This window comes from Thermomonospora catenispora (assembly GCF_006363815.1).
GTDB classification, from domain to species: Bacteria; Actinomycetota; Actinomycetes; order Streptosporangiales; family Streptosporangiaceae; genus Thermomonospora; species Thermomonospora catenispora.
On record NZ_RRYT01000012.1, the window covers coordinates 55963 to 109630 of the forward strand.

The 53668-nt window shown below is 73.5% G+C and carries 58 protein-coding genes and 1 pseudogene (2 of these 59 running past the window's edge); 27 read left to right on the forward strand and 32 right to left on the reverse strand.

All coding sequences use genetic code 11. The features are described from left to right. Positions 1-82, reverse strand: the start of a protein-coding gene (locus tag EIO00_RS11695) for an FMN-dependent NADH-azoreductase (protein ID WP_140178075.1). The gene continues 563 nt to the left of window position 1, outside the view; the window shows 82 of its 645 coding nt (coding positions 1-82); its start codon is at positions 80-82; its stop codon lies beyond the left edge, outside the window. 86 nt (positions 83-168) lie between these two features. Between EIO00_RS11695 and EIO00_RS11700 the strand changes: the two genes are divergently transcribed. Then, positions 169-723, forward strand: a complete 555-nt coding sequence (locus EIO00_RS11700) for a TetR/AcrR family transcriptional regulator (RefSeq protein ID WP_140178077.1) — start codon at positions 169-171, stop codon at positions 721-723. A 26-nt stretch (positions 724-749) separates the two neighbouring features. On the opposite strand, the gene EIO00_RS11705 is transcribed toward EIO00_RS11700, so the two are convergent. Next, on the reverse strand, positions 750-1493 hold the full coding sequence (locus EIO00_RS11705; RefSeq protein ID WP_140178079.1) for a DUF4429 domain-containing protein: 744 nt from the start codon (positions 1491-1493) through the stop codon (positions 750-752). A gap of 65 nt (positions 1494-1558) precedes the next feature. Between EIO00_RS11705 and EIO00_RS11710 the strand changes: the two genes are divergently transcribed. Genes EIO00_RS11710 through EIO00_RS11720 form a run of 3 tightly spaced genes read left to right on the forward strand, consistent with a single transcriptional unit; the run spans position 1559 to position 6341 of the window. Further along, on the forward strand, positions 1559-2845 hold the full coding sequence (locus tag EIO00_RS11710; RefSeq protein WP_241661289.1) for a hydroxyacid-oxoacid transhydrogenase: 1287 nt from the start codon (positions 1559-1561) through the stop codon (positions 2843-2845). A 5-nt stretch (positions 2846-2850) separates the two neighbouring features. Then, complete coding sequence (locus tag EIO00_RS11715) at positions 2851-5619, forward strand: FAD-binding and (Fe-S)-binding domain-containing protein (protein WP_206664116.1); 2769 nt, start codon at positions 2851-2853, stop codon at positions 5617-5619. 11 nt (positions 5620-5630) lie between these two features. Further along, positions 5631-6341: a GntR family transcriptional regulator gene (locus EIO00_RS11720; RefSeq protein WP_140178085.1), complete on the forward strand. Its 711-nt coding sequence runs from the start codon at positions 5631-5633 to the stop codon at positions 6339-6341. A gap of 160 nt (positions 6342-6501) precedes the next feature. Here the strand turns inward: EIO00_RS11720 and EIO00_RS25205 are convergent. Beyond that, positions 6502-6579 (reverse strand): annotated as a pseudogene (locus EIO00_RS25205) (hypothetical protein); the annotation flags it as partial. A gap of 794 nt (positions 6580-7373) precedes the next feature. Here EIO00_RS25205 and EIO00_RS11730 point away from each other — a divergent pair. Beyond that, positions 7374-7946, forward strand: coding sequence for a protein-L-isoaspartate O-methyltransferase family protein (locus EIO00_RS11730; protein WP_241661290.1), 573 nt, complete (start codon positions 7374-7376; stop codon positions 7944-7946). A gap of 111 nt (positions 7947-8057) precedes the next feature. Here the strand turns inward: EIO00_RS11730 and rlmB are convergent, their stop codons facing one another. From rlmB to EIO00_RS11745, 3 genes are all read right to left on the reverse strand, one after another. Further along, the gene (gene rlmB, locus EIO00_RS11735; protein ID WP_140178087.1) at positions 8058-8984 is read right to left on the reverse strand and encodes a 23S rRNA (guanosine(2251)-2'-O)-methyltransferase RlmB; all 927 of its coding nucleotides are present in this window, start codon (positions 8982-8984) and stop codon (positions 8058-8060) included. 258 nt (positions 8985-9242) lie between these two features. After that, positions 9243-10640 carry a cysteine--tRNA ligase gene (gene cysS, locus EIO00_RS11740; protein ID WP_140178088.1) on the reverse strand — a complete coding sequence of 466 codons (1398 nt, stop codon included), beginning with the start codon at positions 10638-10640 and terminating at the stop codon, positions 9243-9245. 51 nt (positions 10641-10691) lie between these two features. Continuing rightward, positions 10692-11459, reverse strand: a complete 768-nt coding sequence (locus EIO00_RS11745; protein WP_140178090.1) for a DUF6585 family protein — start codon at positions 11457-11459, stop codon at positions 10692-10694. A gap of 423 nt (positions 11460-11882) precedes the next feature. On the opposite strand from EIO00_RS11745, the gene EIO00_RS11750 reads away from it, so the two are divergent. The 3 genes from EIO00_RS11750 (at position 11883) to fahA (ending at position 15246) form a co-directional block, all read left to right on the forward strand. Beyond that, the gene (locus EIO00_RS11750) at positions 11883-13058 is read left to right on the forward strand and encodes a DUF2637 domain-containing protein (RefSeq protein WP_140178092.1); all 1176 of its coding nucleotides are present in this window, start codon (positions 11883-11885) and stop codon (positions 13056-13058) included. Positions 13059-13144: 86 nt separating this feature from the next. Further along, on the forward strand, positions 13145-13999 hold the full coding sequence (locus EIO00_RS11755) for a hypothetical protein (RefSeq protein ID WP_140178094.1): 855 nt from the start codon (positions 13145-13147) through the stop codon (positions 13997-13999). Further along, complete coding sequence (gene fahA / locus EIO00_RS11760) at positions 13996-15246, forward strand: fumarylacetoacetase (RefSeq protein WP_140178095.1); 1251 nt, start codon at positions 13996-13998, stop codon at positions 15244-15246. Before EIO00_RS11755 ends, fahA begins: the two co-directional genes overlap by 4 nt. 187 nt (positions 15247-15433) lie before the next feature. On the opposite strand, the gene ispF is transcribed toward fahA, so the two are convergent. Both ispF and EIO00_RS11770 read right to left on the reverse strand, forming a co-directional pair. Beyond that, a complete protein-coding gene (gene ispF / locus EIO00_RS11765) occupies positions 15434-15901 on the reverse strand; it encodes a 2-C-methyl-D-erythritol 2,4-cyclodiphosphate synthase (protein WP_206664117.1) in 468 nt (155 codons plus the stop codon). Positions 15902-15924: 23 nt separating this feature from the next. Continuing rightward, positions 15925-16407 (reverse strand): CarD family transcriptional regulator, encoded by a 483-nt coding sequence (locus tag EIO00_RS11770; RefSeq protein ID WP_140178100.1) that lies wholly within the window; start codon positions 16405-16407, stop codon positions 15925-15927. A gap of 361 nt (positions 16408-16768) precedes the next feature. Between EIO00_RS11770 and EIO00_RS11775 the strand changes: the two genes are divergently transcribed. Both EIO00_RS11775 and EIO00_RS11780 read left to right on the forward strand, forming a co-directional pair. Next, entirely contained in the window at positions 16769-17545 is a 777-nt protein-coding gene (locus EIO00_RS11775) for a hypothetical protein (protein WP_175596194.1), read from the forward strand. 274 nt (positions 17546-17819) lie between these two features. Continuing rightward, positions 17820-18518 (forward strand): copper chaperone PCu(A)C domain-containing protein, encoded by a 699-nt coding sequence (locus tag EIO00_RS11780; RefSeq protein WP_140178102.1) that lies wholly within the window; start codon positions 17820-17822, stop codon positions 18516-18518. Between the two features lie 106 nt (positions 18519-18624). Here EIO00_RS11780 and EIO00_RS11785 read toward each other — a convergent pair whose 3' ends face one another. Both EIO00_RS11785 and EIO00_RS11790 read right to left on the reverse strand, forming a co-directional pair. Continuing rightward, positions 18625-19296, reverse strand: a complete 672-nt coding sequence (locus EIO00_RS11785) for a winged helix-turn-helix domain-containing protein (RefSeq protein ID WP_479681606.1) — start codon at positions 19294-19296, stop codon at positions 18625-18627. Between the two features lie 5 nt (positions 19297-19301). Beyond that, positions 19302-20531, reverse strand: a complete 1230-nt coding sequence (locus tag EIO00_RS11790) for a sensor histidine kinase (RefSeq protein ID WP_140178106.1) — start codon at positions 20529-20531, stop codon at positions 19302-19304. A gap of 158 nt (positions 20532-20689) precedes the next feature. Between EIO00_RS11790 and phoU the strand changes: the two genes are divergently transcribed. Next, the gene (gene phoU / locus EIO00_RS11795; RefSeq protein WP_140178108.1) at positions 20690-21352 is read left to right on the forward strand and encodes a phosphate signaling complex protein PhoU; all 663 of its coding nucleotides are present in this window, start codon (positions 20690-20692) and stop codon (positions 21350-21352) included. 260 nt (positions 21353-21612) lie between these two features. On the opposite strand, the gene EIO00_RS11800 is transcribed toward phoU, so the two are convergent. Genes EIO00_RS11800 through mshA form a run of 3 tightly spaced genes read right to left on the reverse strand, consistent with a single transcriptional unit; the run spans position 21613 to position 24243 of the window. Further along, a complete protein-coding gene (locus tag EIO00_RS11800; protein ID WP_241661291.1) occupies positions 21613-22437 on the reverse strand; it encodes a phosphoglyceromutase in 825 nt (274 codons plus the stop codon). A gap of 10 nt (positions 22438-22447) precedes the next feature. After that, positions 22448-22933: a type III secretion system chaperone family protein gene (locus tag EIO00_RS11805; RefSeq protein WP_140178109.1), complete on the reverse strand. Its 486-nt coding sequence runs from the start codon at positions 22931-22933 to the stop codon at positions 22448-22450. Positions 22934-22941: 8 nt separating this feature from the next. Further along, a complete protein-coding gene (gene mshA / locus EIO00_RS11810) occupies positions 22942-24243 on the reverse strand; it encodes a D-inositol-3-phosphate glycosyltransferase (protein ID WP_140178112.1) in 1302 nt (433 codons plus the stop codon). 100 nt (positions 24244-24343) lie between these two features. On the opposite strand from mshA, the gene EIO00_RS11815 reads away from it, so the two are divergent. Beyond that, positions 24344-25111, forward strand: coding sequence for an SDR family NAD(P)-dependent oxidoreductase (locus EIO00_RS11815; protein ID WP_140178114.1), 768 nt, complete (start codon positions 24344-24346; stop codon positions 25109-25111). Here the strand turns inward: EIO00_RS11815 and EIO00_RS11820 are convergent. Then, entirely contained in the window at positions 25108-25947 is an 840-nt protein-coding gene (locus EIO00_RS11820; RefSeq protein WP_140178116.1) for a class I SAM-dependent methyltransferase, read from the reverse strand. The two genes, EIO00_RS11815 and EIO00_RS11820, sit on opposite strands and share 4 nt — an antisense overlap. Positions 25948-26049: 102 nt before the next feature. Between EIO00_RS11820 and EIO00_RS11825 the strand changes: the two genes are divergently transcribed. After that, a complete protein-coding gene (locus EIO00_RS11825) occupies positions 26050-27732 on the forward strand; it encodes an AMP-binding protein (protein WP_140178118.1) in 1683 nt (560 codons plus the stop codon). 24 nt (positions 27733-27756) lie between these two features. Here EIO00_RS11825 and EIO00_RS11830 read toward each other — a convergent pair whose 3' ends face one another. Then, a complete protein-coding gene (locus EIO00_RS11830; protein WP_175596196.1) occupies positions 27757-28269 on the reverse strand; it encodes an O-acetyl-ADP-ribose deacetylase in 513 nt (170 codons plus the stop codon). A gap of 148 nt (positions 28270-28417) precedes the next feature. Between EIO00_RS11830 and EIO00_RS11835 the strand changes: the two genes are divergently transcribed. Continuing rightward, entirely contained in the window at positions 28418-29254 is an 837-nt protein-coding gene (locus EIO00_RS11835; RefSeq protein ID WP_140178121.1) for an NAD-dependent epimerase/dehydratase family protein, read from the forward strand. 224 nt (positions 29255-29478) lie between these two features. Here EIO00_RS11835 and EIO00_RS11840 read toward each other — a convergent pair whose 3' ends face one another. The 3 genes from EIO00_RS11840 to EIO00_RS11850 form a co-directional block, all read right to left on the reverse strand. Further along, positions 29479-30258 carry a dioxygenase family protein gene (locus EIO00_RS11840; protein ID WP_140178123.1) on the reverse strand — a complete coding sequence of 260 codons (780 nt, stop codon included), beginning with the start codon at positions 30256-30258 and terminating at the stop codon, positions 29479-29481. Between the two features lie 119 nt (positions 30259-30377). Continuing rightward, positions 30378-31286: a M56 family metallopeptidase gene (locus EIO00_RS11845; protein WP_140178125.1), complete on the reverse strand. Its 909-nt coding sequence runs from the start codon at positions 31284-31286 to the stop codon at positions 30378-30380. Then, a complete protein-coding gene (locus EIO00_RS11850; RefSeq protein WP_140178126.1) occupies positions 31283-31693 on the reverse strand; it encodes a BlaI/MecI/CopY family transcriptional regulator in 411 nt (136 codons plus the stop codon). Before EIO00_RS11850 ends, EIO00_RS11845 begins: the two co-directional genes overlap by 4 nt. Before the next feature lie 92 nt (positions 31694-31785). Here EIO00_RS11850 and EIO00_RS11855 point away from each other — a divergent pair, with 92 nt between their 5' ends. The 3 genes from EIO00_RS11855 to EIO00_RS11865 all read left to right on the forward strand — a co-directional run bounded on the left by EIO00_RS11855 (position 31786) and on the right by EIO00_RS11865 (position 34706). Next, positions 31786-33150, forward strand: a complete 1365-nt coding sequence (locus EIO00_RS11855) for a cytochrome ubiquinol oxidase subunit I (RefSeq protein ID WP_140178128.1) — start codon at positions 31786-31788, stop codon at positions 33148-33150. Continuing rightward, on the forward strand, positions 33147-34040 hold the full coding sequence (locus EIO00_RS11860; RefSeq protein WP_140178130.1) for a cytochrome d ubiquinol oxidase subunit II: 894 nt from the start codon (positions 33147-33149) through the stop codon (positions 34038-34040). The genes EIO00_RS11855 and EIO00_RS11860 overlap by 4 nt, the downstream gene beginning before the upstream one ends. A gap of 372 nt (positions 34041-34412) precedes the next feature. Continuing rightward, positions 34413-34706: a hypothetical protein gene (locus EIO00_RS11865; RefSeq protein ID WP_140178132.1), complete on the forward strand. Its 294-nt coding sequence runs from the start codon at positions 34413-34415 to the stop codon at positions 34704-34706. A 119-nt stretch (positions 34707-34825) separates the two neighbouring features. Here the strand turns inward: EIO00_RS11865 and EIO00_RS11870 are convergent, their stop codons facing one another. Next, positions 34826-35278 carry a MarR family winged helix-turn-helix transcriptional regulator gene (locus EIO00_RS11870; protein ID WP_140178134.1) on the reverse strand — a complete coding sequence of 151 codons (453 nt, stop codon included), beginning with the start codon at positions 35276-35278 and terminating at the stop codon, positions 34826-34828. 65 nt (positions 35279-35343) lie between these two features. On the opposite strand from EIO00_RS11870, the gene EIO00_RS11875 reads away from it, so the two are divergent. Continuing rightward, positions 35344-36225: a nitroreductase/quinone reductase family protein gene (locus EIO00_RS11875; RefSeq protein ID WP_140178136.1), complete on the forward strand. Its 882-nt coding sequence runs from the start codon at positions 35344-35346 to the stop codon at positions 36223-36225. Positions 36226-36232: 7 nt separating this feature from the next. On the opposite strand, the gene EIO00_RS11880 is transcribed toward EIO00_RS11875, so the two are convergent. Both EIO00_RS11880 and EIO00_RS11885 read right to left on the reverse strand, forming a co-directional pair. Beyond that, complete coding sequence (locus tag EIO00_RS11880) at positions 36233-36544, reverse strand: AzlD domain-containing protein (RefSeq protein ID WP_140178138.1); 312 nt, start codon at positions 36542-36544, stop codon at positions 36233-36235. Further along, positions 36541-37221: an AzlC family ABC transporter permease gene (locus EIO00_RS11885; RefSeq protein WP_140178140.1), complete on the reverse strand. Its 681-nt coding sequence runs from the start codon at positions 37219-37221 to the stop codon at positions 36541-36543. The genes EIO00_RS11880 and EIO00_RS11885 overlap by 4 nt, the downstream gene beginning before the upstream one ends. 68 nt (positions 37222-37289) lie before the next feature. Here EIO00_RS11885 and EIO00_RS11890 point away from each other — a divergent pair, with 68 nt between their 5' ends. Then, on the forward strand, positions 37290-37853 hold the full coding sequence (locus EIO00_RS11890; protein ID WP_206664118.1) for a helix-turn-helix domain-containing protein: 564 nt from the start codon (positions 37290-37292) through the stop codon (positions 37851-37853). Between the two features lie 239 nt (positions 37854-38092). Continuing rightward, positions 38093-38464: a VOC family protein gene (locus tag EIO00_RS24190; protein ID WP_161602705.1), complete on the forward strand. Its 372-nt coding sequence runs from the start codon at positions 38093-38095 to the stop codon at positions 38462-38464. Between the two features lie 63 nt (positions 38465-38527). Here EIO00_RS24190 and EIO00_RS24655 read toward each other — a convergent pair whose 3' ends face one another. After that, complete coding sequence (locus EIO00_RS24655; protein WP_140178146.1) at positions 38528-40888, reverse strand: MMPL family transporter; 2361 nt, start codon at positions 40886-40888, stop codon at positions 38528-38530. Positions 40889-40960: 72 nt separating this feature from the next. Between EIO00_RS24655 and EIO00_RS11905 the strand changes: the two genes are divergently transcribed. Next, positions 40961-41590 (forward strand): TetR family transcriptional regulator, encoded by a 630-nt coding sequence (locus EIO00_RS11905; RefSeq protein ID WP_140178148.1) that lies wholly within the window; start codon positions 40961-40963, stop codon positions 41588-41590. 93 nt (positions 41591-41683) lie between these two features. Beyond that, on the forward strand, positions 41684-42424 hold the full coding sequence (locus EIO00_RS11910; protein WP_241661292.1) for an SGNH/GDSL hydrolase family protein: 741 nt from the start codon (positions 41684-41686) through the stop codon (positions 42422-42424). Here the strand turns inward: EIO00_RS11910 and EIO00_RS11915 are convergent. The 5 genes from EIO00_RS11915 to EIO00_RS11935 all read right to left on the reverse strand — a co-directional run bounded on the left by EIO00_RS11915 (position 42409) and on the right by EIO00_RS11935 (position 45290). Continuing rightward, complete coding sequence (locus EIO00_RS11915; RefSeq protein ID WP_140178151.1) at positions 42409-42741, reverse strand: DUF2516 family protein; 333 nt, start codon at positions 42739-42741, stop codon at positions 42409-42411. The two genes, EIO00_RS11910 and EIO00_RS11915, sit on opposite strands and share 16 nt — an antisense overlap. A 141-nt stretch (positions 42742-42882) precedes the next feature. After that, the gene (locus EIO00_RS11920) at positions 42883-43371 is read right to left on the reverse strand and encodes a hypothetical protein (RefSeq protein WP_140178153.1); all 489 of its coding nucleotides are present in this window, start codon (positions 43369-43371) and stop codon (positions 42883-42885) included. Further along, positions 43346-43798 (reverse strand): helix-turn-helix domain-containing protein, encoded by a 453-nt coding sequence (locus EIO00_RS11925; protein WP_140178155.1) that lies wholly within the window; start codon positions 43796-43798, stop codon positions 43346-43348. Before EIO00_RS11925 ends, EIO00_RS11920 begins: the two co-directional genes overlap by 26 nt. Before the next feature lie 201 nt (positions 43799-43999). Continuing rightward, positions 44000-44287, reverse strand: a complete 288-nt coding sequence (locus EIO00_RS11930; RefSeq protein WP_140178157.1) for a hypothetical protein — start codon at positions 44285-44287, stop codon at positions 44000-44002. A 40-nt stretch (positions 44288-44327) separates the two neighbouring features. Next, complete coding sequence (locus EIO00_RS11935) at positions 44328-45290, reverse strand: neutral zinc metallopeptidase (protein WP_140178159.1); 963 nt, start codon at positions 45288-45290, stop codon at positions 44328-44330. A gap of 130 nt (positions 45291-45420) precedes the next feature. Here EIO00_RS11935 and EIO00_RS11940 point away from each other — a divergent pair, with 130 nt between their 5' ends. Together EIO00_RS11940 and EIO00_RS11945 are read left to right on the forward strand one after the other, a co-directional pair. Next, positions 45421-47142 (forward strand): DUF2207 domain-containing protein, encoded by a 1722-nt coding sequence (locus EIO00_RS11940; protein ID WP_140178161.1) that lies wholly within the window; start codon positions 45421-45423, stop codon positions 47140-47142. A gap of 58 nt (positions 47143-47200) precedes the next feature. Next, the gene (locus EIO00_RS11945; RefSeq protein ID WP_140178162.1) at positions 47201-47464 is read left to right on the forward strand and encodes a hypothetical protein; all 264 of its coding nucleotides are present in this window, start codon (positions 47201-47203) and stop codon (positions 47462-47464) included. A 12-nt stretch (positions 47465-47476) separates the two neighbouring features. On the opposite strand, the gene EIO00_RS11950 is transcribed toward EIO00_RS11945, so the two are convergent. Continuing rightward, positions 47477-48439 carry an asparaginase gene (locus EIO00_RS11950; protein WP_241661294.1) on the reverse strand — a complete coding sequence of 321 codons (963 nt, stop codon included), beginning with the start codon at positions 48437-48439 and terminating at the stop codon, positions 47477-47479. 35 nt (positions 48440-48474) lie between these two features. Next, positions 48475-49305, reverse strand: coding sequence for a beta-keto acid cleavage family enzyme (locus tag EIO00_RS11955; protein ID WP_140178166.1), 831 nt, complete (start codon positions 49303-49305; stop codon positions 48475-48477). Between the two features lie 63 nt (positions 49306-49368). On the opposite strand from EIO00_RS11955, the gene dtd reads away from it, so the two are divergent. Beyond that, positions 49369-49794, forward strand: coding sequence for a D-aminoacyl-tRNA deacylase (dtd, locus tag EIO00_RS11960; RefSeq protein ID WP_140178168.1), 426 nt, complete (start codon positions 49369-49371; stop codon positions 49792-49794). Positions 49795-49820: 26 nt separating this feature from the next. Here the strand turns inward: dtd and ygfZ are convergent, their stop codons facing one another. From ygfZ to EIO00_RS11975, 3 genes are all read right to left on the reverse strand, one after another. Then, positions 49821-50810 (reverse strand): CAF17-like 4Fe-4S cluster assembly/insertion protein YgfZ, encoded by a 990-nt coding sequence (gene ygfZ / locus EIO00_RS11965; protein ID WP_140178169.1) that lies wholly within the window; start codon positions 50808-50810, stop codon positions 49821-49823. A gap of 82 nt (positions 50811-50892) precedes the next feature. After that, positions 50893-51303 carry a Fur family transcriptional regulator gene (locus EIO00_RS11970; RefSeq protein ID WP_140178171.1) on the reverse strand — a complete coding sequence of 137 codons (411 nt, stop codon included), beginning with the start codon at positions 51301-51303 and terminating at the stop codon, positions 50893-50895. Positions 51304-51747: 444 nt separating this feature from the next. Then, a complete protein-coding gene (locus EIO00_RS11975; protein ID WP_140178172.1) occupies positions 51748-52233 on the reverse strand; it encodes a heme-binding beta-barrel domain-containing protein in 486 nt (161 codons plus the stop codon). A gap of 226 nt (positions 52234-52459) precedes the next feature. Here EIO00_RS11975 and EIO00_RS11980 point away from each other — a divergent pair, with 226 nt between their 5' ends. Together EIO00_RS11980 and EIO00_RS11985 are read left to right on the forward strand one after the other, a co-directional pair. After that, entirely contained in the window at positions 52460-52822 is a 363-nt protein-coding gene (locus tag EIO00_RS11980; protein ID WP_140178174.1) for a DsrE family protein, read from the forward strand. A 136-nt stretch (positions 52823-52958) separates the two neighbouring features. Continuing rightward, positions 52959-53668, forward strand: partial view of a TerC family protein gene (locus EIO00_RS11985; protein WP_140178176.1) — the 5' portion only. It continues 325 nt past the right edge of the window; the window shows 710 of its 1035 coding nt (coding positions 1-710); the start codon lies at positions 52959-52961; its stop codon lies off the right edge, out of view.

Genomic DNA, 53668 nt, shown 5'->3' on the forward strand with positions numbered 1-53668 from the left:
AGGCGTCGGCGAACGCCCGGGACAGCTCCCGGGAGAAGGAGTTGCGCCGGGCGCTGGCGTCCAGGTGCAGCAGATGGCTCATGGGGCTCCCCCCTCCAGATATGTGGACACACTGTCCGCTTAGCACGCTACCAATAAGCGGACACAGCGTCCAGATAGACTTCGGGCATGGAGCGAGCCGACGCCGCGCGCAACCGCGCCAAGATCCTGGAGGCGGCCGAACGGCTGTTCGCCGAGAAGGGCGCGCCGAACGTGACCATGGACGACATCGCGCGCGCCGCCGGGGTGGGCCGCGGCACCCTCTACCGGCGCTATCCGGACCGCGCCTCCATCGCCGTCGCGCTCCTGGACGAGCATGAGCGGGCCCTGCAGGAGAAACTGCTGCACGGGGACCCTCCCCTGGGCCCCGGCGCCCCTCCCGCCGAGCGGCTGGCCGCCTTCTACGCCGCCATGGTGGAGCTCCTGGAAGACCACGCCCACCTGGTGCTCGGCGCGGAGACCGGTCGTTCCCGCTTCGAGGTCGGCGCCTACGGGTTCTGGCGGGCGCACGTGCGCTCACTGGTGAGCGCCGCCGGCGTCCCCGAGCCCGAGGCCCTGGTGGACGTACTGCTCGCACCGCTGGCCCCGGAGGTGTACACCTACCAGCGCCGCGACCGGGGGCTGACCCCCGCCCAGATCACCGCCGCCCTGTCCCGCCTGGCCCGCGTCCTGGCGCCCGCCTGACGCGGGCGGAACCGGCGGCGCACCGGCTACAGGCGGCGCAGCACGGCCTGTTTGGCGAGGGTGAACTCCTCCTCGGTGAGCACGCCGCGCCGGCGCAGTTCGCCCAGTTCGCGCAGCCGGCGCAACAATGCGTCCACGTCGTGTTCGCCTTCGGAGGCGGTGTCGCGGCCGGGGACGTTCGCCGGCGAGTCGGCGTCGGACGCCGGACGCGGCGTCCCGTAGGGATGGGGCAGCCGGGCGGTCACCGCGGCCGCCACCAGCGGAGCGGTCCCGCCGTCGCCGAAGGTCCACGCCAGGCAGGAGGGGTCTTTTTCCGGAGGCAGCCTGCCGGGCTCGCCGCCGGTGGTGAACCGCAGGCAGCCGTAGTCGGTGAAGGTGGCGCGCTCCCACTCCACGCTCACCAGATCCCCCACCCGGAACAGGCGCGGCCCGACGCTCCGCTTGCCGGCGGACGCCGAGGAGTTCCACTCCAGCCGGACGTGCTCGCCGTCGAAGGTCACCGTCCCGTCCCCCACCGAGACCCTCAGCGGGACATCCGGCCCGGGCATCAGGTAGCGGTCGGTGGGCCCGTCGGGGACCTGCTCCACGATGCGGCAGTTGCGCACGTCGTCGACCAGGAGCTCGGCGAGGGCGAACGCGTCGGGCTCCACGACGAGCCGGTAGGGGTCGGCGTCGTCGGGCAGCCACCCGGCGACGGCCTGGGTGAAGGGGTCGGCACCGCCCTCCGGCACCGGGATGTTGCATGTTACATTCAACAGTGCAAGGACCATGCTCCCGTCCACGGCGTCGGCCGGGGCCGCCCCGGCCGCGGGCGGAGATCGAGGAGGGCCAGAGAGTGCACACCCAACCCGTCCGCCCCGAGACGATCTTCACCTACGGCTCACCCGCCCTGAAGTTCGGCGCCGGGGCCGCCGAGGAGATCGGCCACGACCTGTCCCGGCTGGGAGTGCGCCGGGCGCTGGTGGTGACCGACCCCGGAGTGGCCGCCACCGGGCATCCCCAGCGGATCGCCGACCGGATGGCCGAGCACGGCATCGAGACCCGCATCTACGACGGCGTCCACGTCGAGCCCACCGACAAGAGCCTGAACCAGGCCATCGACCACGCCCAGGGCACCGGGCCGTGGGACGCGTTCGTGGCGGTCGGCGGCGGCTCCAGCATCGACACCGCCAAGGCCGTCAACCTGCTGCTCACCAACCCCGGCGGCCTGATGGACTACGTCAACGCGCCGGTGGGGGCCGCGCAGGCGCCGACCCAGCCGCTCAAGCCGCTGGTCGCCGTCCCCACCACCACCGGGACGGGCTCGGAGAGCACCACGATCTGCGTGCTGGACGTGCTGTCGCTGAAGGTCAAGACCGGCATCAGCCACGCCTGGCTGCGCCCGACGATGGCGGTGGTGGACCCGGAGCTGACCGTCACCCAGCCGCCGGAGGTGACGGCCTGCGCCGGGATGGACATCCTGTGCCACGCGCTGGAGAGCTACACCGCCCGCTGGTACGCCTCGTACGAGCGCAAGACCCCCGAGCAGCGGGTGCCCTACTGCGGCGCGAACCCGATCTCCGACATGTGGGCCGAGCAGGCGCTGCGGCTGCTGTCCCGCTCGTTCCGCACGGCCGTGCGCGAACCGGAGAACCTGGAGGCCCGCACCGAGATGGCGCTGGCCGCCACGATGGCCGGGCTCGGGTTCGGCAACGCCGGCGTGCACATCCCGCACGCCAACGCCTACCCGATCGCCGGGCGGGTGAAGGAGTTCCGCCCCGCCGGCTACCCCGACGCCGAGCCGCTGGTGCCGCACGGGATGTCGGTGTCGCTGACGGCCCCGGAGGCGTTCCGCTTCACCTTCTCCGCCGCCCCCGACCGGCACGTGCGGGCCGCCGAGCTGCTGGACCCGTCGCTGCCCCGACCGAACGACCCGGCCGAGCACCTGCCGAGCGCCCTGATGCGGCTGATGCGCGACATCGGCATCCCCAACGGCATCGGCGACGTCGGCTACACCGATCGGGACGTCCCCGCCCTGGTGGAGGGCGCGCTCGCGCAACAGCGCCTGCTGGCCACCGCGCCCCGCGAGGTCACCGCCGACGACCTGGCGGGCATCTTCACCCGCTCCCTGGCGCTGTGGTGACCGCCGTGCACGCCCCCGAAGAGATCGCCGACGCGCTGCGGCGGGCCGGACTGGCCGAGGTCGACGCCTCCACGCGGCGCCGGGCCGAGTACTCCGCCGACGCCTCGCTGTACCGGGTGGTGCCGCAGGTGGTGGCGTTCCCCCGGGCGGCGGACGAGGTGATCGCCGCGGTGGAGACCTGCCGGTCGCTGGGCGTCCCGCTGACCGCCCGCGGCGCGGGCACCTCGATCGCGGGCAACGCCGTCGGCCCGGGGGTGGTGCTGGACTTCTCCCGGCACATGCGGCGGATCCTCCGCATCGACCCCGACGCCGCGACCGCGACGGTCGAGCCGGGGGTGATCCTGGACGACCTGCAACGGGCGGCCGGGCGGCACGGCCTGCGGTTCGGGCCCGACCCCTCCACGCACAGCCGGTGCACGATCGGCGGGATGATCGGCAACAACGCGTGCGGGTCGCGGGCCCTGGGGTTCGGGCGGACCAGCGACAACGTGACGGCGCTGGACGTGATCGCCGGGACCGGGGAGCGGCTGGACCTGCGGCACGGCGCCGACGCGGCCTCCTCGCCCACGCTGAGCGCGCTGACGAAGGTCGTGCAGGGCGGCCTGGCGACGATCCGCACCGAGCTGGGCCGGTTCGGCCGGCAGATCTCCGGCTACTCGCTGGAGCACCTGCTGCCCGAGCGGGGCTTCGACCCGGCCCGGGCGTTCGTGGGCAGCGAGGGCACCTGGGGCGTGCTGCTGGAGGCGACCGTCCGCCTGGTGCCCGTCCCGCGGCGGCCGTTGCTGGTGGTGCTGGGCTATCCGGACATGGCGGCGGCGGCGGACGCGGTGCCGCGGGTGCTGCCGTACCGGCCGATCGCCGCCGAAGGGCTGGACGCTCGGATCGTGGAGGTGGTGCGGCGGCTGCGGGGCGCGGCGGCCGTCCCCGAGCTGCCGCGCGGCGGCGGCTGGCTGTTCGTGGAGCTGGCCGAGGGCGACCCCGCGGCACTGGCGGCCGACGCCGAGGCGCTCGACCACCGCGTCGTGCGCGACCCGGCGGAGGCGGCGACGCTGTGGCGGATCCGGGAGGACGGCGCCGGGCTGGCGGCCCGCTCCCGCGGCGGGCGGCTCTCCCACGCCGGCTGGGAGGACGCGGCCGTGCCGCCCGAACGGCTCGGCGACTACCTGCGGGACTTCGAGGCCCTGATGGCCGAGCGGGGACTGTCGGGCACCCCGTACGGGCACTTCGGCGACGGCTGCGTGCACGTGCGGATCGACTTCCCGCTGGACCGGCCGGGCGGGGTCGCGCTCTTCCGCGAGTTCCTGACGGACGCGGCGAGGCTGGTGGCCGAGCACGGCGGGTCGATGTCCGGGGAGCACGGCGACGGCCGGGCCCGCGGCGAGCTGCTGCCGCTGATGTACTCACCGGCCGCGCTGCGCCTGTTCGAGCGGGTCAAAGGGGTGTTCGACCCCGATGAGACGCTCAATCCGGGGGTGCTGGTGCGGCCCCGGCCCGTGGACGCCGATCTGCGGGTGCCGGCCGCGGCGCCGCTGCGGCGCGGGCTGGCGTTCGCCTACCCCCACGACGGGGGCGACTTCACCAACGCGGTGCACCGCTGCACCGGGGTGGGCAAGTGCCGCGCCGACCTGACCGGCTCCGGCGGGGTCATGTGCCCCTCCTACCTGGCCACCCGGGACGAGAAGGACTCCACGCGCGGCCGCGCCCGGGTGCTGCAGGAGATGGCGAACGGCTCCCTGGTGCGCGGCTGGCGGGCCCCCGAGGTGCAGCAGGCGCTGGAACTGTGCCTGGCCTGCAAGGGCTGCTCGTCGGACTGCCCGACCGGGGTGGACATGGCGACCTACAAGGCTGAGGCGCTCTACCAGCGGTACCGGCGACGGCTCCGCCCCATGTCGCACTACGTGCTGGGCGGCCTGCCCCGGCTGGCGCGGCTGGCGTCACGGGCCCCGGGCCTGGCCAACCGGCTGCTGTCGAGCCCGCTGGCGGGTGCGGGCAAGCGGCTGGCGGGGGTGGATCCGCGCCGCGACCTGCCGCTGCTGGCGCCCCGGACGTTCCGGGAGTGGTTCTCGGCGCGGCCGGCGGCGCCCGGTGACCCCGTGGTGCTGTGGGTGGACACCTTCACCGACCACTTCACCCCCCACGTGGGGGTCGCGGCGGTCCGGGTGCTGGAGAGCGCCGGGTTCTCGGTGCGGATCCCCGAGCCCGGCCTGTGCTGCGGCCTCACCTACATCTCCACGGGCCGGCTGGACGTCGCCCGCCGCATGCTCCGCCGCTGCGTCACCGCGCTGACCCCGCACGCGGAGGCCGGCACCCCGATCGTCGGGCTGGAGCCCTCCTGCACGGCCGTGTTCCGCTCCGACGCCGTGCATCTGCTCGGCGGCGCCGCGGTCCCCGCGGTCCGCACCCTGGCCGAGCTGCTGCTGAACCGGGACGGCTGGACGCCTCCCGACCTGTCCGGAGTGACCGCCGTGGCGCAGCCGCACTGCCATCACCACGCCGTCATGGGCTGGGACGCCGACCGCGCTCTGCTGGAACGCTCCGGCGCCGCGGTCCGGGCGGTGGGCGGCTGCTGCGGCCTGGCCGGCAACTTCGGCGTCGAACGCGGTCACTACGAGGTCAGCGTGGCGGTGGCCGAGACCGCCCTGCTGCCGGCCGTGCGGGCCGCGGGCCCGGAGGCGACCGTGCTGGCCGACGGGTTCTCCTGCCGCACCCAACTGGCCGCCCTGGGCGACCGCCACGCCGTACACTTGGCCGAGCTCCTGGCCACCGCAACGTGAGAGGACCCGCGTTGCGCCGGATCACCGGAACGACCAATCTCAACCGCCAGGTGGCCGAAGCCCTGCGCGAGGCCATCCACACCGGCGAGCTGCGCCCCGGCGAGCTGTACTCGGTCTCCCGTCTGGCCGAGACCCTGGGCGTCTCCCGCACCCCCGTGCGGGAGGCGCTGCTGACCCTCGCCGACACCGGCCTGGTCCGCATCGAACGCAACCGGGGTTTCCGGGTGGTGCGCCGCGACCCCCGCCACATCGCCGAGGTCTTCCACCTGCGGCTGCTGCTGGAGGTCCCCGCCGCCCGTCTGGCCGCCGCGGCCGTCACCCCGGAGCTGCTGGAGGAGCTGGAGGCGGAGCTGACGGCCATGCGGGAGGCCGCCGCCGACCACGACGAGCCCCGCTTCATGCGGCACGACCGCCGCTTCCACGCGCTGATCCTGCAGGCCGCGGGCAACTCCCTGCTGACCGGCACGGTCGCCGCCCTCCGCGACACCATCACCACGGTGGGCGCCTCGACCGCCGACCAGACCCGCTCCCTGGCCGACATCGCCGCCGAGCACGCCCCCGTCCTGGACGCCCTCCGCGCGGCCGACCCCGAGGCCGCCGCCCGGGCCATGCGCCACCACATCGCCCACACCGGCGAGCTGCTGGTGGCGCAGACCGCCGCGGAGAACGCCGAACCGGTCGCCGAGGCGGACCTGGCCCTGCTCCGCGATCCGCGCCGGTGAGCCGTCGGGCGCGGCGGCCCGCCACCGGAGGCCCGTCCGGTCCGTGGTCGGGGTGCGGCCAGGCGGCCGACTCGTCGCGCTCCAGGCGGGAGGCCTCCTCCATGCGGTCGGAGGGGATGACCGCCTGGGTGACCTCCAGCGCGTTCCCGTCCTTCGCCGAATACCCGATGCGGACGATCTCCCAGACCGGCAACGACACCGGGATCTGGAGCAGCGCGGCCTCCTCCTGGTCGGGCATCCGGGCGCGGCGGCGCTCCAGCCACTCGATCGGCCCGTGCCCGGCCTCCTCCAACCGGTCGATCCATGCGCCCGGCCCGGTGCCGTAGGGGTCCCTGACCAGCGGCGCGTCGGCGACGCCGCGGGTGGATCCACGTCGTGCCGATCTGGAACGGCGGCTCGTTCTGCGGCCCGGTGACGCGGCGGCGCCGCAGGACGGTCGCGTCCGCCTCGACGTTGAGCATGTGCGCCGGCCGGGCGTCCGTCAGGGGCTCTTCGGAGACGATGGGTTCGATGTGGTGGATCCACAACCCGTCGCCCTGCGCGGCCGGGAAAGTGCAGCCGCCGACGGCGGGCTTGCCGTCCATGACGTGCCGCGAGTTGCGGCGCACCACGTCGGTGCGCAGGATGACCCGGCGCTTGTCGGGGCGGACGATCGTCCCACGCCGGGGCACGGCCCACAGCCTGCCCCCGTCCTCCAGAACGCTGATGGGCAGGCATCGGAAAGACGTGCCCCGCAGCGGGTGCAATGGGTCGGGCGTACAAGACCGGTGGGCCGACGGAAAGAAGGAGAGCGTCAAGTGTCCGCTCTGGGACGGTACGGGCAAGGCGTAGACCGCCGGGACTTCATTCCCGACCGCATCTGGGTGTCCCCACCGGGTGAAACGGCTTCGACCGTTGGATCGCGTAGAGCACCCGGAGCTGTGGGAACGACACGTCGCAGGAGACAACGCCGTGGTGACCCGGGTCCACAGGGACGCCAGCGGCATGGTGTGGCCGACGTGCTCCTCGTCCGCCCGCTGGGTCATGCGGGAGATGATCGACGCGCTCGCCCTGGAACCCGGCATGAACGTGCTGGAGATCGGAACGGGCACCGGGTACAACGCCGCGCTGCCGGCCGAGGCAGGGGCTCGCGTCGTCACGGTGGAGATCGACCCGGAGCTGTCCGCCGCAGCGTCGGCCGCCCTGGAGCGGACCGGCTTCGCCGACCGGGTGAGCGTGGCCACCGGCGACGGCGAGCAGAGCGTGCCGGGCCACGCTCCGTTCGACCGGGTGATCGTCACGGCGGCGGCCCGCACGATCCCGTACCCATGGGTCGAGCAGGCCCGCGACGGCGGCCGGATCGCGCTCCCCTACAGCGGCCCCGAATGCGTCGGCGCATTGGTGGTCCTGACCGTATCCGGGGGAACGGCCGAGGGGCACGCCGTGGGCGACGCCTACTTCATGCCGCCTTCATGCCGCTGCGAGGCCAGAAGCAGCCGCAGTCGGTGCTGCAGACCGAACACCCGTCCGACGCGCTTCGCCGGTTCCACATCACCGTGCCCCCGGCCGGCCAGACCGTCACGCTCAGGTGAGCCTCACAAGGCGAGGACGGAGCGGTTCTCATGATCACCTGGCGGAGGTCCGGCCGCGTGCCGGGGCCCTATCGCCTCCTGTCCGGGGACGAGGCCGCAACGAGCGGCCGCCGCGGCGCGCCCCGCCCCGCGTCGACGACGCCGCTTACTCCGCTCTCTTGCGGGCGATCTCGTACAGGGCGATGCCGGTGGCGACGCCCGCGTTGAGGGACTCGATCCGGCCGGGCATCGGGATGTTCGCCAGCAGGTCGCAGGTCTCGGCGACCAGGCGGCTCAGCCCCTTGCCCTCGGAGCCGACGACCAGCACGAACGGCTCGGTGGCCACCTCGAGCTCGGCGACGGGGACCCCGCCGCGGGCGTCCAGGCCGACGACGAAGCAGCCGGCCTGCTGGTAGGCCTTGAGCTGCCGGGTCAGGTTGGTGGTCTGGGCGACGGGGACGGCGGCCAGGGCGCCGGCGGAGGCCTTCCAGGTGCCGACGGTGACGCCGGCGGCGCGGCGCTCGGGGACGACGACGCCGTGGGCGCCGAACGCGGCGGCCGAACGCACCACCGCGCCGAGATTGCGCGGATCGGTGATGCCGTCGCAGGCCACGATCAGCGGCGGGGCGCCCCGCCGGAGCAGGTCGTCGGGGTGGGCGTAGGCGTAGGGGCGGACCTGCAGGGCGATGCCCTGGTGGACGGCGCCGTCGGTCATCCGGTCCAACTCGCTCTTGCCGGCCTGCAGCAGCGGGATGTTGCGGTCGCCGGCGAGCGTGACGGCCTCGCGGATGCGCTCATCGCCGCTGGACATCACATACAGGGCGGTGCCGGGGACTCCGGCGCGCAGCGCCTCCACGACCGGGTTGCGGCCGACCACCAGCTCAGGGGCATCGGCCGCGCCCGACCCGCGCGTCTTCACGGGACGTACGGCGCCGACCGCCTCCAGAAGGCGGGCGTCGCGTCGCGGGCCGACGGTGCGGGTGCCGGTGCGGGCCGCGTTCTTGGCGGCGCGGGCGGCCTGGCGCTTGCCGTACCAGTGCCGGTCCTCGGCCTTGGGCGTGAAGCTGGGCCCCTTCTTACGACGCTTGGCCATGCCGAATGTTCCTCCCCATCCCCTTTGAGCGCCGGGGCGGCAAGGTGACGACCGGCCCCTGACCAGGCCCGCCCTCGCGACGGACGCTCACGGCCACCCGATTGTATGCGCGGTGCGGCGGGGGCCCGGCGCCCCGGCGCCGGGCCGAAGCGCCCGTCTCGCCTCGCCGTGCGGGCGCTTCCAGGCCGCGTGATTCCCACCGATCCCCGGTTCCACCGTGCGCCCGGCGCCGGCCGAGCGGCGGGCCGGCGCCGCCGGTCAGGGCCGCTTGAGCTCCCAGCGGGGACCGTGCGGGGTGTCCTCCACCACGATCCCGGCGGCGGCCAGACCGTCGCGGATCTCGTCGGCGGTGGCGTAGTCCTTGCGGGCCCGGGCCGCCTGCCGCTGCTCCAACGCCACCTTGACCAGGGCGTCCACCACCGGGCGCAGGTCGTCGCCCCCGCTCGTCGTCCACGGCTCCGAGAGCGGGTCCAATCCGAGCGTGCCGGCCATCGCCCGCACCTGCGCCAGCCGCCCGGCCACCCCGGCCTCGTCGCCGGAGGCCAGCGCGTTGTTGCCGTCGCGCACGGTCTCGTGCAGCACCGCCAGCGCCTGCGGAACGCCCAGGTCGTCGTCCATCGCGGCGGTGAACGCCTCCGGCGGCTCCCCGTCGGGGTCGCCGGCCCCCACGACCTCGGCGGCGCGGGTGACGAACCCCTCGATCCGCTGGTAGGCGGAGACGGCCTCGGCCAGCGCCGCGTCGGTGTAGTCCATCAGCGACCGGTAGTGCGCCGAGAGCAGGTAGTAGCGCACCTCCACCGGGCGGGCCCGCTCCAGCAGGTCGTTCAAGGTGACCACGTTGCCGACGGACTTGCTCATCTTCACGCCGTCCACGGTGAGCAGCCCGTTGTGCAGCCAGTAGCGGGCGAACCCGTCCCCGGCGGCCCGCGACTGGGCCCGCTCGTTCTCGTGGTGCGGGAAGATCAGGTCGACGCCGCCGCCGTGGATGTCGAACTCCGGCCCCAGGTACTTGGTGGCCATCGCCGAGCACTCCAGGTGCCAGCCGGGACGCCCCTCGCCCCAGGGGGTCTCCCAGCTCGGCTCGCCCGGCTTGGCGCCCTTCCACAGGGCGAAGTCGCGCGGGTCGCGCTTGGCGTCCTCGTTGGGGGTGTCGCCGGCCGGGCGCATGTTCTCCAGCCGCTGGTTGGACAGCTCCCCGTAGTGGTCGGCCCAGGAGCGGACGTCGAAGTACACGTCCCCGGCGGCGGTGTAGGCGTGGCCCGCCTCGATCAGCCGGCGGATGAGCACGATCATCTCCGGGACGTGGCCGGTGGCGCGCGGCTCGACGGTCGGCGGCAGGCAGCCCAGCAGATCGTAGCCGCGGGCGAAGATCCGCTGGTTGGCCTCGGCCACCGCGAACCAGGGAACGCCGCTCTCGGCCGCGACCGCGATGATCTTGTCGTCCACGTCGGTGATGTTGCGGACGAACGTCACCTCGTATCCGCTGCGGCGCAGCCAGCGCAGCAGCACGTCGTAGATCACACCGGACCGCAGGTGGCCGATGTGCGGTGCGGCCTGCGGGGTGGCGCCGCACACGTACATCCCCACTCGGCCCTCGTGCAGGGGCACGAACGGACGGACGGTGCGGGTGCCGGTGTCGTACAGATGCAGGCTCACGATGTCAAGGTTATTGGATCGCCGGCCGCACGGGCCGCCGTTGGCGCGCGTTCAGGCGTGCGTTCCGCCGGCGCCGGCGTGCTCGACGCGCGAGAGCAGCCGCCGGCAGAGCTCGACGAGCACCGCCGCGTTCGGCACCCGGTCCAGCGGGACCGTCACGGGCCGGGGGTCACCGTTCCGGTGCACCGCGACCTCCCCGCCGCCGAGCGTCACCGCGCGGACCGCCTGCCACGGCATGTGCTCGCCGTTCACCGCGATCCCCCACCGGTCGACGGTGAACGGCCCGAACTCCGCCGTCGCGCCGCCCTCGACCGCGGCGAGCCGCACGGGCAGCGCCCGCCGGGCCGCCTCGGCGACCAGCGCCTCGCCCAGGTCGCGCACCCCGGGCAGCTCGTCGCCGAGCTCGAAGCGGCGGCCGCCGGCGGCGACCACCCGGTATCGCCACGGCGGGCGCCGCCCCGGCGTCCGCCGCGCCCCCGCCGTGGTGACGCTGTGCATCTCGTCCCAGCGGCAGATCTGCGTCTCCCGCCGCGCGGTGCGGATCAGGCCGCCCTCGAACACGTACACCACCAGCCCGCGGCCGCGCAGCGCGCCGCCGTGCAGGATCCACCACATGGCGCCCAGGTAGCCGGCCGACGGCAGCACCCCGAGGGCGCCCAGCCAGCGCGGTCCCGCTATGAGGCAGTAGACCGTCGCCCACAGCGACAGCAGGCCCACCGCTCCGAGCAGCGCCGTCCACACCACCGTCCGGCGAAAGCAGTCGCGTGCGTCGAAGGTCCTGATGGGGGCGCCGAGGTGATGTTCCCGGGCAAGCGTCATCACGTGTTCGGGAAACGACACAAAGGCACAACTACCCGCATTGGCCCGAACGAATCCCTACACAGGCGGCACATGTGGGGCTCGGTGCGGGGCGGGTCGCCGCCCGGCCCCGGCCGGCACCGGCCTCCGGCGCGCTCGGGACGACGCCTCGACGTCCCCGGCCGGCGCCGCCTGTCCCGGGCCGCCCCGGAGGCCCGCCTCCACGCCCGCTCGTGGGCCGGCCTCGGCAGTGGCCGCGGACCTCCCGCCCCCACGCCCGCCCCGAGGCCGCCGACGGATCCGTCCCCCGCCCGGCGAGACGGCGGGCTCATCGCGTGTCGCGGGCATGCAGGAAGTGATCGCCAGCAAGATAGGAATGACCACAGGCTGGGTCGGTCAGATATACCTCGTGAGTCTGCCCACCGCCCCCCGAGATTGAGAGCGATGGCCTCCGAAGACATCGATGCGGCGCCGACCGCGGACGGCGCCGGACCCGTGACACCGCCGGCCGCCGGGCGGACGCAGCACCGGCTGATGACGGCGGCGGCCGGACTGGGCGTGGTGGTGCTGGCGGGCGCCACCTTCGTGCTCACCTACGACGACCTGCGGGCGCTGGCCCTGGCGGGCGGGGCCGCGCGGCGGTGGGCCCCGGCCTACCCGATCATGGTGGACGTCCTGCTCCTGGTGATCGTGGTGGCGCTGGCGGCGGCGCGGAACGCGCGCTGGTGGTCGCGCTGGCCGCGGTGGGCGCTGCTGTTCGCGGTGCTGGGCGGGACCGCGGCGGCCAGCGTGCAGCGGGCGGTGCACGGATACGAGTCGCTGCCGGAGGAGCCGCTGCGGGCCGGGGTCGCGGTCGCGCCGTACGTGATGCTGGCCATCGTGGTGTGGCTGTGGCTGGCGATGTTCCGCCGGCTCCACCGGGCACCGAGCCGAGCCGAGCCGCCCGCCGCGCCGATGCGGCCCGAGGAGGCCGCGCCGAACGCCGAGCCCGCCGAGCCCGTGGAGTTCGCCGAGCCCGCCGAGGCCGCGCGGACGGAGCGGACCGCGCCGCAGCCGGCGCTGCCGGCGGCCAGACCGGACTCGGCGTGGCTGTTCGACGAGGAGGACGAGCAGGACGCGCTGCCGCTGCCGCGGCAGGAGACCGGTGCGGAGCACGCGGCGGTGCCGCCGCTGGAGCCGCCCGAACACCACCACGGCCCGGAGGACACCGGCCCGCCGTTCGACTCGCCGGAACCGCTGCCCGCCCCGCGCCCGGCACTCGACCGGTCGGACGAGGACCCGGTGTTCGCCCCCGACGTGGACGACGACCCCACCCCGCCCGGCGGCTGTCCGGCGCTGCTGCCCACCGATGTGGAGCTGGTGCGCGGCGGGGCGCGCCCCGAGGTCAAGCCCGCCGCCACCACCCGCCCCGACATCGTGATGCCCGACCCCCGGGAGCTCGCGGAGGCCGCGAACGCCGCGCGGGACGAGGAGGAGGACGCCGGTCTCGGGGAGGACCGCCCCGAGGACCCCGACGGGGGCGATCGGGTGCCGTTCCATGACGAGCTGATCGACCGGGACCGTCGGACTCCCCCGCCGTCGGGGAGTTTCCGCAGCTCGCCCACCCCGCCGCGGGACTGACCGGCCGCACTCCCCGGCCGCCGATCGCGGGCGGCCCGGGCAGGGGGACATGTGGCAGGGGGACCGGTACCGGGTACCCCATGGGCGTGGAGCCGCTGTTGACCCGGATCATCGACGACACCGCGCTGCTCCCCCCGACCGGCGCCCCGATGGAGGAGGCGCTGCACGGACATCGGGCGGCGGAGGGCGATCGGCTGGTGGGCCGGCTCTGGTGCCCGGTGTCACGGCTGGCGGAGCTGCGCCGCCACCTGGTGCCCGAGGACCTGATCGATCTGGTGCTCGTCGCCGACACCGGCCCGGAGGCGCTGCCCGAGGCCGTGGAGACGGCCCGGCGGGAGCCCCGGGTGCGGCTGCGCGGGCTGCAGATCACCCCCGATCCGGACGCCGACCAGGCCCGGGCCGCCGCCGTGGCGATCGCCCGGTTGCCCTCCGATCTCGACTGTCACATCGAGGTGCGGCAGACCCCCGGCTGGCGGGAGACGCTGGACCGGCTGGCCGCCGCCCGCTCCCGGGGCCTGCCGGTGGGGGCCGCGCTCCGTGTCGACGGCCGCCCCGACACGAGGGGGGACGGCGCGGCCGCGTCGCCCCCCGCCCAGGTGGCGGCGTTCTTGACGGCCTGCGCCGAACGCGGGCTGCCGGCCGTCTTCCCGGCGGGCGTGCACCGCGCCGCGCGGCGCGTCGCCCCCGACGCCGGGCCCGGCGGCCACGGGCTCCTCAACCTGGTGGTGGCGGCCTGCCGCTGCGTCACCGGGAAGGGCTCGGTGGAGGAGGCGGTGGCCGCCGCCGACGCCCGGGCGCTGGCCGAGGAGGCGGGGAGCGTCGCCGAGGACGCCGCGCGGGCCGCCCGGCGGCTGCTGGTGGCGATCGGGTCCGGCGACGTCCGCGTCCCGCGCGCCGGCCTGCTCGAACTGGGCCTGGCCGGGGAAGGAACCAGGCCATGACCGACGAATCCTGGGTGCCCGTGCCCGCCGGCAGCGGCTTCGGCATCGAGAACCTGCCGTACGGAGTGTTCGCCCGCCCCGGTGAGCTCCCCCGCGTCGGCGTGGCCATCGGCGAGATGGTGCTGGACCTGGCCGGGCTGGCCGCGGTGGGGCTGCTGGACGACCGGCGCTGGTTCGCCTCCGGCTCGCTGAACGGGTTCATGGCGGCGGGCCGCCCCGCGTGGCAGGCCACCCGCGCCCGCATCACCCGGCTGCTCACCGATCCGGCGCACCGATCGGAGGTGGAGCCGCATCTGATCCCCCTGCCGCAGGTGGAGCTGCTGCGGCCCATCGAGGTGGCCGACTTCGTGGACTTCTACTCCTCCATCCACCACGCGGCCAACGCCGGCCAGATGTTCCGCCCGCACACCAACCCGCTCACCCCGAACTGGCGGCGCATACCGGTCGCCTATCACGGCCGCGCCGGAACGGTCTACGTCTCCGGCACCCCGATCTTCCGCCCCTGGGGGCAGCGCCGCGAGGAGCACGAGCCCGAGCCCACCTACGGCCCCTCTCGTCGCCTGGACTTCGAGGCCGAGATCGGCTTCGTGGCGGGCGTCCCCTCCGTCCCCGGATATCCGGTGCCGACCTCGGCGTTCCGCGACCACGTCTTCGGCTTCCTGCTGGTGAACGACTGGAGCGCCCGCGACATCCAGCTGTGGGAGTCCCGCCCGCTCGGCCCGTTCCTGGGCAAGTCGTTCGCCACGTCGATCTCTCCGTGGGTGGTCCCGGTCGAGGCCCTCGAGGCCGCCCGCGTCACCCCGCCCGCCCAGGCTCCGCCGGTCCTGCCCTACCTGCACTGCGACGAGCCGTGGGGGTTGGACATCACGCTGGAGATCGAGCTGAACGGCCATGTCATCTCTCGCCCGCCGTTCGCCTCGATGTACTGGACCCCGCCGCAGCAGCTCGCGCACGCCACCGTGGGCGGCGCCCCGCTGCGCACCGGCGATCTGTTCGCCTCCGGCACCGTCTCCGGGCCCGAGCCCGGCCAACGCGGCTGTCTGCTGGAGCTCACCTGGAACGGCGCCGAGGAGCTCGTCCTCCCGGACGGCACCGCCCGCACCTTCCTGGAGGACGGCGACACCGTCACCATCCGCGCCCACGCCCCCACCGCCTCCGGCGCGCGCCTCACCCTGGGCGAGGTCACCGGCACCGTCCGTCCCTCTCCGTCGGCCCCTTCCCCGGCCGTGCTCGGCGGTGCGCCCTGAGCGCTCCGGTGCGGCGTCCGGAGCCGGGGGTCGCGGCCCGGGGCGTGGCGGGCGGGCGCGCCGGCGTCCGGGCGGGACCGGACACGACGGCGCGCCGAGGGGCACGATCCGCCCGGGCGCCGATGAGGGGCCGGCGGGCGGCGCCCGGGCCGATGGGCGTTCGCGTGCGGCGGATCGGGACGAACGGTCAGCCGGGCGGCAGCACGAGGGCGGTGGCGATGGCGGCCAGGCCTTCGCCCCGGCCGGTCAGGCCCAGACCGTCGGTGGTGGTGGCCGACACGGACACGGGGGCGCCGCCCAGGGCCTCGCTGAGGACCTTCTCGGCCTCGGCGCGGCGTCGGCCGATCTTGGGGCGGTTGCCGATCACCTGGATGGCGACGTTGCCGATGCTCCAGCCGCCCTCGGCGAGCAGCCGGGCGACCTCCCTGAGCAGGTCGGTGCCGGAGGCGCCGCGCCACCGGGGGTCGGAGGTGCCGAAGACGGCGCCCAGGTCGCCCAGGCCGGCGGCCGACAGCAAGGCGTCACAGGCCGCATGCGCGGCGACGTCGCCGTCGGAGTGGCCGGTCAGGCCGTCGCCCTCGTCGGGCCACAGCAAACCGGCCACCCACAGCGGACGCCCCGAACCGAACGGGTGGACGTCGGTCCCGACGCCCACCCGTGGAATCCGTGCGCCCAATGTCAGCCGGCGAGAACCTCGTCGAGGAGAGCCTCGGCCTTGTCCTCGTTGGTCTTCTCCGCCAGCGCGAGCTCACTGACCAGTATCTGCCGCGCCTTGGCCAGCATCCGCTTCTCACCCGCCGACAGACCGCGCTCCTTGTCGCGGCGCCACAGGTCGCGCACCACTTCGGCGACCTTGTTGACATCGCCGGAGGCGAGCTTTTCCAGATTGGCCTTGTAGCGCCGGGACCAGTTGGTGGGCTCCTCGGTGTACGGGGCGCGGAGCACCTCGAACACCTTCTCCAGCCCTTCCTGGCCCACGACGTCGCGGACACCCACGTCCTCGATGCTCTCCACCGGGACGCGTACTGTCAGGTCGCCCTTGTCGACCTTCAAGACCAAGTAGGTCTTATCCTCACCTTTGATGGTGCGAGTCTCGATGGCTTCAATCCGAGCAGCCCCATGGTGGGGGTAGACGACGGTGTCGCCGACCGTGAAAGTCATGTGACAAGTACCCCTTCCGCTAAGACGAGGATACCACGCGTCCACCGGAGACCGCATCGACCTTCCGGACAAATCCGCAGGTCAAACCCCTAAACAGGGTCTTGACAAAGTGTCCGTGAGGTGTCCGGGGCGGCGTTTTCGCAGGGCAGCGGGAGCGCTTTCGCGCGTCGACGGGCTCACCGGGCGTGCTCACCGGTCCTCCCTGGACGCCCGCGGGCGGCCCCCGGGACGCAAAGCGGTACGTTCCGCCACCACCGGCGCATACTGGAAGGTGAGCCCCGCCGGACCGCCGAAGACCCCCGGTCCTCCCGCCGCGAGCCGGCGCCGGCGCCTCCGGCGGCGCGGAGAGTCGAGGTGCGGCGTGAGGCCTGACGGCGATCCCGAACGCGACGACCACGGGCTGCCCTGGGTCGATGTGGTGATCCCCGACGACGCCCGGGAGCTGGAACGCGACCTGATCGCCTACCGCCGGGAACGGCGCCGCGAACGCCGCCGGGAACGAATGCGACGGCTGGTGGAGCCGCTGGGGCGGTTCGGCGTCGCGGTGCCGCTGATCGTCGGCGCCCTGGTCGTCGCCCTGATCAGCGGAACGCTGCTCACCGTGCTGGGGCCCCGCCCCGTCCACCGCACGCCCGCCGATCCGGTGGCCGGCAGTCCGTCGGCGGCGCCCGGGCGGATCGGCGGCCCGCTGCCGCCCGGCAGGGTCACCGTGATCACCGGTGCGACCCCGCGCGAGGTGGACGCGGTGGACCTGCGCGCCGGCGTGATCGGCATCGTGCCGCCCGGCTGCGGCTGCGGCGCCCTGGTCGCGGAGCTGGCCCGGCTCACCCGGGCCAACGGGGTCGGCCTCTGGCTGGCGGCCGACCGTCGCCGGGCGACCGTCCCGGAGCAGGAGTCGATCAAGGAGCTGCGGGCGCTGGCGGGCGAGTCCCATGACGGCGTTCCCGGTCTGATCTCCGATCCGCGGCACGTCCTGGCCTCCGCCTACGATCCAGATCCGTCCGACGGCCGCCTGACAGCGGTCCTCGTCCACACCGACGGTGTCGTCGCCGAGGTCCTGCACGGCCCCGTTCCCGGTCCCATGCTGGCCCAGCGCGTCTCCGCGCTCAAGACCGCCGGCGCCCGCGCTCCCCGCTGACCCCGCCGGCCCTCCGGGCCGGCCCCGCGGTCGCCGGGATCGCCGCGGTCGCCGGGCCCCGCACGGACACCCGCCCGCATTCACCATCATGCGGTCCGGCCGGCCCGAGATCACCCGGTGGAATGCAACGATTCGGGCAGGCGACCACCCCGATGGGCGGACCCGGGCCGGTGCTCGCTAATCTTCCTCTGGCGAGAGGCGCGCGCCTTGAGCGGCCCGGACCGACCAGTGCCCGCGCTCGCCCCTGTATCCCTTTTGCGAGGAGATCGTCGCTGTGATCCGCAACAGCCGCCGAGTGTTCGCGCTCACCGTCGCGGGTGCCGTCGCCTTCGCACCGGTGATGTCCGGCTGCGCGGCCGGTCGCACCCCACAGACGGCCATGCCCACCCAGCTGACCGAGGGCATCAACGTCACGGTGCCGCAGCGCGCCAAGAAGCCGGAGATCGACATCCGCAACATGTTCGTGCTCGGTCCGGCGGCCGGCACGGCGGCGGCGCCGGGTTCGTCCGTCCCGCTGTACGCCACCTTCATCAACCAGGTGCAGGGCCGTCCCGACCGGCTGGTGTCGGTGTCCTCCCCGGACATCACCGGGGCGCAGATCGCCGGGAACGCCGTCACGCTGCCGGCGGCCACCGCGCAGGGCGGGCAGGCGGTGCGGCTGTTCACCCAGCCGGGCCAGACCCCGCAGGTGGTCCTGCAGGGCATCCGCACCCGGCTGTTCGGCGGGGAGTACATCGAGCTGACGCTGCGGTTCGAGCGGGCCGGATCGATCACCGTGCCGGTGCCGGTGGTGCCGGCGCAGGGCGAGTTCGCCTCCTACTCGCCGGTGCCGACCGCCTCCCCCGCCTCGTCGCCGACCCAGAGCGGCCGACCCGCGGCCACCACCTCCCCGACGGTGGGCGACACCGCGACGCCGGGCGCCACGGAGACGCCGGTGCCGTCGCCGACCGTGCCGAGCGCCTCGCCGAGCTGAGCCCGAGCGACGGCCGAGCGACAGAAGGACCCATCGGCGCGAGGGCCGGCCACCCGCCGCGGTGGCCGGCCCTTCGGCCGTCGCCCGCCGGCGACCGGGGCCCGGATCAGGGCTCGAACTTGTAGCCCAGTCCGCGCACGGTGACGATGTAGCGCGGCGCGGACGGCGTCGGCTCGATCTTGGCGCGCAACCGCTTGATGTGGACGTCCAGGGTCTTGGTGTCGCCCACGTAGTCGGCGCCCCACACCCGGTCGATGAGCTGCATCCGGGTCAGCACCCGGCCGGCGTTGCGCAGCAGCGCCTCCAGCAGCTCGAACTCCTTGAGCGGCAGCTGCACGTTCTCGCCGTTCACGGTGACGACGTGGCGTTCGACGTCCATCCGGACCGGGCCGGCCTCCAGGACGGTGGGGGCGGGCTCCTCCATGTCGCCCTGGCGGCGCAGCACCGCCCGGATGCGGGCGATCAGCTCACGGGTGGAGAACGGCTTGGTGACGTAGTCGTCGGCGCCCAGCTCCAGGCCGACCACCTTGTCGACCTCGCTGTCCTTGGCGGTCAGCATGATCACCGGGACGTTGGAGCGGGCGCGCAGCTCCCGGCAGACCTCGGTGCCGGGCAGCCCCGGCAGCATCAGATCCAGCAGCACCAGGTCGGCGCCGTTGCGTTCGAAGGCCTTCAGGGCGTCGGGCCCGGTGGCCGCGACCGCCACCTCGAAGCCCTCCTTGCGGAGGGTGTAGGACAGTGCGTCGCTGAACGACTCTTCGTCTTCCACGACGAGCACACGGGTCACGGTGTGGCCTCCCGGGCGTTGTCGGTCACGGCCCCCTGGCGTTCCTGGGGGGCGCTTGCGGATTGCGCGGCGGGGTCGGCGGCGGGGTCGCCGCCGCGCAGCAGCGGCAGCCGCAGCGTGAAGGTGGAGCCGGAGCCCTCCTTGCTCCAGACCGTCACCTCCCCGCCGTGCTTGGTGGTCACGTGCTTGACGATGGCCAGGCCGAGTCCGGTGCCGCCGGTCTGCCGGGAGCGGGCCGGATCGACCCGGTAGAAGCGTTCGAAGATCCGTTCCAGCTCGGCGCCGGAGACGCCGATGCCCTGGTCGGTCACGGCGATCTCGGCGTGCTCGGCGTCGGCCCGCCTGGCCGTGATCACCACTCGGGTGCGCTCCGGGCTGTAGGCGATCGCGTTGTCGATCAGGTTGCGCAACGCGGTGACCAGCAGTTCCTCGTCGCCGCGGACCCGCAGGCCGGTGCGTTCGCCGGTGACCAGCTCGATCTCCTTGGTCTCGGCCTTGACCCGGCAGCGGTCCACGGCCTCGCCGACCACGTCGTCCAGCGCGACCGGGCGCAGCTCGGTCAGCGGCTCCTCGCCCTGCACCCGCGAGAGGGTCATCAGGTCCCGGACGAGGTTGTTGAGACGCACCGCCTCGATCTGCATCCGGCCGGCGAACCGGCGGACCGCCTCGGGGTCGTCGGCGGCGTCCGCGACCGTCTCGGCCAGCAGGCTCAGCGCGCCGACCGGGGTCTTGAGCTCGTGGCTGACGTTGGCCACGAAGTCACGGCGGATGGCCTCGGTGCGCCGCATCTCGGTGAGGTCCTCGGCCAGCACCAGCACCAGCCGCTGGATGCCGAGGGGGGCCACCCTGACGGCGAACCACCGCCCCTCGGCCCGGCCGCCGCCCCGCGCCGGCACCTGGACCTCGGTCTCGCGGATCTCGCCGTCCCGGCGCACCAGCCGGGCCATGGCCAGCAGCTCGTCGACGACCAGCCGGTCCCCTTTGACCATCCCGAACGCGCGCGCGGCGGGGCTGGCCCGGACCACCCGGTCCTCGGCGTCGATCACCACGGCGGAGGAGCGCAGCACCGCCAGCACCGAGGCGATGCCCGGCGGCAGCGTCGGTCCGGGCTGCGCGGCGTGCCCGGTCCGCTGGGCGCGCTCGCTCGCCCGCACGGCCAGTCCGGCGGTGAGCCCGATCGCGAGCCCGGCCAGACCGGTCAGTCCCGCGACTATCTCCACCTGCACACTTGGGATCGTAAGCGGCCGAACCGGGAGCCTTGCACCGGCGGAGGGTCGACGGGGCGCACGTTCGCCAAAAGTTCACCTCTCTTCCCGTCGGGGTTCACACTCATGGGAGATCGTGTGCGCTGGATCGTTCCGCCTCCGAACGCAGGGAAGCTCCAGTGCGCGACAGCTATCACGAGGAACTCGACGGCATCTCCGACAAGCTCGTCGAGATGACACGACTGGTGCGGGCGGCCGTGTCCCGGGCGGTGCACGCGCTGCTGGACGCCGACCTGCGGCTGGCCGAGGAGGTCATCGGCGACGACGAGCGGGTCAACGGGCTCCACGCGCAGATCGAGCAGACCGTGCTCGATCTGATGGCACGCCAGCAGCCGGTGGCCGGCGACCTGCGCACCCTGGTCACCTCGCTGCGGATGAGCGGTGACCTGGAGCGGATGGGCGACCTGGCGGTGCACCTGGCCAAGACCGCCCGGCGCCGTCACCCCGACCCGGCGATCCCGCCGGAGATGCAGGCCACCGTGCTGGAGATGGGCCGGATCGCCGAGCGCATGGCCGCCAAGGCCGGCAGCGTCATCGCCTCCCGGAACGTCGACCTCGGCCTGGAGCTCGACGCCGACGACGACGCCATGGACCGGCTGCACCGCAAGCTGTTCGACAGCATGCTGTCCCCCTCGTGGAAGCACGGCGTCGAGCCGGCGGTCGACATCTCCCTGGCCGGCCGGTACTTCGAGCGCTTCGCCGACCACGCCGTCCACGTCGCCGAGGACATGGTCTACATCGTCACCGGCCGGCGCCCCGAGGAGATCAACGAGCCGGCCTGAGCCGCGGTCGAACCGGACCGGACGCGCCCGGGCCGGCGTCGCGTTCCGACCGCGCGCGGTGCGCCCGCCGCGCCGCGGGCGCGGCGGAACGCGGTGCGCGGGCGCAGCGGCGCTCCCCGCACAGGCTCCGCCCGGAGGGGGACCGTCCGCCCGGCGTGCGCTCGCCCTCCGGGGGGCGGTCGGCCGCCGGGGCGTGAGAACGAGCGACGCCGACCGGCCCGCCGACCGGTCGGCGTCATGATCGCCGAGAGTCCTCCCGGCTACTTCTTCTTCTTGTCCTTCTTGTCCTTGCGGGCGGCCCGGCCGGACGCGCCGTCGGAGTCCTTCGCGGCGCCGGAGGAGGCGGCGCCCTGGTTCTTGACCGCCTCGATGGCGGCCTTGGCGGCCTCGGGGTCGAGGTACTCCCCGCCCCGCTTGAGCGGGGTGAAGTCGTCGTCGAGCTCGTAGACCAGCGGGATGCCGGTGGGGATGTTGAGCTCGGCGATGTCGGCGTCGGAGATGTCGTCCAGGTGCTTGACCAGGGCGCGCAGCGAGTTGCCGTGCGCGACGACCAGGACGGTCTTGCCCGAGGCCAGGTCCGGCACGATGGCGTCGTACCAGTACGGCAGCAGCCGGTCCACCACGTCGGCCAGGCACTCGGTGCGCGGGATCAGCTCCGACGGCAGATGGGCGTACTTGAGGTCGTTGACCTGCGACAGCGGGTCGTTGTCGGCGATCGGCGGGGGCGGGGTGTCGTACGAGCGCCGCCAGATCTTGAACTGCTCCTCGCCGAACTCCTCACGGGTCTGCGCCTTGTTCTTGCCCTGCAGGGCGCCGTAGTGGCGTTCGTTCAGCCGCCAGGAGCGACGGACCGGGATCCACAGCAGGTCGGCCACGTCCAAGGCGATGTTGGCGGTGCGGATGGCCCGCTTGAGGACTGAGGTGTGCACCACGTCGGGGGTGATGTCGGCGTCCAGCAGCAGTTCACCGCCGTTGGTCGCCTCGCTCTCGCCCTTGGCGGACAGGTCCACGTCCACCCAGCCGGTGAACAGGCCCTCCGCGTTCCACACGCTTTCCCCGTGCCGGAGCAAAACCAAGGTCGCCATGGCGGGAAGCCTACCGGGAGGGGTCGGCGAACCTCGCGAAGGCCTGCAGGTTGGCCAGGCTCTCCCCGCGGGAGACCCGCCAGGCCCATTCCTTGCGGATGGAGGTCTTGAAGCCCAGCTCCAGGGCCTTGTCGAAATTGTCGTCGGCGTAGCTGAGCACGCTGCCCAGCACCCGGTCGATCTCCTCGGCGCTGACCGACGACAGCGGCAGCCGGCCCACCAGATAAACGTCGCCGACCTCGTCGAGGGTGAACGCCACGGCGTACATGCGGCCGTTCTTGCGCAGCAGCCAGCGGTAGAACTCCTCGTGGTTCTCATCGGGCCGGCGGCAGAAGAACGCCTCGATGTGCAGGCTGTGGTCGCCCACGATCAGCCAGGTCATGGTGGCGAGCTTGTGCTCGCCGGGCAGCCTGACCAAGAACGCCCCTTCGCGGGGCTTCTCGTAGGTGACGTCGGCGTCCTTGAGGGCCTTTTCGATGATCTCTGCTGGGGTCATCGTGGGGGTCATCGCGGGAGCGCTCCGGCGGGTTGGGCAACGGCGGTCACCGCCCCGGCGTACACCTCCAGCAGCCGGTCCACGGTGCCCTCCCAGCCGAACCGGTGGGCGTGGCGGACCGCGCCGCGGGCGAGGCGCTCGCGCAGCCGGGGCTCGGCCCCGAGGCGGGACAGCACGGCAGCGTAGTCGGCGGGATCGTGACCGTCGATCAGCACACCGGATTCGCCGTCGCGCACGGCGGTGCGCAGCCCGCCCACGGCGGCGGCGACGACCGGGGTGCCGCAGGCCTGGGACTCGGCGGCGACCAGGCCGAAGGACTCGTTGTGGGAGGGCACCACGGTCACGTCGGCGGCGCGGTACCACTCGGCCAGCTCCGACTGCGGGCACGGCGGCTCGAACCGCACCAGGTCGGCGATGCCCAGGTCGCCGGCGAGCTTCTGCAGCCCGTCGGGCCGGGCGCGGCCGGTGCCGCTGGGGCCGCCGACCACCGCGACGACCAGCCGGCTCCGCAGCCTCGGATCGGTCTCCACCATCCGGGCGGCGGCGCGCAGCAGCACGTCGGGGGCCTTGAGCGGCTGGATCCGGCCGACGAACAGCAGCACGTACGCCTCCCGCGGCAGGCCGAGGCGGCGGCGGGCCGCCTCGGTGCCGGAGCGCAGCAACCCGGGGCGGGGGCGGAAGCGGGACAGGTCGACGCCGGGGGTGACGGTGGCGACGCGGGCGGGGTCGGCCCCGTACAGCTCCACGAGCTGGCGGGCCTCCTCGTCGGTGTTGGCCACCAGCCGGTCGGCCGACTCGACCACCTGTTCCTCGCCGAGGATCCGGCCGGGCGGCTCGGGGGTGTCGCCCTCGGCGAGCGCGGCGTTCTTGACCTTGGCCATGGTGTGCATGGAGTGCACCAGCGGCACGCCCCAGCGCTGCTTGGCGGCCCATCCGACCTGGCCGGACAGCCAGTAGTGGGTGTGCAGCAGGTCATAGTGCCCGGGTTCGTGGGCGGCCTCGGCGCGCAGCACCCCGGAGGTGAATCCGCACAGCTCGGCGGGGAGCTCGCTTTTGTCCAGCTCCTCGAACGGCCCGGCGATCACGTGCCGGACCAGCACGCCGGGGACCAGTTCGGCCACCGGGGGCAGGTCCCGGGAGGTGGCGCGGGTGAAGATGTCGACCTCGACTCCCCTGTCGGCCAGCCGTTTGGCGATCTCCACGATGTAGACGTTCATGCCCCCCGCATCGCCCGTACCCGGCTGGTCGAGCGGCGAGGTGTGCACGCTCAGTGTCGCAATCCGCCTGATCGGGGCGCTTCGGCGCGACAAGGGACACCACCTCCGTTGGGAGAACCTATCGACCGCACGGTCTGTTCCCGGCGCATCCCCCGCCGGAGGGGACGTTGCGCCGAGGCGGGACAATCAGGATGTGCGTAAGACGGCGGTAGTGACTGGAGCGAGCAGTGGGATCGGCGCGGCCACGGCCCGCCGGCTGGCGGCCGAGGGCTTCAACGTGGTGTTGGCGGCCCGGCGACGGGACCGGCTGGACGCGCTGGTCGAGGAGATCGGGAAGAGCGTTCCGGGGGCGGGCCGGCTGGCCGCGGTCACCCTGGACGTGACCTCACAGGAGTCGGTGGACGCGCTGGCGGCGGGCCTGCCCGAGTGCCACGTGCTGGTCAACAACGCGGGCGGCGCGATCGGCATGGAGTCGGTCGCCGAGGCGGACCCGGCGGACTGGCAGACCATGTACGACACCAACGTGCTGGGCCTGCTGCGGGTCACCAAGGCCCTGCTGCCCAAGCTGATCGCCAGCGGCGACGGGCATGTGGTCAACGTCACGTCGCTGGCGGGCCACGTCCCCTATGAGGGCGGCGCCGGCTACAACGCGGCCAAGCACGCGGCCTACGCGGTCAACGAGGTCATGCGGCTGGAGCTGGTCGCCGAGCCGGTGCGCGTCACCGAGATCGCCCCCGGCATGGTCAAGACCGAGGAGTTCAGCCTGGTCCGGTTCCGCGGGGACGCCGAGAAGGCCGCCAAGGTGTACGAGGGCGTCGCCGAGCCGCTGGTGGCCGAGGACGTCGCCGACTGCATCGCCTGGGCGGTGACCCGTCCCCCGCACGTCAACATCGACCGCATCGACGTTCAGCCCCGGGTGCAGGCCGCCCCCTACAAGGTGCACCGGGAGCCCGCCTCTTAGGGGGCGACGGCCGACCAGGGGAGGGTGACCTCGCCCAGCCGCCAGCGCGGGCGGGGGCCCAGGGGCGGGCGGGTGAGGACGGGGTGGATCTGCGCCAGCAGGCGCACGGCCTCGATCCAGCGGGCCCTGGGGCCGAAGACGGACTGGGGGGCGGCGACGGCCCAGCAGCGGTCGAAGTCGGCGAGGAACGCGTGGACGGGCTCGCCGGGGACGTTGCGATGGATGAGGGTCTTGGGGAGCCGCTCGGCCAGGTCCGAGGGGCGGGAGAGGGTCGGCAGGTGGGCGGCGAAGGTGATGGTGCGGGGCCCTTCGGGGCCCAGCGCGACCCAGACGGCGCGGCGCCCGATCTCGCTGCAGGTGCCCTCGATCAGGACGCCGTCGGGGGCGAGCTTGGCCCGTAGGGCGTCCCAGGCGCGCCAGGCGGCCGGCTCGTCGTACTGGCGGAGGACGTTGAAGGCGCGGATCAGCGCCGGGGGGCGGTCGACGGGGAGTTCGAAGCCGCCGAGCCGGAACGACAGGTCCGCGTACCGACCGGTGGGACGGACGCGGTCGAGGAACGCCAGGCCGGCGGCGACGCGCTCGGGGTCGATCTCGATGCCGACGACCTGGAGGCGGGGGCAGACCGCGCGGAGCCGGTCGTACAGCTCGACGGTGGTGACGGGCGAGGCGCCGTAGCCCAGGTCGACGGCCAGCGGACGCGGGTCCGAGCGCAGGGCGCGGGTCTGGGTGACGGCGATCCACAGGTCGACGCGGCGCAGGCGGTTGGGGGCGGTGGTCCCCCGGGTCGCCTCGCCCACCGGTTTGGCCGGTCTGCCCGGCGCCTTGCGCGCGGCCATGGGGTCGATTGTGGCGCGAGGACCCACCGAATGAGATTCTGTAAGACATCGGTTACGGTGATCGTCGCGGCTCTGAACGCCCCCCAGCACCGAGGAGCACGGATGCTCGACCTGGCGACCCTGCACGAGGCCATCGCAGCGGCCAAGCCGGACGCCGAATGCCTGATCTGGCGGGACCGCAGGCTGACCTGGCGGGAGGTGACCGACCGGACGCGGCGCCTGGCGCGCGTGCTGCACGAGCACGGGCTGGGCCGCCGCGAGACGGCCGCCGAGCCCTGGGAGTCGCCGCACGACCATCTGGCGCTCTACCTGTACAACGGCCCGGAGTACCTGGAGGGCCTGCTCGGAGCGCACAAGGCGCGCGTCGCCCCGTTCAACGTCAACTACCGGTACGTGGACGAGGAGCTGGTCCACCTGTTCACCGACGGCCGGCCGGCCGCGATCCTCTACCACGCCGCGTTCGCCCCGACGCTGGCCCGCGCGCTCGACCGGCTCGGCCGCCGGCCGCTGCTGCTCCAGGTCGCCGACGAGTCCGGGAACGACCTGCTGCCCGGCGCGCTGGACTACGAACAGGCCCTCGCCGCCGCCTCCCCCGACCCGCTGGACGTCCGCCCCGACCCCTCCGACCTGCACATCCTCTACACCGGCGGGACGACCGGCCGGCCCAAGGGCGTGCTGTGGCGGATCGGCGACCTGCTGACCGGCCCGCTGGCCGTCCGCCGCCGCGACGGCGGGCCGTTCTCCGGCGTCGAGGAGGCGGTGGACGGCGCGCTGAACCGTCCCGAGGCGCGGGTGCTGGTCGCTCCGCCGATGATGCACGGCGGCGGCACCTGGACCGCGCTGGGCGGCTGGTGCGGCGGCGGGGTCGTGATCATCCCCGACCGGGTGGACCGCCTCGATGCGGCGAACCTGCTGAGCGTCGCCACCCGCGAGCGCGTCACCAGGATGCCGCTGGTCGGCGACGCGTTCTGCCGCCCGCTGGTGGAGGAGCTGGAGCGCGCCGAACCCGGCGCCTATGACCTGTCCTCCCTGCGCAGCATCATCAACTCGGCCGCCGCCATCAGCCCCGGCGTGCGCGCCCGGCTGACGGCGCTGCTCCCGCACGTGCGGATCCTCGACGTGCTCGGCTCCTCCGAATCCGGCTTCCAGGTCGCCCGGCAGGCGGCCGGGAGCGAACCGTTCCACCCCATGCCCGGCGCCGCGGTGGTCAGCGACGACCGCACCCGGCTGCTGAAGCCCGGGGAGGAGGAGGTCGGCTGGCTGGCCAAGAGCGGCGTCATCCCGCTCGGCTACCTCGGCGACCCGGACAAGACGCGGGAGACGTTCGTCACCATCGAGGGGCGGCGGCTGGTCGTGGCGGGCGACCGGGCGCGGCTGCTGCAGGACGGCCGGATCGAGGTGTACGGCCGGGAGGCGACCACCATCAACACCGGCGGGGAGAAGGTGTACGCCGAGGAGGTCGAGGAGGTGCTGCGCGGCATCCCCGGCGTCGCCGAGGCCCTGGTGGTGGGCCGGCCGAGCGAGCGATGGGGCCAGGAGGTCGTGGCGGTGATCCGGCCGGACCGCCGGGAGCCCGGCGCGGCCGGCCTCACCGACGAGGCGCTGCGGGCGGGCTGCGCCGCCCGCCTGGCCGGCTACAAGATCCCCAAGGCGTTCTTCCGCACCGAGGAGAGCCTGCGGCTGCCCAACGGCAAGGCCGACTACAAGACCGCGCGCGCCATCGTGGCCAAGGGCGCGGCCATGAGCGCGGCCGAGGGCGCGCCCCGGGGCGCGGCCGAGGGCTGACCGCCCGGGGGCCGGGCGGAGGGGTCAGACGGCGGCGAGGGCGCTCTGGAAGGCCCGGTAGGCGTCCTCGGTGAACAGCACGAACCGCGCCTCCACCACCTGCGACGGCGTGCTCAGCACCGTGCCGACGGCGATCCGCGCGGCGTCGTGGATCGGCCAGCCGTACACCCCGGCCGACACCGCCGGGAACGCCACCGTCCGCGCCCCCAGCTCGTCGGCCACCCGCAGCGACTCCCGATAGCAGGAGGCCAGCAGATCGGAGCGGTCCTCGGCGGCCGAGTAGACCGGTCCCACGGTGTGGATGACCCAGCGGGCGGGCAGTTCGCCCGCAGTGGTGGCGACGGCGTACCCTGTCGGGAGTCCGCCGCCGAAGCGCGAGGCCCGCAGCTTGCGACATTCGTCGAGGATGGCGGGCCCACCGCGCCGGTGGATGGCGCCGTCCACGCCGCCACCGCCCATCAGCGAGGAGTTGGCGGCGTTGACGATCGCGTCCACCTGCTGCTCGGTGATATCGCCCCACACTAGAGTGATGTCCATCACACCCCCACCCTCCATCCTGACCGATTGCCAACCTATTCGATACCCAGGTCGTGATAGGCGTTAAATCACCGCGCGTCAGTCAGCACCCGGGTCCGACAGGCCCTAACGTGACAGCGGGCTGTGCCGCTGTACCTGGAGGTTCACTGTGAAGATCCTCGTCGCCGGAGCGACCGGCGCCATCGGACGTCGTCTGGTGCCGTTGCTCGTCCAGGCCGGCCACGACGTCTCGGGCACGACCCGGAGCACCGAGCGGGCCGAGGCCCTGAAGGAAGCGGGGGCCCGGCCGGTGGTGGTCGACGTTCTGGACGCCGAAGCGCTGCGGGAGGCGGTCGTCGCCGAACGGCCCGACGTGATCATCCACCAGCTCACCGACCTGGCCGCGGAGGACTTCGCGGCCAACAACCGGCTGCGCATCGAGGGCACCCGCAACCTGGTGGACGCCGCCAAGGCCGCCGGGGTCGAGAAGATGATCGCGCAGAGCATCGCCTGGCTGTACGTCCCCGGCTCCACGCCGGCGACGGAGGACGAGCCGCTGGACGACCGGGCGTTCCCCTACCCGGGCGTGGCCGCGCTGGAGGAGGCCGTGGGCACCATGCCGCACGGCGTCGTGCTGCGCTATGGAGCGTTTTACGGCCCCGGCACCTGGTACGCGCCCGACGGCGCGATCGCCGAGCGGGTCCGGGCGGGCGAGTACCGCCCCTCTCCGGCCTGGACGTCGTTCATCCACGTGGACGACGCCGCGGCCGCCGCGGTGGAGGCGCTGGAGTGGCCGGCCGGTCCGGTGAACGTGGTGGACGACGAGCCCGCCCAGGCCACCGAGTGGATGCCGGTGTACTGCGAGGCGATCGGCACGCCCCTTCCGGCGGGGGGCCGGCACGCCGCCGCCACCGGCCGCCCGATCTCCAACGCCAAGGCCCGCGGCCTGGGCTGGAAGCCGCAGTACGCGAGCTGGCGCACCGGTTTCGCGCACCTGACGGACTGAGGCCCCGCCGCTTCCGGAGCCCGCCGCGCCTGTGCGGCGACGACGGCCCCCCGGCGGCGCATCGCCCGGAGGACGCCGGTCGGCGGGGCGGGTCGATGCGGCACCGCACCGGACCCGCGCCGGAGTCGGCCTCGGATCGATGCGGCCGGCGGCGTCCGGACCCGCCGGAGCGCCTCCGCCCGGGCCGCCTCGCCCGGCGGGCGGTGCGGTCGGACCGGGCCGGGTCAGGCGAACTGGAACGACCGCTTGGCCAGCCCGTACCAGTACCCGTCGATCACGGCGCGGGTCTCCCCCGGCCGGTCGACGTCCGCGCCGAGGGCGACGAACAGCGGGGCGAAGTGCTCGGTCCTGGGGTGGGCCAGCCGCGCCGCCGGGGCCTTGCGCCGGAAGTCCAGCAGGGCGTCGACGTCCCGGGCGGTCACCGTCTCGTGCGCCCACTGGTCGAACTCCGCCGACCAGCTCGGCGGATCCGCGTCGACCCCCTTGCGGGGGTCGAACGCGCTCAGGTTGTGGGTGGTGAACCCGCTGCCGACGATCAGCACGCCCCGGTCGCGCAGCGGGGCCAGCCGCCGCCCCAGGTCGAGCAGCTCGACAGGGTCCAGGGTGGGCATGGAGATCTGCAGCACCGGGACGTCGGCCTGCGGATACATCTCCTTGAGCGGAACGTAGGCGCCGTGGTCCAGCCCGCGCCGGGGGTCGTGGCGGACGGGCCGTCCGGCGCCGCCGAGGAGCGCGCGCACGTCCTCGGCCAGGGCGGGGGCGCCGGGGGCGTCATAGGTCACGCGGTAGTAGCGCTCGGGGAAGCCCCAGAAGTCGTGCACCAGCGGCACCCGTTCGGTGGCGCCCACGGTCAGCGGCGCCGCCTCCCAGTGCGCGGACACGACGAGGATCGCCTCGGGCCGGGGCAGGGCCGCCGCCCAGTCCGCCAGCTGGCGCGTCCACACCGGGTCGTCGGCCAGCGGCGGCGCACCGTGACTCAGATACAAGGCGGGCATACGGCTCATATCGCCAGCCTAGGCCAGGTTTAGTTGAAACATCAACAATCGGTGCGGAAGGCCTCTCCGCACCGTGCGTCGCCGTCGCGCCCCGGGGCTTCCCGGCGGACGCGCGGACCCGCCCGTCCTCAGACCGGGAGGTGGTACAGCAGGAAGGGGGTCACCGCGATGACGGCGGCGGAGGTCAAGGCGGCGACGCGCGCGGCGGGGCCGGCGGGCTCGGGCTCCAGCAGACGGCGGACGCGGGCCAGCACGGCGGGCTGGTCGAGGGAGGCCGCCGCCAGGGCGCCGGAGGGGGCGGCCACCGGGCGCGCGGCGGCGAACCGCAGCAGGGCGGTGGCCAGCTCGCGCGGCGGGCGGTGCCGCCTGGCGCGGTCGTCGGCGGCCATCTCGATCAGCAGCTCGACCGCGTCCAGGCACCGGCCGACCAGGCCGATCTGCGGGAAGACCTGGCGGAGCGAGGCGAACGGCAGCAGCACCAGGTCGTGGCGCTCGCGGGCGTGGGCCCGCTCGTGGGCCAGCACGGCGGCCAGCTCGGCGTCGTCCAGCAGCGCCAGCGTGCCGGCGCTGACCACGACCTTGGAGGAGCGGACGCCGGGCACGCAGTACGCCGCCGCGGCCGGATGGTCCAGCACCAGGGTGCCGGGGACCTCGGCGCTCCGGCTGGCGACCAGGGCCAGCAGGGCGCGGTGGCGGCGGCGGGCGCGGTCGATGCGGACGATCGCATGCGCCAGCATGGCCAGCAGCACGACCGCCAGCCCGACCCCGGTCAGCAGCGCGGCCAGATGCGTGGCGTCCAGCCGGGAGGCGCCGTCGGCGAGCATCGCCGGGACGCCGCCGGTGATGCCTTCGCCGTAGGGCAGGACGGCGTAACCGACCAGTGCGCCGATGGTGGCCACGCCCCACGCCAGGCCGAGGGCCTGCCACAGGGCGATGCCCGCCCGCGGCATCCGCCACGGCCAGCGGGCCTTGGACAGCAGGTGCGCGCCGCCCACCGTGCCGACGGCGATCAGGGCGAGCAGCGCGGTGCTCGTCATCCGCCGGACTCCGTTCTGTGCCGGTCGCCGTCGCCGGAGGCGGCCGTCAGCTCGTCGAGGACCTGGCGCAGGACCGCCACCTCGTCCTCGGAGACCGAACGGACGAAGTGCGCCAGCGCGGCGTCGCGGTCGCCGGTCTGGTCCAGGGCGCCCAGCATCAGCTCGGCCACATAGCTCTCACGGCTGGCGGTCGGACGGTAGCGCCAGGCGCGCCCGTCGCGTTCACGGGTCAGGAAGCCCTTCTTGGCCAACCGGTCCAGCACCGTCATCACGGTGGTGTGCGCGAGGTCTCGTTCCCCGGCCAGCGCGCGGCTGACGTCTCGCGCGGTGGCCGCGCCCTCTCCGGCGTCCTCCCGCGCCCACAGAATCTCCATGACGGTGCGCTCGAGCTCTCCCAAACCCTTCACGCCCTCGAGGGTACCGGCCTGAGAGAAAGGTCACCACGGTGGGTAGTACTACCCGATTAAGTACTACAGCTCGTAGTACTACGATCCGTCGTATGGAGACGTTCGCGATCCTGGCCGACGCCGCCACGCTGGCGGACTTCGCCGCGGCGCGCCAGCAGATGGCGTTCACCCTCGGCTTCCACATCATCCTGGCCAGCATCGGGATCGGCCTGCCCGCGATCACCCTGCTCGCCGAGTGGCGCGCGCTGCGCACCGGCGACGAGGTCTACGCCGAGCTGGCCCGACGCTGGATGAAGGCCGCCGGGGTGCTGTTCGCCGTCGGCGCGGTGTCCGGCACGGTGCTGTCGTTCGAGATGGGCACCCTGTGGCCGGGCTTCATGGACACCTACGGCCAGGTGTTCGGCGCCGCCTTCGCCATGGAGGGCATCGCCTTCTTCATCGAGGCGATCTTCATGGGCATCTACCTGTACGGGTGGGACCGGCTGCCGCCCAGGACGCACTTCCTCACCGGCATCCCGGTGGTGATCGCCGGGCTGATGTCGGCCTCGTTCGTGGTCACCGTCAACGCCTGGATGAACAACCCCCGCGGCTTCACCCTGGTGGACGGCGAGGTCACCGAGGTCGACCCGATCGCCGCCATGCTCAACCCCAACACCCCCGTCCAGGCCGCCCACCTGATCCTGGCGTCGCTGATGGTGTGCGGCTTCACGGTGGCGTCGGTGTACGCGGTGGCGCTGCTGCGCGACCACCGGCGCGGACGTCCGCTGGACCCCTACCACCGGCGGGGATTCGCGATCCCCTTCACGCTGGGGGCGATCTGCGCCCCGCTGCAGGTGCTGGTGGGCGACTGGGCGGTCCGGCACGTGCACGAGCACCAGCCGATCAAGTTCGCCGCCATGGAGGGCATCGAGCACACCGGAGGCGGCCAGCCGTTCAAGTTCGCGATCTTCGAGATCCCCGGCGCGCTGTCGCTGATGACGACGTTCGACGTGAACGGGGTGCTGCGCGGCCTGGACTCCTTCCCGGTCGGCGAGCGGCCGCCCGCCGAGGTGGTCCGGATCGGGTTCGAGCTGATGATCGCGATCGGGGTGGCGCTGCTGGCGCTGGCGGCCTGGTGGGCGCTGGCCTGGTGGCGGCACCGCAAGGGGCGCCGGGACCTGCCGTACCGGCCGTGGTTCCTGCGGATCGCGGCGCCGGCCGGGGTCGCCGCCATGGTCGCCATGGAGGCCGGCTGGACGACCACGGAGGTCGGCCGGCAGCCGTGGATCGTGTACGGGGTCATGCGCACCGAGGAGGCCGTCAACCCCTCCCCCGGCCTGCGGTTCGGGCTGTACGCGGTGCTGGCGGTGTACGCGGTGCTGACCGTCGCGACGATCAGCGTGCTGCGGCGGATGCGGCGGCGGCCCGAGCGGGCCCAGGAGCGGCCCCGTCCCAGGGAAGTGGAGGTCGTCGGATGAGCTACCCCGACATCGCGCTCGGCCTGATCCTGCTGGGGCTGTCGGCGTACCTGCTGTTCGGCGGGGCGGACTTCGGCGCGGGGCTGTGGCACCTGCTGGCCCGCCACCGGCGGGACCGCGAGGTCATCGAGCACGCCATGGGCCCCGTCTGGGAGGCCAACCACGTCTGGCTGATCTTCGTCATGGTGATGACGTGGACGGCGTTCCCCCCGGTGTTCGCCGACGTGATGTCCGCGCACTGGGTCCCGCTGTCGCTGGCGGCGCTGGGCATCGTGGCGCGCGGCAGCGCGTTCGTGTTCGCCAAGGCCGCGCCCAGCCGGGCGTATGCGTGGGTCTTCGGGATCTCCTCGGTGCTCACGCCGTACTGCATGGGGGCGGTCGCCGCGGTGATCGCCACCGGCGGGTCGAGCTGGCTGAGCCCCGCCGGGGCGTACGGCGGAGCGCTCACCACCGGGCTGTGCGCCTATCTGGCCGCCGTCTACCTGACCTGGGACGGCCGCCGGCTGGACCGGGCCGACTCGGCGGAACGGTTCCGCGCCTGCGCGCTGGTCTCGGGGACGGTCGTGGGGCTGATCGCCCTGCCCGGGGCGTTGACCCTCGGCGTGGGGTCGCCGCTGATCACCGCCTCGGCGCTGGCGGGCGTGGTGTCGCTGGCGCTGCTGCTGCTGCGCCGTTTCCTGGCGGTGCGGGTCACCGCCGCCCTGGCCGTCGCGACCGTGCTGTGGGGCGCCGCCGGCCTGGCCGACCTGGACCTGCACGCGGTCGCCGCCCACGACGCCGTCCTGCAGATCGTCCTGGCCGCCCTGGGAGTCGGCACGCTGATCCTGGTCCCCTCCATGATCTGGCTGTTCGTCCTCTTCCAGCGGGCCCCCGAGCGGCCCGCGGCGTGAGAGGCCGACCGCACGATCCCGCGGTCGCATCGCGCGTTTTCTGAGTCGGCTTCCGAGCCGACTCAGGCGGGCCGGTCCGACGGCCGGCCGGGCGTCGGACCGGCACATCCGCCCCTTCCGGGCGCGGTTGTCCGAGTGAGAACAAGCGCTTAACGAAGCTTGACCCCCACCCCCTACACAGCCAGGAATTCCGGACTAGCCTCATAAGAGTTGATTTTTTAGTACAGCGCCATGTCGGACCCCGCCGCTTGGAGCGCGATTCGGTCGCCCCGAGCGCCCATGGCCAGAAAAGCGCATTTCAGATGCGCGCCCAGATGCGCGCCTTGCAGCCGACAGACCGCATCTTGAGATCCATCGAGTCAGGAGATCCTGATGAGAAAGCACATGATCACGGTCGGCTTGGCCTCTGCCGCCCTCGGCGGCGGGCTGCTGGCGGCCCCGTCCGCTCTGGCCCAGGAAACCTCCGCCTCCGGCGCCAACCGCGCGGTCGCCCCGGTCGCCGTCCAGGTCGACCAGAGCAGCACCGTCCGCAAGGACCGTCCGCGCTACAAGCGGGTCTGCAAGATCCGCTTCGTCAAGCGCTATGACGGCTGGCGTCACAAGTACGTCAAGCGGATCCAAATTCGCTGCTTCTATGTGAAGCGGGGCGGCTTCTACCGCTACTGACCCCTTCGCGAAAGGTCCCTATCAGTCATCGCGCGAACGCCTTCCTTCGGAGCGCCGACGCGCAATGACACCGCAAAAGGTCGTCGCACCCGGCGGCCTTTTGTCATTCTCCCGTCAGATCACTCGCCGGCGGACAACTCCCGCTCGTAGACCTGCAGGGTTTCGATGAACATCCGGCGCTGCTCGGGGGTGAGCGGCTCCACCGCCCTGCTCCAGGCGCGGACGCCCTTGGCCAACCAGGCGTTGACGGCGTCCTGGTGGGCCGGAGCGATGCTCACGATGGTGCGCCGCCGGTCGCTATCGTCCTCACGGCGCTCCACCACGCCTTTACGGCTCAGCTCACTGACCATCAGGCTCACCGTGGTCGGCGCCACCTCCAGCCGTTCGGCCAGCCCGGTCACCGTCAGCGGCCCGTCGAAGATCAGATACGACAGCAGCGACAGATGCCGGGGGGCCAGGTCCAGCGACCGCAGCGTCTCCGGCACCGGAGTCCGCTTGAGCCGTCCCACCACCCGCGGCATCAGCAGCAACAGCGTCCGCACGGCCTCCGGCACGCTCGGGCCCGTTGACATACCTTTAACTCCAAAATATTTTTAAGTTCAAAGCAGATGCTGTCTCGCCGGAAGGGTATCCCTTCATGTCCGATTGGAACACGTCGATCATCGAAGAGTTCCGAGCCAACGGCGGCAAGGTCGGCGGCCCGTTCGAGGGGGCCGCGCTGGTGCTGCTCACCACCACCGGGGCCCGCACCGGCCGCCCGCACACCACGCCCGCCATGTACGTGCGCGACGGCGCCCGGATCCTGGTGTCGGCCTCGAACGCCGGGGCCGACCGGCACCCCGCCTGGTTCCACAACCTGGTGGCGAACCCCCGGGTCACCGTGGAGATCGGCCACGGCGGCGACATCGAGACCTACACCGCCGTGGCCGACGTCCTCGAAGGCCGGGAGCGCGACCTGATGTACGCCCGCTTCTGCGAGATGGCCGCTCGGTTCGCCGAGTACCAGGCCAAGACCGACCGGGTGATCCCGGTGGTCGCCCTGTACCGGGTCGACCCGGGCCGCGCCCAGGCGATCGGCGACCATCTGGTCCGCGTCCACGACAAGCTGCGCCGGGAGATGGCCGACCTGCTCGCCGAGGTCGACCCCCATTTGGCCGATCCCGCCGGGGATCCCGTCGAGAATCTCGCCGGGAGGGCCCGGCCCGCGTTCACCGACCAGCTCCGCGACCGGTGCGTCGACGTGTGCCACGCCCTGCACGGCCATCACGACAAGGAGGTCGCCAGAGCCTTCCCTCTGCTGGAGCAGCGTTTCCCTGGCATCACCCCCGCCCTTGAGCAATTCCACCGCGAGCACAAGGCGCTGAACGAGATCCGCCTGCGTGTCCAGGAGGCCCTGGCCCGGCTGGGCACCACGGACCCCGCCACGGTGCGGTCGGAGCTGGAGCAGCTCTCCGCCGAGATGAACGCCCACTTCGACCGCGAGGAACGCCGTCTGGTCGCCGCGCTCAACGCCTTGTGACGCGGGCTCAGTCCACCCCGCACAGCCGCAGCGCCGCCGTGACGACCGCCGCCGCGATCACCACCACCGGGAACGGCGCTCCCCGCACCGCCGCGATCCCCGCCGTCGTCACGCCCAGCACCCTGGCCCATCCGGCGAACGCCCCGCCCTCGGTGAGGGTCGAGACGGCCGCCAGCGCCACCAGCAGCACCGTCGCGGTCGCCGCCAGGGTCCGTTCCGCCCCGCCGGGGAGGCGCACCCGGCCCCGCAGCAGCGGCCCCGCCGCCCGGAACGCATACGTCCCCGCCGCCAGCACCGCCACGGCCCACACCGGCATCATCGTCGCCTCCCCTCGGCGACGCGCCATCCGGCCGCCCCGGCGAGGGCCGCGAGGACGGGCAGGCCCGCGGGCAGGAACGGGGCGGCGGCGACCGCGATCACGGCGCCCAGCAGCGCCGGGACACAGGCGTCGCGGTTCCTCAGGGCGGGCAGGACCAGGGCCAGCAGGACGGCGGGAAAGGCGGCGTCCAGCCCCAGGGCGCCGGGGTCGCCGAGGCTCCGCCCGGCGAGGGCGCCGACCGCCACGGCGGCGTTCCAGCTGACGAACAGGCAGGCCCCGCACAGCCAGAAGACGACGCGACGGCGGTCGGCGTCGGCCTGGCGCAGGGTGAACGCCACGGCCTCGTCCGTCACCAGATGGGCGCCGGTCAGCCGGGTGAGACGGCGCCCGCCCAGCGTCTCGGCGACCGCGAAGCCGAACGGCAGCAGCCGGGCGTTCAGCACCAGGCCGGCCGTCACGGCGGCGGCCGGCCCGCCCCCGGACAGCACGACGCCGACCGCGGCGAACTGGGCGCCGCCGGCGAACACCAGCAGGGACATCGCGATCGGCGCCCACGGGTCCAGCCCGCCGGACACGGCGATGGCCCCGAACGACGCGCCCACCAGAGCGTCGGCGAGGCAGACCAGGGCGATGTCCCGGACCGTGCCGCGATCTGGTGTTCGCCACAGCGAACTCATGTCCATTAAAATGAACGACACCGTGCATGTTCGTCAAATCGAACGATCGGATTGGTAGAGCGAACACCATGACCGGCACTCCGAGCGGCCCGCCGCTCGACCTGATCGCCGCCGCGATCCGCCGCGAGCGCGAGCGGGCCGGGCTGTCCCTCACCGAGCTGGCCCGGCGGTCGGGCCTGGCCAAGTCCACGCTGTCGCAGCTGGAGTCGGGCTCCGGCAACCCCAGCGTCGAGACGCTGTGGGCGCTGAGCGTCGCGCTCGACATCCCGGTCAGCCGGCTGATCGACCCGCCCCGCCCCGAGGTCCGGGTGATCCGCGCCGGGGAGGGGCCGGCGGTCCGCTCCGAGCGGGCGGGCTACACCGCGACCCTGCTGGCCTCCTGTCCCCCGGGCGCCCGGCGCGACGTCTACCGGATCGACGCCCGGCCCGGCGAGGCCCGCGAGTCCCGACCGCACCAGCCGGGGACCGTCGAGCACCTGATCGTCGGCACCGGCCGGGCGCTGGCCGGACCGGCCGACGAGCCCGTCGAGCTGGGGCCGGGCGACTACATCGCCTACCCGGGGGACGTCGCGCACGTCTTCCGGGCGCTCGCCCCAGGCACCATGGCCGTGATCGTCATGGAGCACCGCTGACCGGCGGCCGCCCGGGCCGTGTGAGCCCCCTCCCGCAGACCGGTCCGCGTCGGGCGACCGCGCCCCCGCGCGAAGGACCCGCGCGAGGGACCCGCGCACGGGCCGGGCCGGCCGTCCGCCGCGCGGCTCGGAGGCGGCGCGCCGCGAGCACGTTTCACCCGGGCGGTATCGAGCACGATCGTGATGCCGCGCCACGGCGACACGGCGCGGCGACCGACGCCACGATCCGCGGGGGCGCCATGTCGATCCACCTCAGCCGCATCGTCGTCTTCGCCAAGGACAAGCGGGCCTCGGCGCGTTTCCTGGCCGACCTGTTCGGCCTGGACGACCCGGTCCCCGTGGGGATCTTCGTCGCGGTCCGGCTGAGCGACGGGGTCACCGTGAACTACGCCCAGCCGGCCTCCGACTTCCCCCGGCAGCGCTACACGTTCCTGGCCGGCGAGGAGGACTTCGACGCCGTCTACGCCCGCGTCCGCGAGCGAGGGCTGACCTTCTGGGCCGACCCCTACCGCCGCACCGCGGGCCAGATCGCCTCCCACGACGGCCGCGGCCTGTACGTCGACGACCCCTCCGGCCACATCCTGGAGATCGTCACCAAGGCGGCCTGGTGACCCCGCACGGCGGCCCGCCGGCGGCGCCGGCACGGACCGCCCCGCCCAGCCGCCCGGCCCCGCTCAGCCGACCGATTCGAGCGAACGGGAGTCCTTCTCCAGGCCGACCGCCGCCGGGCCGGGGCGCTCGGCGGCCCGCGGACGGGACCGGCCGGGGAACCACCAGTTGGCGTGGCCCAGCAGGCTCATCAGGGCGGGCACCAGGACCATGCGGACGATGGTGGCGTCGACGACGACCGCGACCGCCAGGCCCAGCGCCACCATCTTGACGGTGGGGTCGGGCTGGGGGACGAAGCTCAGGAAGACGGAGATCATGATCAGGGCGGCCGAGGTGATCAGGCGGGCGGTGGCGCCGATGCCGACCACCACGCTCCCCCGCGGGTCGCCGGTGCGGTCGTACTCCTCCTTGATCCGCGACAGCAGGAACACCTCGTAGTCCATGGACAGGCCGAAGATCAGCGCGAACATGAACAGCGGGACGAACGAGACGATCGGCACCGCCTGATCCAGGCCGAAGAGCCGCACCCCCCAGCCCCACTGGAAGACGGCGGTGACCACCCCGTAGGACGCGCCGATCGACAACAGGTTCATCAGCGCCGCCTTGACCGGGACCAGGATCGCCCGGAACGCGACGATCAGCAGCACCAGCGCGACGACCACCACGGAGACGACCACGATGGGCATGCGGTCCCCGACCGTGACGGCCAGGTCGATGATCGCCGGGTTCTCCCCGCCCAGGTAGACCAGGGCGCCGGGGTGGGCGCGCGCGATCTCGGGCAGCTCCTGGGAGCGCAGTCGGTGCACCAGGTCGATGGCGGCCTGCTCGTGCGGGGCGTGGGCGGCCATGACCCGCACCACGGCGGTCTCGCCGGACACGATGGGCTCGCCGACCTGCGCGATGCCGGGCACGTTCGCGACGGCCTGCCTGATCTCCTGTCCGATCCGCCGGGCCTCAGGGCTGGGCTTCTTCAGCTCCATGGGCGCGCCGCCGCCCTCGGCGCGCCGGGCCTCGGCGGGGTCCGGCTCCGGGGCGGGGGAGGACGGCGGGACGGTCAGCCCGCCGAGCCCGGCCAGGCCCTCCACCACCGGCACCTGACCGGCGGATCGCCCCCGCTCCTCGGACTGCTCGGGGGCCGTGCCGGGGACCTTGGCGACCACCACCCACGGGCTGTAGTGGCCGGGGCCGAAGTTCTCGGCGACCGCGTCGTAGGCCCGCCGCGACGACATCGAGGTGGAGGCGGTGCTGTCGGACATCACCCCGAACTTCAGGTCCAGCGCCGGGACGGCGCACAGCAGCAGGAGCAGCGTCGCGCCGATCGCGTACGGCCAGGCGTGCCGGTCCACGTGCCGGCCCCAGCGCATCCAGCGGCCGCTCGCCCGGTCGGGCCGCACCCTCGGCAGCATGTAGCGGTCGATGCGGTCGCCGATCGCGCCGAGGATCGCCGGCAGCAGGGTGAGCGCCGCCAGCACCATGACCGCCACGGCCAGTGCGGCGGCGATCCCGATCCGTCCCACGAACGCGATCCCCGACAGGAACAGCCCGCAGATCGCGAACACCACCGTCCCGCCGGCGAAGACCACCGCATGGCCGGAGTGCGCCATCGCCCGGCCCACCGCGGTCTCGACGTCATCGCCCTCGGCGAGCTGCTGCCGGTAGCGGGTGACGATGAACAGCGCGTAGTCGATCCCGGCGCCGAGCCCGAGCATGGCGGCCGCCATCGGCGCGGTGGGATGGATCTCCAGCACCGATGCGCCGTAGTGGATGAGCGAGTACGACACCGCCAGCGCGCACAGCGACGCCGCGATCGGCACGCAGGCGGCCAGGTAGGAGCCGAACGCCAGCAGCAGCACCAGCAGCGCCACCATCAGGCCCAGGGCCTCTCCGGCGCCGCCCCGGGGCTGGTTGAGCAGCATCGCGACGATGCCGCCGACCTCGACGTCCAGCCCGGCCATCCGGGCGGGCTCCACCGCGCGGTCGAACTGCTCCAGGTCGGCCCGGCTGATGTCGCTCATGGTGCCCTTGAGGCTGACCCGGACGGCCACGGCGTCGTGGCTCTTCAGCCCGCCCATCCCCGGGACGTAGGGGTTCTCCACATAGGCGGTGCGGTCGAGGCGGGCGAGGTTGTCGATGGACCGGCCGATGGCCAGCGCCACCCGCCAGTCGCCGGGCTTGGCCGCGCCGGGTTCGTCCCGGGCGGTGAACACCACCGTGGTGGTGGGGCCGGCGAGCGCCGGGAAGTCCTCGGCGATCAGGTCGAGGGCCCGCTGGGTCTCGGTGCCGGGCAGGCTGGACTGCTGCACGAACACTCCGCCGTGGGCCAGGCCCAGGAAGCCGATGCCGAGGATCGCGACGATCCACAGCTCGAACACCAGCCGTCGTCGCCGCACGCACCAGCGTCCGAGCGCGTCCAGGAAACCCGCCATGGAGGCATGAAAGCGCTATGCCTGCAAAGTTGCAACAGATGCAGAATTGCACCCCATGTTAATGTCCGTGACATGCCTCACGTGGAGTCCGCAGGACTGCGCGAACGCAAGAAACAGCGCACCCGGCAGGCGATCTTCGCCGCCGCGCTCCGGTTGTTCGCCGAGCGCGGCTACGACGAGACGACGATCGCCGACATCGCCGCCGCCGCGGACGTGTCGCCGCGCACCTTCTTCGCCTACTTCCCCAGCAAAGAGGACGTGATCTTCGCCGAGATCGACGACCGGCTGGCCGAGGTGCAGCAACGGCTGTCCCGCCGCACCCCCGGGGAGACCCCGCTGGAGATCATCCGGCAGAGCGTCGTCGAGGTGATGGAGGCGCTGGTCGCCGAGCAGGGCGAGCACGGCCCCGTGCAGGTCCGGCTGGTGCTGGAGCGGCCCGCGCTGCAGGCCCGCGCGCTGCAGCGGATGCACGAGACCAAGCAGGAGGTCCAGCGGCAGATCTGCCAGCTGTGCCCGGGCCTGGACGAGATCGAGGCGGTCGCGATCTCCGGGATGGCGCTCGGCGCCATGCAGTCGGTCGTCATCCACTGCCGGCAGAACGGCCTGGCCCCCGGCACCACCCGCACCGCCCTGGACCGGGCGCTGGCGCTCATGGAACGCGGTCTTCGTTCTGTGCCCGCTCTCAACGAGCCGATCCCCTAGGATTCGGACACGGCCGCCGGTGTGCGAAGCGGCCGTCGGCTCGATCTCTGAAAGGGCTTTCCGGCGTTGCCCCGACCCCTGTGGTGCGCATTGGTGGCGCTCGCGTTCCTGCTCTGCGGATGCGGCGGCGCGCCGACGAGCGCCCGCCCCGCGCCGGCCGAACCGGGCCGGCCCGCCCGGCCGCACGTCCCGGTGGTGTTCGTGCTGGGCGACAGCTACACCGCCGGGATCCGCGCCGTTCCGGCGGAGCAGACCTACGCCGCCGAGACCGCACGGCGGCTCGGCTGGCAGATCGTCATCGGCGGGCACGCCGGGACCGGCTTCGTCAACGACGGCAGCATCGGCAAGAACTTCGCCCAGCTGTACACGGCCCAGCTGGCGTGGCGGCCCGCCCCCGACATGGTGGTGGTCTCCGGCGGGCACAACGACTCCCGCGCGCCCGAGCGGGTCGGGCCCGCCGCCGAACGGCTGCTGCGGGACATCAAGACCCGCTGGCCGCGCACCCATCTGGTGATGATGGGGCCGCTGTGGGGCGGGGATCCGCCGCCGTCCGCCCGGCGGGTCCGGGACCGGCTGCGTCAGGTCGCCGACACGCTGGGGGTGCCGTTCATCGACCCGCTCGGCTGGATCACCGGGGACGTGCACGAGGGGACCGGCAACGCCGCGACCTATGTCCTCGACGACGGCGTGCACCTGACCCCGGCGGGCAACCGGTACGTCGCCGACCGGCTCGTCGGCGAGCTGCGCGCCCTCGGCCTGGACCGGCCCGTGCTCGGGGCGCCGGCGCGCCCCTCCGCCCGCCCCACCGCGTCAACGGCTCACCAGGGACCGTAGGGGCCGCCGGAGGAGCCTCCGCCGCGCCTGCGGTACGGCGCCACCGCGGGCCGCACGTCGGTCAGATAGACCGCGGCCACCACGAACGCGGCGATCGGCAGGAGGCCGATCAGGAAGACCATGCGGGTCGCCGCCGCCAGCCCGACCACGTTGGCGACCACCAGCAGGATCGTCCACAGCCTCTTGTTCTGCTTGCCGGCCGCCGTATAGGCGCCGGGCGGCACCCGTAGCGCGTCGACCAGCGCGTACGCCTCGAACAGGAAGGCGATGATCGCCAGAAACCAGAAAAGCAGCCCCACCCCTTCGGCCACCGACATCACCACCTCCGCCGAACGACCGGCGCCGTGCCCGACGCCGCGGATCCACTACACCCTATGCAAGATTTCAGCGGACGCCCCCCGGGACGCGCGACGGCCCGGCCGGACGCGTCCGGCCGGGCCGTCGTCGGTGCGGGCCGGTCAGTCGCCGACCTTCTTGCTCGCGTCGCCGGCGGTGCGCCGGGCGGCGCGGGCGGTCTTGCCGGCCTCGCCCACCGCGGCGCGGGTCTTGCGCCGGGTGCGCTTGGCGCTCTCGGTCAGCTCCCGGGTGGCGGCCTGGTTCTCCACGCGGGCGACGACCTTCTTGCCGCGCTCGGCCAGCTCGTCGAGCATGCTCTGCACCTGGGCGACGTACGCGCCGGCCAGCTCGCGCAGGTCCGCGCTCTCGACCCGCTCCTGGAGCCTGGTGACGTTCTCCCGCACCTCCTCCTGGAGCTTGATCATGTTCTCGCGGACCCCGCCCTGCAGCTTGGTCACGTTGACCCGCATCTCGTCCTGGTAGCGGGTCACGTTCTCGCGCAGTCGGCCCACCTGCTCGGGGACCTCGCGGAGCTTCTCCACCGCGAGGTCGCCGGCGCCGGCGACGGTATGGACGGTCTTGCTGTCACGAAGTCTTTCGGCGAGCGTCATCGGTGTCCTCTCCGGCTGATGCCTGGGTGTCGTCCCCCGGAGCGTCGTGGTCCGGGTCCTCCTCGTCTGCGGCGGCTGCGGCGGCGGCCTCGTTCTCCCTGCGGAACGACTCGTAGATGTCCAGCAGAACCTGCTTCTGCCGTTCCGTCAGCAGCAGGTCGGCCCGGATCGCCGCCTGGGTGTCGGTGTCGGCCTCGCGCTCGTCGAGAATCCCCGCCTGCACGTACAGCGCCTCCGCCGAGATCCGCAGCCCCTTGGCGATCTGCTGCAGGATCTCCGCGCTCGGCTTGCGCAGCCCGCGCTCGATCTGGCTCAGGTACGGGTTGGAAATGCCCGACACCGCCGCGAGCTGGCGCAGCGAGATCTTCGCCCGCTGCCGCTGCTCGCGGATGTACTCCCCGATCGATCCGACCTTCGACCCCGCCATGTCTCCACCCTGCGTCAGGGTGCTTGCAATTGCAAGCACCTTAGCTAGCACTTTACGGTGAGTTCGCCCACACCGAAGCACATCGGAGCACACCGGAGCCCGCCGCCTTCGTGCGCTCGGGCGGCGTCGCCGACCCGTCGCGGGTTCGCCGGGATCCGCCCGAGGACGCGCGGGGGCGCGCCGGGGGATCCGCCGCGGGGCTCAGCGGGAGGAGCGCAGCGCCTCCAGCAGCTCCTCGGACTGCCGCCTGGACCTCGCCAGCGCGCTCCACAGGAAGCAGAACAGCCCGGAGAAGAACGCGACCCCGGCGCAGACGGCCACGATCGCGCCGATCAGCAGCTCACGCACGTCCACGAAGGCGGACCCGGCGGGCAGCACCCGCACATCGGACTCCACGGACCCCAGCACCAGCACCAGCGACGCTCCGGCGAGCACCGCGGAGCAGACCAGCAGCGTCCAACCGGCGACGATCCAGCGCTGAGGGCTCATGGCGGGATGATGCCCGCGCCCCGGCCCGCTGTGAAGGCCCTCACTCGACCTCGGCGGCCGGGATCGTCCAGGTGTTGCACGCCGAGACCGCAGAGCCCCGGTACCCCTTGGCGACCCAGCCGGCGTAGTTGCGGGCGGTGCCGTGGTGCCGCTCCTCGGGCGGGCGGCGGTCGTCGCCCCGCCCCCGGACGTCGTTCATCATCGCGGCGTACTGGGCCCGGGTCATCGGGAGGGTCCTGCGCTCGGCGCCCAGGAAGAGCCCCGCCAGGCACTGGGCCTGCAGCTCGATCCGGCGGCTGATCTCGGCGCGGACGGCGGGGTCGGAGACGCTCATCTGCTGGTGGCCGTAGGGGAGGATGCCGGCGCGCTCCTGGACGTGGTGGCCGTACTCGTGGGCGATGACCCGGGCGTAGACGGCGTAGTGGGAGACCGGCTCGCCGGCGGCGGTCTCCACGATGTGGCGCAGCCCCACGTACATGGTGTTGTTCTCGGGGCAGTAGAACGCGGCGGTGCCGGGGCTGGGATAGCTGCCGCAGGGACCGCGCCCGGGCTCGCTCCAGAACACGCGCTGCGGCGGCTCGAACGGCATGCCGGCCTTGCCGAACTGCACCGCCCACACCCGGTCCAGGCACTGGGAGAGGGTCTCCATGAAACGGCGCATGGACTCGTCCTCCCCCTCGCGGATGCGCGGCAGGCGGCACCGCACGGGGGTGAGCGCGCCGGTGGCGTACAGGCGGTTGTCGGTGGCGACTTGCTGGGAGATCCGCGGCGCCTGCGTCCGGACCAAAGGCACGCCCTCGGCGTCCGCGAAACCGGCCAACGCCAGGGCCGCGATCACCAGCATCGCGGCGACGCCGCCCAGGGCGAGGGCCACCGCGCCGCCCACGCTGCGACGCGGGCGAGAGCGGCGCGACGGGAGCGCGTACGAGCGCCCCGGAGCGGGTGCCGGACGAGGGCGGCGCGCCGTGGCGGCGGGAGATTGGCGTGCCATGGGCGAGATCATCCCATAGGAGATGAAAGTTCACCGTCGCGTGGATGCGGCCGGCGGCTCGGGCCGGCGCAGACCGGCCCGGGCCGGGATCGGCCATGCGGACAGACCGCTCCGTCGCAGTGAGACCGCTACGATTCGCCCCATGCTGGGACAGTCGCGGACGCTGGTCGTGCCCCTGATCGTGATGGTCACCGCATTGCTCGGCCTGGCGTCACCGGCCGCCGCGGACGCCCCGTCGCAGGCCCTCGCCGCCGAGACGGTGGCCAGCGACGAGGTCGTCCTGACGGTGGGCCGCGACGGCGTCGTGCAGGCGCGCGAGACCATCGTCTATGAGTTCGCCGGCGGACGCGGGTTCGAGCGCACGTTCGTCACCCGCACCCGTGACAGCGACACCCGCGACCGGGTGTACGAGATCAGCGACGTGCAGGCCTCCAGCCCCGACGGCGGCCCCGACCGGGCGACGGTGTCGGTGGACGGCAGCCGCACCCGGGTGTCGGTGTCCGGCGACCGGCCGCTGCACGGACGGCGCACCGTGGTCCTGACCTACCGGGTGCGCGGCGTCATCACCCCGCTCGGCATGCGGGACGAGCTGCGGTGGGCGGCGATCGGCGGCTGGAGCACCCGGGTGGCCGCCGCCCGGGTGGTCGTGCGCGGCCCGGTGATGGACGGGTCCATCAACTGCTTCGCCGGCCCGCTGGCCAGCGCGATCGGCTGCGCCCAGTTCAACCCCGACCACACCCGCACCGAGGGCACGTTCTCGCAGAACAACCTGCTGCCCGGCGAGCACCTGACGGTGGTGGTGGGCTACCGGGCCGGGACCGTGCCCGCCGAGCCGATCTACGCCAAGCGCCGCACCCTGGCCACCGCGTTCTCGGTGAACGCCGTCACCCTCGGCGCCCTGGGGGCGCTGCTGGTGCTGCTGCTCGGCGGGTTCGGCGTGCTGTACCTGCTGCGCGGCCGGGACGCCCGCGCCGTCGACAAGCACGCCGCCGAGGGCGACCGGCCCGCCGTGCAGGGCGAGGAGTTCGCCCCGCCGGACGGGGTGCGCCCCGGCCAGATCGGCACCCTGATCGACGAGCAGGCCGACGTCATCGACGTCACCGCCACCATCGTGGACCTGGCGGTGCGCGCGTACCTGCTGATCGAGGAGGAGGACCGGGAGGCCACCGGCCGCACCGACTGGACGCTGCGCAAGCTGGACCGGCCGGTCGACGACCTGCTCCCCTACGAGCGGCTGCTGCTCGACGCGCTGTTCGAGGGGCGGGAGGCGATCAAGCTGTCGGAGCTGGACGGCACGTTCGCCCCGCAGCTGGCCCGGGTCCGCTCGGCGATGTACGACGACGTGGTCAAGCAGGGCTGGTTCGCCCGTCGCCCGGACACGGTGCGCAGCCGCTGGTCCACCGCGGGCATCGTGCTGACGATCCTGGGCGTCGTCGGCACCGTGGGGCTGGCGATCTTCACCGATCTGGCGCTGATCGGGCTGGCGGTCATCATCGGCGGAGCGGCCCTGGCGGTCGGCGGCCAGTACATGCCGGCCAAGACCGCCCGCGGCTCCACCGTACTGGCCCACACCATCGGCTTCCGCGCCCATCTGGAGCGCGGCGAGGCCCCCGAAGGCGTCGAGGGTCCCCAGCGCATCGCCCTGTTCTCCCGCTACCTGCCGTACGCGGTGGTGTTCGACGTGGTCGACAAGTGGGCCAAGACGGTCGAGGACGCCGGGGTGCAGGCCGAGGGCGCCGACAACCTCTACTGGTACGAGGGCCCCGCCGAGTGGGACCTGTCGAAGTTCGCCGAGTCGATGCGCACCTTCACCCTGGCCACCTCCGGCGCCATCTCCCGCACCAGGCAGTTCCGCAGCCTCTGACCCCTCCGGCGGATTGATCGCCCGCCACCGGGTAAAGGCCGGGGCGGAGGTGGAAGGCATGCTCATCATGGCCGTCCGGCTGGGCGCCGGTTACTGGCTGCTCCTCGGGCCCGCCCTGGTGGCGCTGGCGCTGGCCGTCTGGCTGTTCCTGACGGTGCGCGCGGCGCGCCGCCGGGTGCCCCATCCGGAACGGATGCACGGCGACGCGCCGCATCGCGGCCCCATCCAGGGCGGCACCCTGCAGGGCGACCCCGGACAGCGCAACGCCAACGAAAAAGGGTTCGAGCCCGACGAGGAGACGACCGAGCCGCGCCGGCGCTGAGGGCCGGGAGAGCTAGCGTCCCGGCAGCGCGGCGAGGAAGGCGGCGGCCGGGCGGACCGCGCCGACCGTCTCCTCGCCGCCGAACACCGGCGAGAGGTCCATCTCCGCCTCCGCGCCGAGCGCGCGCAGCAGCGCGACGGTGACCGGGACGCGCGCCCGCATCGCCCCGTCGTCGATCTTGACGGCGCCGGCCCGGCCGTCCGGGAGCGCGAACGCGTCCACGCCCTCGGCGCCGCACTTGACCAGCAGACCGGGCACCGCCTCCATCAACCGCAGCTCCGGGCGCCCGGTGCCGCAGGTCCACTCCGGATGAGCCCGCATCGCGTCGGCCACCCGCCGCTCCGGGTCGCCCGGCGGGGCGGTCACCAACGCCCGGTACGCCCGCGCCACCCCCAGCGGCGAGACGGCGAACACCGGCGCCCCGCAGCCGTCCACCCCGACCGCGGCGGGCGTCTCGCCGCTCAGCTCGGCGAGGGTGTCGCGCACGGCCCGCTGCAGCGGATGGCCGGGATCCAGGTAGGCGTCGACGGGCCAGCCGCGGTGCACGCAGGTGGCGAGCATGGCGGCGTGCTTGCCGGAGCAGTTCATCCGCAGCCGCGAGGGGGCGCCGCCCGCCTTGGCGAGACCGATGGCGACGGCGTCCTCCATCGGCCACGCCCGCGGGCAGCGCAGCGCCGCCGAGGTCAGGCCGGCCCCGGCGAGGATGCGCTCCACGCCCTCGACGTGGAACTCCTCTCCGCTGTGGCTGGCGGCGGCCAGCGCCACCAGCTCCTCCTCCTTCAGCTCCAGCCCGCAGCGGAGCATGGCGGCGGCCTGGATCGGCTTGAGGGTCGACCGGGGCCAGATCGGCTCCCGGGCCGACCCGACCCGCACCAGCGGGGTCCCGTCGGCGGCGAGCGCGACCGCCGTCCCCCGGTGCCGGGACTCCACCAGGCCCGACCGCTCCACCTCGACCAGCACGGGATGCGCGTCCACCGCGTCCTCTCGACGCTCGAAGGTCCGGGCCGACATCACCGGCGCGCGGGCATGCCGAGGAACTCCCGGGCCTCCTCCGCCCGCATCGGCGGGCGCTGGGCGATCCGGGCCAGCTCGGCGGCCCGTTCCACCAGCATGGCGTTGGAGGTCACCGGGACGCCCTTGGCGTAGGTGAGGGTGTCCTCCATGCCGACCCGCAGATGCCCGCCCGCGGACAGGGCGGCCAGCATCACCGGCACGCTGGTGCGGCCGATCCCGGTGGCCGACCAGGTCGCCCCGGCGGGCAGCGCCTCGACGGCGGCGACCAGGGTGCGGGCGTCGCCCGGCATCCCGCCCGGCACCCCCATCACCAGGTCGCAGTGCACCCGGCCGCCGTGCGGGGGGCCGTAGGCGTCCAGCAGCCGGTGCAGCGTACTGATGTGACCGAGGTCGAACAGCTCGAACTCCGGAACGATCCCCAGCTCCTGGGTGCGGCGGTAGAGGCGAGTGATGAACGGCCAGGGGTTCATGAACACCTCGTCGCCGAAGTTGACCGTTCCGCAGGTCAGCGAGCAGGCGTCCGGCTCGGACTCCAGCACCCGCAGCCGGTCCTCGTAACCGTCGCTGACCGCCCCGCCGGTGGAGACCTGGATGATCAGCCCGGTGGCCTCGCGCAGCGCCTGCACGGTGTCCCGCAGCCGCGCCGGGTCCAGGGTGGGCCGTGCCTCGTCGTCCCGGATGTGCACGTGGATCACCGCCGCCCCGGCGGCCTCGCACTCCTTGGCCGTCTGGACCAGCTCCTCCAGCGTCACCGGCAGCTGCGGCACCTCGGACTTGGCGGACTCGGCGCCCGTCGGCGCCACGGTGATGAGCGTCGTTGCTCCCATAGCGGAAGTCTCGCGCCGCGACCGGGCGCGACACAATAGTCCCGTTCCGAGGAAAGGCAGGTCATGCGGGCTGTTGTACAGCGGGTCAGCCGGGCGAGCGTCACCGTCGACGGGTCGGTGGTGGGCGAGATCACCGAGCCGGGGCTGCTGGCGCTGGTGGGGGTGACGCACGACGACACCCCCGAGCGGGCGCGCAAGCTGGCGGGCAAGATGTGGGGGCTGCGGATCCTGGAGGGCGAGAAGTCCTGCTCGGACGTGGGCGCCCCGCTGCTGGTGGTCAGCCAGTTCACGCTGTACGGCGACACCCGCAAGGGCCGTCGCCCCAGCTGGGTGGCCGCCGCGCCCGGGCCGGTGGCCGAGCCGCTGGTCGACGCGGTGGTGGCCGAGCTGCGGAGGCTGGGCGCCCGGGTGGAGACCGGCCGGTTCGGCGCGGACATGAAGGTGGAGCTGGTCAACGACGGCCCGGTGACGCTGATCCTGGAGGTCTAGCGGGCCCCGAAGGCCCGGCGGCGGGCTCAGCCGCGCAGGAGGGGGCCCCGGCGGAGCCGCTCCCTGGCGGTGCCGCCGGTGTCGGGGGGCACCACCACCTCCTGGGCGGCGGCCACCCCGCCGGCCAGCAGGTCGGCGTCCACCGGGACGGTCCGCTTGACCAGGGCGAGCGCGATCGGCCCCAGCTCATGGTGCCGGGCGGCCGACCCGACGAACCCGACGTCGCGGCCGTCCAGCTCGACCGGGTCGCCGTGCGCGGGCAGCCGGTCGACGCTGCCGTCCAGATGCAGCATCACCAGCCGGCGCGGCGGATGCCCCAGGTTGTGGACGCGGGCGACCGTCTCCTGGCCGCGGTAGCAGCCCTTGTTCAGGTGCACGGCGTCCTCGACCCAGCCCACCTCGTGCGGGATGGTGCGATGGTCGGTGTCCAGTCCCAGCCGCGGCCGGTGCGCGGCGATCCGGAGCGCCTCATAGGCCCAGATCCCCGCCGGACGGGCGCGCTCGGGCAGCTCCGCCAGGACGGACCGCTCGACGATCCGGGTGGTGGTGCCGGCCACGTCGGGGAACTCCAGCGCCCCCGGGATCTCGGGGCCGCCGGTGACCACGGCGTACTCCTCGCTGAGGTCGGCGACCTCGACCCGCAGCGTGAACCGCATCCGGTCGAGGAACTCCACCAGCGCCGGCGCGGTCCCGGGCTCCACGTGCGCCCACACCGCCTCGCCGTCGTCGATCAGGTGCAGGTGGTGCTCGATGTGCCCGTTGGGGCTCAGCAGCAGCGCCTGCGTCGGCCGGTTCGGCGGCAGCTCCTTCAGATGCTGGCTGAGCAGGCTGTGCAGCCACTCCAGCCGGTCGGGCCCGGACACCCGGATCACTCCGCGGTTGCCGCGGTCGACGAACGCCGTCCCGTCCGCCAGGGCCCGCTGCTCGTGCGCGGGCCGTCCGTAGTGCGCGGCGACCTCCTCGTCGGGACGATCGGCGGCGACGGCTCCGGGCAGCTTGAGCAGCGGACTGTTCATGACACCCAGTATGACCGCTCCCGGGCCCTGCTTCTCGGGGCGCAGGGCGCCTCCCGCCGGTCGTCCCGCGGGCGCACGGAGGCTATCCGCACTTGCGGCAGCGGCCGTAGACGGTGAGGTGGTGAACGTCGGTCTGGAAGCCGTACTCGCGTTGCAGGAGGTCGATCATCTGGTCGGCGACGCTGGGCGCGACGTCGTCGACGGCGCCGCACTTGCGGCACACCAGGTGGACGTGCTCGGCCTCGGTGGCCAGGTGATAGGTGGGCGGGCCGTGCCCCAGATGGGTGTGCTTGACCAGGCCCAGCTCCTCCAGCAGCTCCAGGGTGCGGTAGACCGTGGAGATGTTGACGCCGCGCGCCGTGCGCTGAACCTCGGTGCAGATCTCCTCGGGGGTCCCGTGCTCCAGCGTGGTGACCGCCTCGAGCACCAGCTGGCGCTGCGGAGTGACCCGATAGCCGCGCGCCCGCAGTTCCTCCTGCCACGTGTCGGCCATGGACGCAGTGTATGTCGGGCCGATGCCGCCCGCCCCCTGCAAGCAACCTCAAAGAAGCACAGAGCTGGAGAAATCAGTTGCCCGACCGGGGGACGGGCGCATAGCGTGCGAGTACGCGAGAAAGGAGGTGGTCCGGAACATGCATGGTTGCGGGACTCGCGAGGTGACTGTCCGCTAGTCGCCGTCTCGCCTCGGCTCCGGCGCCTCGGCGCGGAGGAGACCAGCCGTGACGCGGCTGGCGAATACCAGGCATTCACCCGATCCCCGGGCCGATGGACCCAGTCCCGTCCATCGCCCGCCGTACGGCGGAAGGCCCGGGGATCGTTCTTTCCCGCCTCTTCCCGCCCGTACCGCCCGCGGCGCGCTCCGGCGGCGCGATCAGGGCGCCGGCCCGCGGCCCCGGACGGGCGCGTCGTTCACTCGTTCCGGTTCACTCGGCCCGGTTCACGTGACCCGCTTGAGCTGGGCCGACACATGGGACTGCAGCGGCTTTCCCATGGCGGCCATGTCATAGGCCCAGCCCAGGTCCTCCCCGATCAGCCCGTACAGCCGGTGCCCGGCGGCGACCTCCTTGGCGGTGGCGGTGCGGGCGACCATGTCGGTGCGCAGCTCCACCCGGTTGAACGCCACGTTCCCCAGGTAGATCTCCACGATCCCGGTGGAGTGCGTCAGCGTGACCTCGACCTCGTGGTCCGGCAGCGGGCGCCAGTAGCCCGTCTCCACGGCCAGCGGCCGTCCCAGGCCACCCTCCTCGTCCAGCAGCCAGGTGCGGCTGGTGTAGCTCAAAAACGGCCTGCCGTCGTGGGTGAAGGAGATGTGCTGGCCGAACCGGAAGCTCTCGATGGTGGGGTAGCCGCCGACTCCGGCGCCCTCCCATTCGCCGACCAGGAACTCCAGCGGCTTGAGATCGGGGTGCAGCTCGGGCTCCATGCTCCGTCAGCGTAGTGCCCGCCGTGCAGCGCTCAGGACGCCCCGGCGGACCTCCGGCGCGCTCCGCTCAGCGCAGCCGGAACAGCGCCAGCACCAGCAGCAGCATCGTCACCGCGATCACGACCAGGACAGCCACCAGCACGATGGCGTTCACCATCCCCATGCGGCCGGAGCGTAACGCGACCGCCCGCCGGGACGGGAGCGGGCGCGCGCTACTGTGCCCCTCATGGCGAAGACATTGGTGATCAAAGCCACGTCCGGGGAGGACGGGAAGGAGCGCTGCAACCAGGCCTTCACCGTCGCGGCGGCGGCGGTGGCGTCCGGGGTGAAGGTCTCGCTGTGGCTGACCGGCGAGTCCGCCTGGTTCGCCCTGCCGGGCAGGGCCGCGGAGTTCGAGCTGCCGCACGCCACCCCGCTGCAGGACCTGCTGGAGGCGGTGCTGGCCGGCGGCACGGTGACGGTCTGCTCCCAGTGCGCCGCCCGCCGCGACATCACCGCCGACGACGTCATCCCCGGCATCCGGATCGCGGGGGCGCCCACATTCGTCGAAGAGGTGACCGCCGAGGGCGCTCAGGCGTTGGTCTACTGAACGCCGCGGCGCCGTTTCGTCGGTCGCGGCACGACGCCGGGCGGCATCATGAGCACCGGGCCCTGCCGGCCCGCCATCGGATTGATCCCCCGGAGAAGGGACACAACAGGGTCATGCGGCACACCGGAGATGCGACGTGAACCCCATCCCCGGCTGGTTCTGGGGCGCGACGATCGCCTTCATCGTCGTGCTCTTCGTCTTCGACCTCTTCGTCGCCGTACGCCGTCCGCACGTGGTGCACCTGCGGGAGGCGACGCTGTGGTCGGTGTTCTATGTCGCGATCGCGCTCGCGTTCGGCGGGGTGCTGTGGGCGGTGTCCGGGGCCGCCGCGGGCACCGAGTACTTCGCCGGATGGGTGGTCGAGAAAAGCCTGTCGATCGACAACCTCTTCGTCTTCGTGATCATCTTCGCCCGGTTCACGGTGCCCGAGGAGTTCCAGCAGAAGGTGCTGCTGTTCGGGATCGCGGCGGCGCTGTCGTTGCGCTGCGTCTTCATCGCGATCGGCGCCGCGGCGATCGGGATGTTCTCCTGGACCTTCCTGTTCTTCGGGCTGGTGCTGCTGTGGACGGCGGTGCAGCTGATCCGGCATCGCAATGACGAACCCGACGTCGACGACAACGCGATAGTCCGGTACGCCCGCAGGGTGCTGCCGATGACCAACGACTTCCACGGCGGCCGGATGGTCACCCACGAGAGCGGCCGCCGGGTGGTGACGCCGCTGCTGCTGGTGTTCCTGGCGATCGGCAGCACCGACATCATGTTCGCGCTGGACTCCATCCCCGCGGTGTTCGGCGTGACCAGGGAGCCGTTCATCGTCTTCACCGCCAACGCGTTCGCCCTGCTCGG

Excerpts from the sequence above, each read along its gene's own strand:
- EIO00_RS11700 (WP_140178077.1), top strand. The coding sequence starts at position 169 with ATGGAGCGAGCCGACGCCGCGCGCAACCGCGCCAAGATCCTGGAGGCG.
- EIO00_RS11705 (WP_140178079.1), bottom strand. The coding sequence starts at position 1,493 with ATGGTCCTTGCACTGTTGAATGTAACATGCAACATCCCGGTGCCGGAG.
- EIO00_RS11730 (WP_241661290.1), top strand. The coding sequence starts at position 7,374 with ATGATCGACGCGCTCGCCCTGGAACCCGGCATGAACGTGCTGGAGATC.
- rlmB (WP_140178087.1), bottom strand. The coding sequence starts at position 8,984 with ATGGCCAAGCGTCGTAAGAAGGGGCCCAGCTTCACGCCCAAGGCCGAG.
- EIO00_RS11745 (WP_140178090.1), bottom strand. The coding sequence starts at position 11,459 with ATGACGCTTGCCCGGGAACATCACCTCGGCGCCCCCATCAGGACCTTC.
- EIO00_RS11750 (WP_140178092.1), top strand. The coding sequence starts at position 11,883 with ATGGCCTCCGAAGACATCGATGCGGCGCCGACCGCGGACGGCGCCGGA.
- fahA (WP_140178095.1), top strand. The coding sequence starts at position 13,996 with ATGACCGACGAATCCTGGGTGCCCGTGCCCGCCGGCAGCGGCTTCGGC.
- EIO00_RS11770 (WP_140178100.1), bottom strand. The coding sequence starts at position 16,407 with ATGACTTTCACGGTCGGCGACACCGTCGTCTACCCCCACCATGGGGCT.
- EIO00_RS11800 (WP_241661291.1), bottom strand. The coding sequence starts at position 22,437 with ATGGCGACCTTGGTTTTGCTCCGGCACGGGGAAAGCGTGTGGAACGCG.
- EIO00_RS11805 (WP_140178109.1), bottom strand. The coding sequence starts at position 22,933 with ATGACCCCAGCAGAGATCATCGAAAAGGCCCTCAAGGACGCCGACGTC.
- EIO00_RS11820 (WP_140178116.1), bottom strand. The coding sequence starts at position 25,947 with ATGGCCGCGCGCAAGGCGCCGGGCAGACCGGCCAAACCGGTGGGCGAG.
- EIO00_RS11825 (WP_140178118.1), top strand. The coding sequence starts at position 26,050 with ATGCTCGACCTGGCGACCCTGCACGAGGCCATCGCAGCGGCCAAGCCG.
- EIO00_RS11830 (WP_175596196.1), bottom strand. The coding sequence starts at position 28,269 with ATGGACATCACTCTAGTGTGGGGCGATATCACCGAGCAGCAGGTGGAC.
- EIO00_RS11840 (WP_140178123.1), bottom strand. The coding sequence starts at position 30,258 with ATGAGCCGTATGCCCGCCTTGTATCTGAGTCACGGTGCGCCGCCGCTG.
- EIO00_RS11845 (WP_140178125.1), bottom strand. The coding sequence starts at position 31,286 with ATGACGAGCACCGCGCTGCTCGCCCTGATCGCCGTCGGCACGGTGGGC.
- EIO00_RS11855 (WP_140178128.1), top strand. The coding sequence starts at position 31,786 with ATGGAGACGTTCGCGATCCTGGCCGACGCCGCCACGCTGGCGGACTTC.
- EIO00_RS11860 (WP_140178130.1), top strand. The coding sequence starts at position 33,147 with ATGAGCTACCCCGACATCGCGCTCGGCCTGATCCTGCTGGGGCTGTCG.
- EIO00_RS11865 (WP_140178132.1), top strand. The coding sequence starts at position 34,413 with ATGAGAAAGCACATGATCACGGTCGGCTTGGCCTCTGCCGCCCTCGGC.
- EIO00_RS11870 (WP_140178134.1), bottom strand. The coding sequence starts at position 35,278 with ATGTCAACGGGCCCGAGCGTGCCGGAGGCCGTGCGGACGCTGTTGCTG.
- EIO00_RS11875 (WP_140178136.1), top strand. The coding sequence starts at position 35,344 with ATGTCCGATTGGAACACGTCGATCATCGAAGAGTTCCGAGCCAACGGC.
- EIO00_RS11880 (WP_140178138.1), bottom strand. The coding sequence starts at position 36,544 with ATGATGCCGGTGTGGGCCGTGGCGGTGCTGGCGGCGGGGACGTATGCG.
- EIO00_RS11885 (WP_140178140.1), bottom strand. The coding sequence starts at position 37,221 with ATGAGTTCGCTGTGGCGAACACCAGATCGCGGCACGGTCCGGGACATC.
- EIO00_RS11890 (WP_206664118.1), top strand. The coding sequence starts at position 37,290 with ATGACCGGCACTCCGAGCGGCCCGCCGCTCGACCTGATCGCCGCCGCG.
- EIO00_RS24190 (WP_161602705.1), top strand. The coding sequence starts at position 38,093 with ATGTCGATCCACCTCAGCCGCATCGTCGTCTTCGCCAAGGACAAGCGG.
- EIO00_RS24655 (WP_140178146.1), bottom strand. The coding sequence starts at position 40,888 with ATGGCGGGTTTCCTGGACGCGCTCGGACGCTGGTGCGTGCGGCGACGA.
- EIO00_RS11905 (WP_140178148.1), top strand. The coding sequence starts at position 40,961 with ATGCCTCACGTGGAGTCCGCAGGACTGCGCGAACGCAAGAAACAGCGC.
- EIO00_RS11915 (WP_140178151.1), bottom strand. The coding sequence starts at position 42,741 with ATGTCGGTGGCCGAAGGGGTGGGGCTGCTTTTCTGGTTTCTGGCGATC.
- EIO00_RS11920 (WP_140178153.1), bottom strand. The coding sequence starts at position 43,371 with ATGACGCTCGCCGAAAGACTTCGTGACAGCAAGACCGTCCATACCGTC.
- EIO00_RS11925 (WP_140178155.1), bottom strand. The coding sequence starts at position 43,798 with ATGGCGGGGTCGAAGGTCGGATCGATCGGGGAGTACATCCGCGAGCAG.
- EIO00_RS11930 (WP_140178157.1), bottom strand. The coding sequence starts at position 44,287 with ATGAGCCCTCAGCGCTGGATCGTCGCCGGTTGGACGCTGCTGGTCTGC.
- EIO00_RS11935 (WP_140178159.1), bottom strand. The coding sequence starts at position 45,290 with ATGATCTCGCCCATGGCACGCCAATCTCCCGCCGCCACGGCGCGCCGC.
- EIO00_RS11940 (WP_140178161.1), top strand. The coding sequence starts at position 45,421 with ATGCTGGGACAGTCGCGGACGCTGGTCGTGCCCCTGATCGTGATGGTC.
- EIO00_RS11945 (WP_140178162.1), top strand. The coding sequence starts at position 47,201 with ATGCTCATCATGGCCGTCCGGCTGGGCGCCGGTTACTGGCTGCTCCTC.
- EIO00_RS11955 (WP_140178166.1), bottom strand. The coding sequence starts at position 49,305 with ATGGGAGCAACGACGCTCATCACCGTGGCGCCGACGGGCGCCGAGTCC.
- dtd (WP_140178168.1), top strand. The coding sequence starts at position 49,369 with ATGCGGGCTGTTGTACAGCGGGTCAGCCGGGCGAGCGTCACCGTCGAC.
- ygfZ (WP_140178169.1), bottom strand. The coding sequence starts at position 50,810 with ATGAACAGTCCGCTGCTCAAGCTGCCCGGAGCCGTCGCCGCCGATCGT.
- EIO00_RS11970 (WP_140178171.1), bottom strand. The coding sequence starts at position 51,303 with ATGGCCGACACGTGGCAGGAGGAACTGCGGGCGCGCGGCTATCGGGTC.
- EIO00_RS11975 (WP_140178172.1), bottom strand. The coding sequence starts at position 52,233 with ATGGAGCCCGAGCTGCACCCCGATCTCAAGCCGCTGGAGTTCCTGGTC.
- EIO00_RS11980 (WP_140178174.1), top strand. The coding sequence starts at position 52,460 with ATGGCGAAGACATTGGTGATCAAAGCCACGTCCGGGGAGGACGGGAAG.